The organism is Paenibacillus sp. FSL R7-0312, from assembly GCF_038004445.1.
Taxonomy (GTDB): domain Bacteria; phylum Bacillota; class Bacilli; order Paenibacillales; family Paenibacillaceae; genus Paenibacillus_AQ.
Genome location: NZ_JBBORE010000001.1, coordinates 1,382,913 through 1,440,583 on the forward strand (window position 1 = coordinate 1,382,913; position 57,671 = coordinate 1,440,583).

A 57,671-nucleotide genomic window follows, 5' to 3' on the forward strand; every position below is an offset into this window, starting at 1 on the left:
TTGATATCGACCAAGGGACTTATCCGTTCGTAACTTCTTCGAATCCATCGGCAGGCGGGGTCTGCATCGGTTCGGGCGTTGGCCCGTCCAAGATCAAACAGGTTATTGGGGTGGCTAAAGCTTACACTACCCGTGTGGGCGACGGTCCCTTCCCTACAGAATTGAACGATGCTACTGGTGATTATATCCGCGAAACAGGCCATGAGTACGGTACTGTAACCGGACGCGCACGCCGCGTGGGCTGGTTCGACAGTGTGGTTGTGCGTCACGCCCGCCGCGTCAGCGGAATCACAGGCCTGTCCCTGAACTCACTGGACGTGCTGAGCGGCCTTGAAACCGTCAAGATCTGCACAGGCTACAAGTTCCGCGGAGAGATCATTACGCATTACCCGGCCAGCCTCAAAATGCTGGCGGAATGCGAAGCTGTCTATGAAGAGCTTCCAGGCTGGAGCGAGGATATTACTTCGGCGAAGACACTGGAAGATCTGCCGGCTAACACACGCAAATATGTAGAACGCGTATCCGAGCTGACGGGTATTCCTATCTCCATCTTCTCCGTAGGCCGTAACCGGGAACAGACGAATCAGGTATTGCCAATCTATATCTAGAATGAAGCAGAATGAATATGGATTACAGGAGCAGGGGCCTCGGGAGAGGCTCCTGTTTTTGTATGTTTGCGGCCGATAGCCTGCTTTTCTATGGATCATGGACGTTTCCCGGGCCGGGTTCTAGTCAATACTGAGAGAATAGGATCAACAAGGACTGATTCTCCGGAGATGGAATAGAGCAAGGGCATAAGGGAGCGATGATGATGAAATTAGTGAAACGGGCGCTTAGCGTATGCCTGATTGTTGTGCTGGCCAGCGGGCTGTCCATGCTGACGACTGCGTATGTGGTCAATACGTATATTCAGTCGGTACTGGCGGGGTTTGATATTAAGGTCGATGGGCCAGAGCCGGGCATGCTTGGCTTCGTGAAAAGTCTGACGGGGATGGGAAGCAGCAGCGGTGCCACAACCAAAGGTGCTGAGGATTCCATTAAAGAGGCAGACTCAAGCAAGGTGGACGGAGAAAAAGGAACTGAAGGAGAACCCCCTGCGAGTGACACTGGGGATACGGTAGACGAAACGGTGCCGGAGGATGCGCTGCCTGTAATGGGACAAGCGGCGGCCGGAGAAGAACAGAGTGACAGTGCGCTGGATCAGGAGCTGGTGATGACGCCAGGCGCAATCAATGACTTGAAGGAGAATCTTCCTGCGGATGAGAAATCCAATATCTTCAATATTCTAATGAATAAGCTTCCGCAGGAGGAAATGCTAAAAATTTCCTCTGCTATGGAAGGCGGGTTGACAGAGAGTGAAGTAAAGGAACTGCAGGAGATCATTGCAAGGTATGTGGATGAGGCTGAATATGAGTCCTTAATGAAAATGCTTACACCTGATTCTGCGCCCTCCACGCAAAATTAAAAAATGTCACTTTTTGGACACGATATATCTGTTTAAAACGCATAATTTTGGATTAAACCCGCGATTTTCGCGGGTTTTGTTGTGTGAAGAAAGTTGAAATTTTTCTTCAGGCTATGGTACAGTAAAAAAGGACTATGAGGGGTTAATATTTTGTAACCTTTTCCGGGCCCAAAAAAGCAGCAATATTCATACTCATGCAAACAGATAAATAGATGACGTACAACATATAAAAGGGGCTCTAAAAATAAGTTTATCCGCTAAGGCGGACCGTATGGGCGGACTGAAAGGGAGAGTTTCATGAAAGGATTTAAGTTTATGCGCCGGACGGGGAAACTGCGGAACAGTGAAGAAACATCCGCAGGTTCCGGTGCAGCAGGTCAACAGGGCAATAGCACTGCTAGCGAAACCCGGGTCTTTCATCCCGAAACCAAACCACGCAGACTCCGGCGTTCATGGATTGTAGCTACTGCCGGTCTGGTTCTTCTGACCACTTTCTTAGTCGGAGCGGAGAAGAAGCATGTTGCGGCGAATACAGTAACCTACTACAAGGTGCTGGTGAAAGGCGAAGAGATCGGAACTTTAAGTCAGGAATCAGACCTTAACAAGCTATTTGAAGCGAAGAGACGGGAATATCAGCTTAAATATCCTGATTCCGTCATGGTGCTGCAAACCAGCGGTATCACAACAGAGGCGCTGGAGGCTTACAAGCCTGAGATTGACAGCGAAGCTACACTGGACAAGCTGGACGGCATGCTCAAAGCTTATGCGGTAGGTGTAGAATTAACAGTCGACGGCAAGTCGCTCGGGATCGTGAAGGATCAGGAGACGGCGGCCGCGGTACTTGAGGCCGTGAAGGCGCATTACACTCCGCAGGCTGCTGTCACTGACGCGAAGCTGAAGAAGACGGCGGCCAAGACGACAGCATCAGCGTCAGCTAATGCAGACAAAGTGGAATCGGCGGCTATCCGCGAGGAAGTCAGCATTGTTCCGGTCAAGGCAGACCCCAATAAGGTGCTTAGTGTAGAGGATGCAGTGAAGGTGCTGACTGAAGGCAAGGAAGAGCCTCTGGTCTACTCGGTTCAAGAAGGCGACACGGTCTCTGCGATCGCATCCAGATTCCAGATTACCCAGGCAGATATCTTCCGCAACAACCCTGCGGTCAAGGAGCTCAGCCTGCAGATCGGCGATCAATTGCAGCTGACGGTTCCCCAGCCTGATCTTACGGTCGTGACTGTAGAGCAGGTAACCGAACAGGTGGTTACAGAGCCTGAAGTTATTGTACGCAAAAGTGATCAACTGCCAGCAGGGAAGCGAAAGGTGGTCCGTGCCGGTCAGACGGGACTTAAGACGATGCAATACAGGCTGACCAAAGAAAATGGACTGGTTGTCAAAGAAGAGTGGCTAGGGCAGACGGTTGTGAAGGCTTCGCTGCCTGAAGTGGTCTACTCGGGTACAAAGGTTGTCGGCGAAGGAACGGGAATGTTCGCCTGGCCGGTTACCGGAGCTACGATATCCAGCAGTTACGGCGAGCGTTGGGGGCGTGCACATAAGGGACTGGATATTGTATCCGGCAACCGTACGATCAAAGCTGCTGATGCCGGTACGGTAAGCTTTGCCGGTGTGCAGAGCGGTTACGGTAATGTGGTTATCGTCAATCACAACAACGGATACGTTACTTACTACGGACATTTAAGCAGAATCTCCGTTTCTGTCGGACAGAAGCTTGGACAGGGCAGCCAAATTGGAATTATGGGCAGTACAGGCCGCTCCACCGGAACACATCTGCATTTCGAAATCCGCAAGAATGGAACAGCGGTCAATCCAATGAAATATCTGAAATAATATATAATTTTTAAGCTCCGCTAATATAATGACCAGCCGTCCGGATGATTTCGGGCGGTTTTTATTTAGAAATATAAGAATGTACAGGTTTCATACGATGTGACGCCCGGACAGGTATGTTAAAATAAAGGAATCAAGGACTCGAGTATCGTTAGAAAGGTGAAGCGGAGCATATGCAAATGGGCACGATTCTGGTAGTGGATGATGAACAACCTATTGCTGATATATTGAAATTCAATCTGGAAAAAGAGGGCTATGAGGTTATCTGTGCGTTTGACGGCAACAGTGCTGTAGAGCTGGCTCTGTCCAGACGACCGGACCTGATGCTGCTTGACCTCATGCTGCCCGGCAAGGACGGAATGGATGTGTGCCGTGAGGTGCGCTCTGCGCATCTGGATATTCCGATCATTATGCTTACCGCCAAGGACGGAGAGATTGATAAGGTGCTGGGCCTGGAGCTGGGTGCCGATGATTATGTGACCAAGCCGTTCAGCACACGTGAGCTGCTGGCCAGGGTCAAGGCCCAGATGCGCCGCCAGCATAAGCCGGCCGTGTCCGAAACGCCAAGCGAAAGCGTGGAGAGCAAGCAGGGGGTATATCATTTCGGCTTATTTATCGATACGGATATGTATCTGGTCTACAAAGACGGCGAACCGCTGGATCTGACGCATCGTGAATACGAGCTGCTCTATTATATGATCCGCCATGCCGGCAAAGTAATGACCCGGGAGCATCTGCTGCAGGCCGTATGGGGCTTCGAATATTTCGGTGATGTGCGGACCGTGGATGTAACGATCCGCCGGCTCAGAGAAAAAATTGAGGAGAATCCCAGCAAGCCGGAATATATATTCACACGGCGCGGACTCGGTTATTTGATGCATAGCCCCAAAAGCGGAGGGCTGTGATGAAAGCACTGTCCTTTTTCCGGACGATTCAGGCCAGGCTTATCGTTATTTATGTGCTGCTGATTCTGATTGCGATGCAGCTGATCGGCGTGTATTTCGTCAGCTCCATGAAGAATTCACTCACAGATAATTTCACCAAGGACCTGAAGGCGCGGGCAGAGATGCTCTCGATCCTCACCGCCGACAAATTCGGGAGTGAGACGGGCACGGCAGATGAAGAATCTGCGGTGGAAAGTCTGCGCGGTATGGTGAACAATCTGTATATTAACGGCGCAGAAATTCAGGTGCTGGATGCAAGCGGCAAGATTATTACCACCTCAGTTCCTTCACAGAACGATTATGTGGGCCAGCGCAATACCCAGACTGTTGTCAGCCGTGCCTTGCAGGGGATCAGCGACAACGAGGAATATATCATCGCGGATGACAATGTGCGCAAGAAGGTTGTGGCCAAGCCGGTAATTTCCGGTGACAAGGTCGTAGGGGCGATCTATATCGCCGCAGATATGAAGGATTTATACGCCACAATGAGCCGGATCAACAGCGTATTCCTCTCGGGGCTGCTGCTGGCGCTCGCGCTGACAGCGGTGCTGGGGGTTATACTCGCGCATACGATCACCCATCCGATTAAAGAAATGACCAAGCATGCCACAGCGGTGGCGGAAGGCCGCTTCAACCGGAAGGTTCCCGTCTTCGGCAATGATGAGATTGGCCAGCTGAGCCAGGCCTTCAACTATATGACGGACAGGCTGCGCGAAGCGCTGTCGCAGAATGAAGAGGAGAAGGAGAAGCTGTCCTCCATCCTGGCGAATATGAGTGATGGTGTGGTTGCGACGGATGAGAGCGGCGCAGTCATTCTGATGAACACCCGCGCCGCCTTGATGCTGGGTGCGGAAGGGCCGCTTCCGGAAGGAGCGCCGCTCGATGAGCTGCTCGGACTTGACCATGAGCAGTCAGGATCGCTGGCTCAGGGCAATGCCCAGTCGGCAATGCTGCATCTGTCCCCGATGGGCGGAGAGGACCCTAATATTGTGCGGGTCACCTTCACCCCGATCCACCGCCGTGAAGGCGGGCGGATCGCAGGGACGATTGCGGTGCTGCAGGATGTTACCGAGCAGGAGAACCTCGAAGAGTCCCGCCGCGAGTTCGTGGCGAATGTATCCCATGAGCTGCGGACGCCGCTTACAACGATTAAGAGCTATGCGGAGGCGCTGGATGATGGTGCGCTGGAGGATCCGCAGCTGGCCGTGCGGTTTGTCGGGGTCATCCGCAACGAGACAGAGCGGATGATCCGGCTGGTTACCGATCTGCTGCATCTGTCGCGTCTGGATTCCAAAGAGTCCAGTCTGCGCATTCAGCAGACGGACATTTCCGAGATGCTGGAGGATGTGGCGGACCGCTTCTCCTTCCAGATCCGCCAGAAGCGGATTCATATCAGCACCAGAGTGCACAAGGAGATAGCCACTGCCTGGCTGGACCGCGATCAGATTGATCAGGTGCTGGGGAATCTGGTTTCCAATGCCCTGAAATATACGCCGGAAGGCGGAACGATCCGGCTTGAAGCGCATAAGACTGAGGACGGAATGCTCGCAGTATCTGTACGCGATTCCGGGATCGGGATTCCGAAGAAGGACATTGAACGCATATTCGAACGCTTTTACCGGGTTGATAAAGCCCGCTCGCGGAATATGGGCGGCACGGGTCTCGGGCTGTCCATTGCCCGGGAAATTGTCAAAGCGCACGGCGGCTCCATTTCCCTGCAGTCTGAGCTGAATGAAGGCTCGCTGGTAACGTTCACGCTGCCTTTGATGAAGCATAGGGGGAGTGAGGCGTGAAGGAGAAAATCAAGTCATGGATGCTGGTCTTGCTGATACTCGGAAGCCTCGTGGAGAGTTATTACCTGATTTACAGGCTGCCGGGCAGCGACTCGGCGGTGTTATCGGAGAATCTGTATGTGAAGACCGATATTATGGGCCCTAAAGAAAAGGTCGAAAATCTGCTCTATCCCGATAAAATGATCATTCATATGGGCGAAGACAAACACACGCTGTTCTATCCCAGCTCAACCTTCTATAATCTGATTCTGAACCGGCTGAAGGGACGCAGCTTCGAGAGCTTCCAGCGCCGCTCGGTGCAGGACTTCGACTGGAATAAGATCCGCCGGGAGAATCCGGGCATTGAGCTGTCCTTCGGGGCAGGTATTCCGGTAACGCTGCTGCAGCGGGTGATGCAGATCTCGCCGGATTCGCTGTTTGAAGGAGAGAGCATCGACCGGATCTGGATTTACAATATCAAGAATGATTCCAAAGCACATGCCATCTTCTTCAGCACACGCGGTGATATTGTCTATGAGGCGGCGAAGGCGGACCTGACGGTGCAGGACGTGCAGCAGCATGTGGACTTCGGCAAGAACCTGACACCTTATACCTCTGTGAACGGCGAGTATTATGTGCCTGAGGCGGCCATCCCGCTGGTTGAGGTAGTGATGCCTGCGGGTAAGTATACGATTGAGCAAATGCAGAGCAATCTGTTCATCGATGCGGGCAGCACAAGATATATTCCTGAGAAGGACGGCTCCAAGATCTACACCGACAGCAAGCGCAGCCTGCAGGTGGATCAGGAGCAGAACTGGATGAGCTTTAGCGATCCTGCCGCCCTTCCGGATGGAGACAGTACACCGGCGAAGGATGCGCTGGAGGCGGTGGATTACGTCAACATGCATGGCGGCTGGAACGGAACCTACAGGCTGGCTGCTACAGAAGAAGGCCGGCAGGACCGCAAGGTATCTTTTCAGCAATATTACGGCGCCTACCCGTCAGGTTCCTATCCGATCATGAGTGATTCTCAGCTCCAGTACGGAGTGATTCATCTGGAGCTGCAGCAGGGGACCGTATCCTCTTATGAGCGCTCCCTGATGTATATGGATGAAGAGAAGTCGGAGAAAACAATTGTTGAGCTGTCCGGGGGCGAAGCGCTGAAACAGCGTCTTGCCCAGATTGGAAGCTCCCTGCGGATTACTGATCTGACACCCGCCTATATGCCTACGCTGACAGGGGAGAAGCTTAAGCTTCATCCGGTCTGGCGGGTTACGCTCAGCGACGGCAGTGTGCTGACGCTGAATTAGATTAAGATTATCTAAGGAGGAAACGGTATGGACTGGGGAAGAGCCAAAAGTGTATTAATCTACGCCTTTCTGGTGCTGAATCTGCTGCTATGCTATCAGCTATGGATAGATGTGCGCGATCAGGTCAGCGCGGGGCTTGACTTCACTTCCCTGTCCGCAGAAACGCAGGCGGTGATGGAGGAGAAGGGCATCCGGCTGCTGTGTCCGATTCCGGCTGCCACTCCGCAGCTGCCGGATATCACGTACCGCTATTCCGGAGAAGAGCAGAACGAAGTGCCAGTGAAGCTTAAGGAGCCGATCGACAGCAAGCTGATGTATTCCTCGTTCTCCGAACTGAGCAGCCTGCTGGAGAGCCAGATTACGGATATTGCAAATTACCGCTTTGATTCACAGGAGAGCGAGGTGGGCAAGTTCGTGCTTCATCCGCTGGTGGACAATAAGTGGTCACTGTTCAGAGTAAGGCTGGAGCTGATTAACAGTGACCAGAAGATTGTGGCGTACCGATGGCCGCAGATTGAGATCGGTGCCAGCCGGAGCGATAATCTGCAAAAGGTGCTTCCGGCCTCGCAGGCGCTCAGCAGCCTGATCGAGAAGTATTTCCCGGCCAATTCTGCGGTGAAGGAGATTGAGCTTGGCTATTACGGTGAATTATTCAACTCCGAGAGCCAGGTGGCTTCGCCGATGTGGCGGTTTATGCTGGAGAACGGCAGCGCCTATTACGTGGATGCAATAAGTGCGGACATTATCAGTCCTAAGACAACAGAGTAGAAGGAGCAGGAGAGATATGGGGATTTCATTTACAGTACTGTCCAGCGGTTCTACCGGGAATGTGACGGTGGTGCGTAACGGCGAGACCACGCTTATGATCGATGCGGGCCTTAGCGCGAAGCGCATTGATGAGCTGCTGGCCATGCGCGAGCTGACGGGAGCAGATTTAGACGGGATTCTTGTGACCCATGAGCATTCCGATCATATCAAGGGGCTGGGGGCGATTGCGCGCAAATACGATCTTCCGATCTATGCGAATACCAATACCTGGGGAGCGATAGAGAAGGGAATCGGCAAGATTGCTGAGCATAACCGGGTCATTATGGAAACCGGGCAGCACCGGGATTTCGGCAGTATGCGGGTAGAGTCGTTCGCGATTTCCCATGATGCTGCGGAACCGGTAGCCTACAATTTCTACGACGGCAAAGAGAAGCTGTGCGTAGCGACAGACCTCGGGTATGTCAGTGATAAGGTGAGGACGGCAATATCCGATGCCGATGTGCTTGTGCTGGAATCGAATCATGATATTGAGATGCTGCGGATGGGGCGTTACCCGTGGAATACGAAGCGGCGGATTCTTGGCGATCTGGGGCATTTATCCAATGAGGCGGCGGGAGCGGCGCTCAGCGAGATACTGACGGGGCGGACCAAACGAACCTATCTGGCCCATTTAAGCAGAGACCACAATATGATGGATCTGGCGAAAATGTCCGTACGCGGGGCGATGGAGGACCGGGGCTGCTTCTTCAAAGACAGCGAGTTCAGGCTCTGTGATACTTATTATGACCGGCCTACGCCATGGGATAAGGTGAGCCAGTCATAAGACGGTCCAGTTCAGCGATTTGGTGCTCCAGCTCCTGACGGGTGAATAGCCCTTTGGCAATCAGCAGCTCAATCAGTGCACTTTGGACAAGAATCAGATGATAGTGTTCATCCTTGAGATCCCCCAGCTTGCCGATAAACTGTACCAGATCCATACTTGTTGAGAATGACTCCATAGTCCGGCCCTCCTTTTAAATGAATTGTAGCAGTAATGTAAATATTTCACATGTTATTTAACACAGAAAAAATGTGGGCGGCGCTGTTGCCTGTGATACAATCATATAGAGCGTTCTAATACTATTGTAGTCTTTTAAGTTGCAAAATATTCCGTATATAAGCTTATAAACTTTTTAGTAGGTTGAAAGAATAGGAGACACCCCTTGCGCTTAGAACCCACAGGAATGTGGTGAATGAATCAAGTGAAACCTTTTAGCACTTTGTGAAGTCTAAGAGTTATAGCGGTTAAGCTCGGGCGTGGTTGCTTGGCGTTCAGGTCTTGAATGCGGTGGCAATAGAGGGGAGAGGATTTAACGTGGGATTGTTTGATGATGATTTCTATTCAACCAAGGTGTCGAAGCGCAGAACCGGCAAACAGGGTACCTCCAAAGGATATGCCGAAGGGAAATGGTCTGTCCGCAAGTCGCGTCGTTCGCTTACAACCTGGCAGATTTCCCTGATCAGTTCAGTATGCAGTGCGGTTGTGGCTGTATTGCTGTTCAGTCTGGTCACGGGGCAGCTGACCGAGGAGAAAGCGCAGGCACCGGCGGTTATTGATAAGGTAGCGGTAAGCAGCGCGGATCCGTATGACCGGATTATTCAGGCTGCTGCGCTTGTCCGCCCGGCGGTGGTAAGCATCATTAACCATAAAGAAGACAACGAAGAACTCAATATTCTCGATGAGTCTGCACTAGGCTCGGGGGTTATCTATAAAAAAGACGATAATAAGGCGTTCATCATTACCAATAATCATGTCATTGAAGGCGCCGGCAAGCTGGAGATTGTGACGGTAGACGGCGAGACCCGCAAAGCGGAGCTGGTTGGTGCTGATAAGGTGAGCGACATTGCAGTGCTCTCTATTGACGCCAAAGGAATCAACACCGTTGCGCAGATCGGCGATTCCTCCAAACTGCGTCTGGGTGAGACGGTCATTGCCATCGGCAATCCGCTGGGGCTTGGGGATACGCTCACTTCAGGTATTGTCAGCTATACGGAGCGGACGATTCCTGTATCGCTGAATCAGGATGGGGTATACGACTGGGAGCAGGAGGTTATCCAGACCGATGCTGCGATTAATGAAGGCAACAGCGGGGGCGCACTGGTCGATCTGGACGGCAAAGTGATTGGCATCAACACGATGAAGATCTCTGATACGGGTGTGGAGGGGCTGGGCTTCGCCATTCCTGCCAACCATGTGATGGAGACTGCCGACGAGCTTGCAGCTAAAGGGAAAATCGCCCGTTCATACCTGGGTGTGTACTCTGTGGATCTGAATAATCCGTATGTACCGCTGGCTGAAGACCAACGCAAAGAGCTGAACCTTCCGAATACGGTAACCGACGGGGTTGTGGTATTGGATGCAGTGGGACCGGCGAAGGATGCAGGCCTGCAATTCAACGATGTCATTACCAAGTTCGATGATAAGTCGATTACATCCACCTTGTCTCTGCGCAAATATTTGTATGATCACACCAAGATCGGCGATGATCTGCAAATCACATTTTACCGCAATGGTGAAGTGAAGCAGGTGACGGTACAACTTCTTGAGAAACCCGAAGAATAAAACCGGAAGCTGCCGTATATAATAATAGTGCAGTCACGATAACGGAAACGGTTCATGCCGTCCTCTTATGCAAAATATGAGAGGACGGTGCCCGTTTCAAGTCCAAAATAATGGGGTAAACAATGATATCAGCTATAAATATTACAATTTAGTACAACTGATAACCCTTACATTGGGAAGATGACCTTATAAGGGAAAAAACGGAGAAATTCGGATAGGACAGCTTGCCTTTGTTATTAAGGTGTGGTAACATGAAATTATTCATACAATTGATACCTAATTCTCGCATTGAAAAGGGCTGTCAAATGAATTACAACCTTTCTCAATGTGTGAATTTTTTCTTTGTCTGAAGATAAAAAGAACATATTAATTTAAATTTGTGGAGGTAACACACATGCAAACAGGTACAGTTAAATGGTTCAACGCAGAAAAAGGATTCGGTTTCATCGAAGTTGAAGGCGGAAGCGACGTATTCGTTCACTTCAGCGCAATCACTGGCGACGGCTTCAAAACTTTGGACGAAGGCCAACGCGTTGAATTCAACGTTGTTCAAGGCAACCGCGGACCACAAGCCGAAAACGTTGTAAAACTGTAATTAATAGAAGGTACCGTCCCCGCTTGTGAAAGTTGGGACGGTCTTTTTTTATCGTTACTGAGCTTGTAACATAAAGGAAGGGAGGAACGGCGATGAACTACCGGAAGAAGCCTTTGGAGGAAGTACCGGAAGAAAATACCGCAATATGGGCCTGTACCAACGATGGATGTAACGGATGGATGAGGGATAATTTCGCATTTGAGCATGCGCCTTCTTGCCGTCTCTGTCATTCCCCGATGGTTCGTAGCATGAAGATGCTGCCGCAATTGCTTAATTCGAATGGCGATCTCAAATCGCTTAAGAAAGGTATTTCCATTACCTAAACCAATGCCTTTATGGATCAAGACAACTATAAATGATGGACAAATCCAAGACGGTGAAACCGTCTTATTTTTTTTGCTTTCTTTATGTAATATTGTGATATTTGTCACAAATTTATTGAATTTCATGCTGAATCAGGGTGTATAATGTGATAATTATCACACTTAAGGCCCTGAAAATTTGACAGAATAGACATATTGAATGGGGAGAAGGAAGGGGAGAAATATGGATACAGTAATGCTGTCGCGTATACAATTTGCGTCGACGACGATTTTTCATTATTTCTTTGTGCCGGTATCGATCGGACTAGCGCTCTTAATTGCTATTATGGAGACCATGTACGTTAGAAAAGGCAATGAAGAGTACAAAAGAATGGCGCAGTTCTGGGGGAAGCTGTTCCTCATTAACTTCGCAGTAGGCGTAGTGACAGGGATATTGCAGGAGTTCCAGTTCGGAATGAACTGGTCTGACTATTCGCGCTTCGTCGGTGATGTTTTTGGAGCCCCGCTGGCTATCGAAGCTTTGTTGGCCTTCTTCCTGGAGTCCACATTTATCGGAATCTGGATTTTCGGCTGGGATAAGGTATCCAAGAAGGTCCATCTCGTCTCGATCTGGCTGGTAGCCCTCGGAACGATGCTGTCGGCATTCTGGATTCTGCTGGCCAACTCGTTCATGCAGCATCCGGTAGGCTTCCAGATCAATAACGGGCGGGCTGAAATGAATGACATTTTCGCATTGATCACTAATGGGCAGCTGCTGGTGGAGTTTCCGCATACAGTGCTTGCCGCCTACGCTACAGGCGCATTCCTAGTAACGGGTATCAGTGCTTATAAATTGCTTAAGAAGCAGGATGTTACCTTTTTCCGTAAATCGTTCGAGATCGCGGCTATTGTCGGTATTATCTCTTCATTTGGCGTAGCCGTAGCAGGCCATGCCCAAGCGCAGTATCTGGTGGAGACCCAGCCGATGAAGATGGCCGCCTCCGAAGCATTATGGGGTGAGAGCGGTGACCCGGCACCTTGGACAATTTTTGCCAATATCGATACGGATAACAAAACCAACAGCAATGAAATTCAGGTTCCATATCTCCTGAGCTTCCTGTCCTACAGTAAATTCTCCGGTGAAGTGAAAGGGATGAATCAGCTGCAGGCGGAATATGAGCAGGCGTACGGACCCGGAGATTATATCCCTCCTGTCAAAACAACCTTCTGGAGCTTCCGGATCATGGTTGCGGCAGGCTCGCTGATGATTGCACTTGGCGTGTATGCGATCTACCTCATGTGGCGCAAGAAGATGGACAAACCGAATACCTGGTTCATGCGGTTCATGTTCTGGGGGCTGCTGCTCCCGCCGATTGCCAACACTTCGGGCTGGATTATGACGGAGATGGGGCGACAGCCGTGGACAGTATTCGGACTTATGACTACAGAAGACAGTGTATCGCCTAATATTACAAGCGGACAGGTGCTGTTCTCCGTAATCTCCTTTACAGCGATTTACGCCATACTGGGTGCAGTGCTGATCGGGTTGTTCGTCAAGGTTATCAAAAAAGGCCCTTATGCTATGGATAACGAACACGGTGAATCCCACGATCCGTATAACAAGGAGGATTAACCCATGTCACTTAATGAATTATGGTTTCTGCTGATTGCGGTGCTGTTTGTCGGGTTCTTCTTCCTTGAAGGATTTGACTTCGGCGTAGGGATGGAGACGCAGATTCTGGCCAAGAATGATACAGAACGCCGGGTACTGATTAATTCCATCGGGCCGTTCTGGGATGCCAATGAAGTATGGCTGATTACGGGAGCCGGCGCAATGTTCGCCGCATTCCCGCATTGGTACGCGACACTCTTTAGCGGGTTCTATATTCCGTTTGTGTTCGCTCTGCTGGCGCTGATTGCCCGCGGTGTTGCTTTTGAATTCAGAGGCAAACGCGATTCGAAGGTATGGCAGAAGACTTGGGATGTCTGCATCTTCTTCGGCAGCTTCCTGCCGCCGTTCCTGCTGGCTGTTGTATTTGCCAGCTTCATCAAAGGCTTGCCGATTGACGGGGATATGCAGATGTATGCCGGCTTCTTCGATATCGTTAATGCCTATACAGTTGTAGCAGGAATTACAGTAGTCCTGCTGTGTCTGGTACATGGATTGATGTTCACTACACTACGCACCCTTGGAGATTTGCAGGAGCGGGCACGCAAGCTGGCCCAGAAGCTGCTGTTTCCTCTGGCAGCGCTGCTGGTGGCCTTCGTTATTATGACGTACACCATGACGGATATCTTCGATAAACGCGGAACGCTGCTGTGGATTGTAGTCGTTCTGGGTGTAGTTGCTTATCTGCTTGCCGGATACTTCATGACGAAGAAGAAGGATGGTTATGCCTTCGGAATGACCGGAGCAGTAATGGCGCTGTCGGTGGCTTCGATCTTCATCGGACTGTTCCCGCGGGTCATGATCAGCTCGCTGGATCAGGCGTTCAACCTGACGATTACGAATGCGGCTTCCGGCCACTATTCACTGAAGGTAATGACGATTGTCGCGCTCACGCTGCTGCCATTCGTGCTGGGCTATCAGATCTGGAGTTATTTCGTCTTCCACAAACGGGTTCACGAGAAGGAGCATCTTGAATACTAATGGATAAAAATTTGCTTGGGTACAAAGGAGTAAAGCCTGTCTTTCTGCTTGTCGGCTTCCTTACCCTGGTGCAAAGCCTGTCCATTCTTCTGCTGGCCAAATCGCTGGCAGAAGTTGTCTCTGCGCTGTTTGCGGGAGAACCGCTGAAGGAACAAGGGGCTAAATCGCTCTTGTTCCTTCTTGCGTTTCTCGTGCGCCATGCCTGTGCCATGCTGATGAGCCGCACGTCTTACCGCTTCGCGGAAGCTACCGGCAGCAGCATGCGGAGACAAATGATGGACAAGCTGTTCCAGCTGGGACCGAGGCTGGCAGGCGACCGGGGAACCGGGAATGTGGTCACACTTGTGCTTGAAGGAGTAACGAAGTTCCGTACTTACCTGGAACTGATTATTCCGCGGATGGTCGGCATGGCAGTAACACCGGCTCTGCTGCTTGTCTATGTGTACACCCAGGATACGTCCAGCGGTGTCATTCTTACCTTAACGATGCCTATTATTATTGTCTTCATGATACTGATCGGCATGACGGCCCGCAAGCAAATGGACCGCCAGCTGAAGTCCTACCGTACGCTTTCCAATCATTTCGTGGATTCGCTGCGCGGGCTGGAAACGCTGAAATTCCTTGGGCGCAGCCGCAGCCATAGCGAGAGTATTGCTACGGTCAGTGACCGCTACCGTTCAGCCACGATGCGTACGCTGCGCGTGGCCTTCCTGTCTTCATTCGCCATGGATTTCTTCACCATGCTGTCGGTAGCTTCGGTTGCAGTAAGCCTCGGCCTGCGTCTGGTAAATGAGCAGATGACACTCGTAACGGGCTTAACCATCCTGATTCTGGCTCCGGAATATTTCCTGCCGGTACGGCTGGTGGGCGCAGACTTCCATGCCACACTCGACGGCAAGGAAGCCGGAGAAGCGATGAAGAGCATTATCGACCGTGAGACCGTGCAGGCGAAGCTGCTGGAGCCGGGGGGACAGGAAGCTATACAGGATAGCAAGGCACCTGGAGCGGTTTTCACGTGGAACAATAATAGCAGTTTACGGCTGAATGGCGTCAGCGTGAAATATGAAGATGACGGTGTCCCCTCGCTTGAAGAGGTGAATCTCGACTTCAAGGGATATGCCAAGATCGGAATTATCGGGGAGAGCGGAGCAGGCAAGTCCACACTCGTGGATATCCTGGGCGGCTTCCTTCATCCGACCTCCGGTAACATCACAATTAACGGAAATGGGGTCAGTGCGCTTACGGATGAGGAGTGGCGCAGGCAGACCGCTTATATTCCGCAGCGTCCTTACATCTTCAGCGGCACACTGGCTGACAATGTACGCTTCTATTATCCCGAGGCTACGCAGGAGGCTGTTGCGGCAGCACTGGAATCTGCCGGGTTATCGAAGCTGATATCCTCGCTGCCTGGCGGCTTGGATGAAATGATCGGCGGCGGCGGACGTTCGCTCAGCGGCGGACAGGAGCAGCGTGTGGCACTGGCCCGCGCCCTGCTGAGCAGCCGCCCGGTGATGCTGCTGGATGAGCCGACGGCTCACTTAGACATTGAGACAGAATATGAGCTGAAGGAAACGATGCTGCCGCTGTTCGAAGGCAAGCTGGTGTTCCTGGCTACGCACCGCCTGCACTGGATGACCGATATGGATCTGGTTGTCGTTATGCAGCAGGGACGCGTTGCCGAAATCGGCACACACAGCGAGCTGACGGCCCGTAAGGGTGCTTACTATGGGCTTATTCAAAGTCAATTGGAGGGAATCCATTGAAACGTGAAGGATGGTTTGCTCCCTATTACTCTGCCTACTTCTGGCGGTTTGTACTGATCATTGCACTGGGCGCGCTGACGGTCTTCTCGGCATCGTCCCTGATGTATACCTCGGGATTCCTGATCTCGAAGGCTTCAATTCCGCCGGAAAATATACTGATGATCTATGTGCCGATTGTCGGCGTGCGCACGTTCGGGACAAGCCGGGCCGTCATCCACTATGTGGAGCGGCTTGTGGGACATGATACGATTCTGCGCATTCTCTCGAAGATGCGCATCCGGCTCTACAACATTCTGGAGCCGCAGGCTTTGTTCCTGTCCTCGCGCTTCCGGACCGGGGATATTCTCGGCATGCTGGCCGATGATATCGAATATCTGCAGAATGTGTATCTCCGCACGGTCTTCCCGAGCATCATCGCACTCCTGATCTATGCGGCAGCTGTTATCTCCCTCGGCACGTTTGATCTGGCGTTTGCCCTGCTAATGGGCTTGTACATGCTGATCCTGGTAGTCGTATTGCCGCTGATCTCTCTGTTGTTCACCCAGAAACGGCAGCGTCAGGTGAAGCAGGAGCGTAACCGGCTGTATCAGAAGCTGACCGATGCCGTGCTGGGTCTGGGCGACTGGGTCATCAGCGGACGGCAGAGCCAGTTCGTCGATACCTATGAGGCCGACGAGCAGACTGTCGCCCGCACGGATGGTGCGCTGCGGCGCTGGGCGCGGGTGCGCATGTTCATCGGCCAAGCCGTTGTCGGGCTTGGCGTGCTGTCCCTGCTCTACTGGGCAGGCGGACAGTATGCCGATGGAGCGATTGCCGGAACGCTGATTGCCGCGTTCGTGCTGGTCGTCTTCCCGGTAGCGGATGCCTTCCTGCCTGTATCCGAGGCCGTGGAGAAAATTCCGCAATACCGGAATTCACTGGAGCGCTTGGATGGGGTGGAAGCAGCAGAGGGAGCTGTGCCGCTTGCGGCCGAAGCAGCCAAGAACGCAGAAGCCAAGGCGAAGGCTGCCGCTGCTGTGCAGGCTATCCAGGCCAGCGGGCAGGCCCATATTAAACTGAAGTCGGCGGGCTACCGCTATGCGGCGGGAGACGACTGGTCAGTGCAGAATATGGTGCTGGACCTGCCGCAGGGCCGGAAGGTTGCTGTCATTGGCCGCAGCGGAGCCGGTAAATCGACGCTGCTTAAGATGCTACAAGGCGTGATCACGCCAACCATCGGCTCAGCCACGATTAACGGAATTGACGCTGCGGCTTACGGTGAGCAGATTCCGCAGCTCATCGCCGTGCTGAACCAGAGCCCGCATCTGTTCGACACCACGGTGGCGAACAATATCCGGCTCGGGGACCCGGGTGCTTCGGAGGCAGCGGTTAAGCAGGCGGCAGCCCTGGCGAAGCTGGATCCATTGATCTCTTCGCTGCCGGAGGGCTATAACACTCCGGTACGCGAAGCAGGGCAGCGCTTCTCCGGCGGAGAGCGCCAGCGGATCGCTCTGGCCCGTATTCTGCTGCAGAATACGCCGGTCGTTGTGCTCGATGAGCCAACGGTTGGCCTTGATCCGCGCACGGAGCGCGAGCTGCTGGCCACTATGTTCGAGGCGATGGCGGGTAAGACGCTGATCTGGGTTACCCATCATCTGGTGGGTGCGGAGCAGATGGACGAGGTGATTTTCATGGAGAATGGCCTGGTGGAGATGCGCGGCACCCATGCGGAGCTGATGGAGCGGGAACCGCGTTACCGCAAGCTGTATGAGCTGGACCGGCCGAGCCAATTCATGAATACGGCGGCTGATGAATAAATATGGATAGATCAAGAAGCTCTCTCCGCCCGGTTACCGGGTAGAGAGAGCTTTTTTAATTTATTTAAAGTTATCCTCCATTGGAGGAAGGGTATTCAAACGGAATCTCCGGGATAGCTGTATAATGTGCAATTAAAAACAGCGATGAGGTCCACTTGCAGACTATAACTGTAGTTCATACAACTAAATCAGCCCGAATTCGTTAATGCGGTCTTTATAGGGCCGCTTAAGTGTACAGAATACAATTAAACGGATGCCGGGGCGAGAATCAGACCTTTTAGTTGTACCAAGTGCAGTTAAGCGCAACGATGTACGAAAGCGGCATTATCTGTATATCTGTATATCTGTTGCGCTTCAGAAGCGATTGTCCAAAGTAGAATTCACTGCGCTTAATCAGAAGGGGGACCCGCCCGTTATATACCGTACTGCTCCGACACCCAATCCGCGAACATGGCATAGTCTTTCTCTACCTGCCCGGCATAGCCGTAAGCCCACTCTGCGATATAACGGGCAAAGGCATCCGAATCGGGACCCATGGCCTTGGCGATCTCCTGCTCACTGTGATAGTCGAGAATTCCCTTGTCGACATCGGCATCGGCGCGGGCATGCATTTTGGCGGTCAGGCTGCCCATCTGCTGGATAACTACGGTCAACTCATCCATGTCTGCGATATTCTCCAGCTTCAGACTTTTTTTGTACGGGGAACGCTCTCTGACATAGAACTCCCGGCCGTCCATTGTTAAGAAGCCGAGGTATGGATCCGCCTTGTGGTGCATCGCCTGCTGGGTCGCGGATACACGTTTGCCCTGATGGGCAAAGGATTGCCAGAACGAGTCGGAATAGGGCAGGAAATAGGCGGGAACGGGAACACGGACTTCTTTTACCTCCAGTACGGTGTCGTCAGTTCCTGCCTGCTCCAAGCCGCCTTCAATGAGAATATAATAGCGGTCCAGTCCGATGGAAGCCGTTCCCGAGCCGCGCTTGACCGCGATGTCCTTGATCCGGAAATGCTCCTCGTTCAGGCTGCGTGTAACCACTGTCTGTGTATAGAAGCTCCAGGCCAGCTCCAGCTGTGTCTGCTCAGCAGCTCCGGGAATCAGCAGCTCCGAGGTCTCGAGGAATACCCGGCTGGTCTGCATCTGGGCAGTGACCTTCTCCAGGAAATGACTCTGCCGGCGTTTCTCCAGCTTGCGGAGCAGCTTCTTGACGGGGCCTTTGGCTGTATTCTCATTCAGGGTGAAGTTACCGGGATTGTCTTTACCATCACAAAAGCGGTGAATTTGCCGGTAATACGCCTCCGCATAACTCCGGCTCAGCTTAAGCTGTTCTGTCCGACTCATTCCGAGCTGCCTGCCGGCAAGCGCAATACTGACTGCCATCCGCAGCAGATCATACAGATAAGAGCCGACATACCCCTCGTCAAAATCATTCACATCATACACAATCTCCCCGTCTTCACTGCGGAAAGCGCCGAAGTTCTCGAAATGCAGGTCCCCTTGAATCCATGTAGGGCGCCCGGGTGAGCTATGGTAAGGGAAGTACTGCCTTGTCGTGTCAAAATAAAACAGATAGGCGCTGCCCCGGTAGAAGGAAAAGGAATTTTGCGCCATTTTGCTGTATTTCTCCGTTCTCCGGTCAGGAGATAAGGCCATGATGCTGCCGTCGAACTCGTCAAAAATAGAAATCAGCAAATCTCTGCGCAGCTTCGAACGTGTACGTATGACTCCTTCGGTAATAGACTGGTTGACCATGCGGTGCTCCTTTCGGGAAATCGGTAGTAACTTGGTATAGTTGATTATAGCTGTTATTTCCATAGACTTCTAATTTGGCGGGCATGGTATACTGGAATGGATTTTCCTGCAAGTCGTCTAAGAACGGGGTGGAAGCATGTGAGGATGAATTGTTCCTGCGACTATAAATAAGGGGATGTTAGAAGATGCAATTAACATGGGATCTGGACCGAATCTATCCCTCTTTCCAGTCGGAGCAATTTCAGCAGGACCGCAGGCTGGTGGAGACACTTGCCGGGGAGCTGAATACATGGTCAGCCTCGCAGATGATTAACGGGCAGGATGCTGCCGGTGTGATGGAAGAGTTCCTGAGACAATATAATGGGTATCAACATATATATCTTCGCTTGTTCAGCTACGCGGAATTAAGGTTCAGTGCAGACAGCAGTAATACGGAAGCCGTTAATCTAATGGATGAGCTGGAGGAGGTCACTTATGGTGCGGGTGAAGCCTTGGTCTGCTTCAGCAAATGGCTGGCGAAGGTAAGCGCAGATGAACTGGAGGCAAGCATCTCTTCGGGCGCTTATCTGGAGCAGCACGGCTTCTACTTGCGTGGGCTTAAGAGTAAATCAGAGCATTTACTCAGCGAGGAAGGTGAAGCGGTGATTGCCCGGATGCAGGCTACAGGGTCCAAGGCGTGGGAGCGGCTGTACATGCAGACGCTGTCTACCTTGCGGATCGATGCAGAGATGGACGGGGTGACCCGGAGCTATACGCTTGCCGATCTGCGTAATCTCGCCTATGATCCCGATCCTGCGGTCCGCCGGGCAGCGGCGGAAGCAGAGCACGAAGCCTGCCGCAGGGTAGCAGAGCAGAGTGCAGCCTGTATTAATGCCGTAACCGGGGAGGCTGCGGCCGTCTATGAGCTGAGAGGATATGCTTCACCACTGCATAAAGTGCTGGAAGCATCGCGGATGGACCAGGAGACACTTCAGGTGATGCTTCAGGCCATCGAAGAGAGCCTGCCGGACTTTCAGCGTTATTATGCCAAAAAGGCAGCATTGCTGGGGCATGCGGGAGGGCTGCCTTTTTGTGATGTTTTTGCGCCTGTCGGGATGGCGGAAGCTGCTGCGGAGCGCATCACTTATGCTGAGGCCCAGACGATGATTATTGCCGGCTTCAGCAGGTTCAGCCCGGAGCTTGGCGCATTCGCCCGTAAGGTGTTTGAGCAGCGCTGGATCGATGCCGAACCGCGGAGCGGTAAAGGCAACTTCGGGATGTGCGTTGATATTTTCCCGGTTGGGGAGAGCCGGATCATTACCAGCTTCAATGGCAATTATATAGATGTGAGCGTGCTGGCCCACGAGATCGGTCATGCGTACCACAGCAGCCGCCTCTGCGGGGAAACGATGGTTAACACGGAATATCCGGTTCCGATTGCCGAGACGGCGTCGATTTTTTGCGAGAGTCTGATTCATCTGGAGTTGCTTCAGTCTCTGCCTGCGGGAGAAGCGGCTGCCATACTGGAGCGGAGTCTCTCGGATGCCGGGTATTATATCGTTGATTTCTATGCGCGGTATTGCTTCGAGAGCCGGTTATATGCCCGCAGGAAATCCGGTGCTCTGTCTGAGGAGGAGCTGAACGCGCTGATGCTGGAATCCATGCATGCGGCTTACGGTGAAAGTGTGCTGCCGGACTCGATTCATCCTTACCAGTGGATCAGCAAAGCCGGGTATTATATGGCGGGTAATGAGTTCTTGAACTTCCCGTATTCGTTCGGGTTATTGTTCTCCAAAGGGCTGTATGCGCAGTACAAGAAGCGGGGCGGGGCCTTCGTAGAACGCTATGAGCAGTTCCTCTCAGCGACCAGTACCCGGAGTATTGCGGATGCTGCAAAGCTGATGGATATCGATGTACATTCACTGGCATTCTGGCAGGATGCGCTCGGGCTGATTGCCGGGGATATTGATAAGTTTACGGGGCGGGAATAAGGCGGGGATTTTGCGCTGCGGAAGGTTCCTTTTTGCCGGGAAATGTGGTAGAACAGTAGTAGAAGTATACACCGCAGCGGCACAGAAAGGGATGCTTGATTGAATGTATGTAGTGTGTAAGGAACACGTAGAGCTGGCCATCGACAAATTTGTGGACGAGTACGAGGATGCACCCGATGTAGTGGATCTGAAGGAGACGGAGTTCTCGGACTGGGACCCGCCGGCGAAATGTGCGGAATGTGAGCAGAATGCGGAATATCTGGTGGTCTGAGGACTGCTGTAATTAAAAACACCCTGCAGCCGTGATGAAGGCTGCGGGGTGTTTTGGCGTTCCGGGTTCTGCAGGCGGATAGCTGCAGCAAGAGACCAAGGCAAAGTGCCTGCGGGAAAAAATAGCGTAAGCTTGTTAGGCGTCTGCGGCTTCCGCCATTTCGGCCAGCGTGCTGCTCTGGCTGCTGCGCCCATATATAAAGGCTGATACAATTGCGACGATTGCCGCAATGGATAATCCCCAGTAGATGTTGGAGTAAGCCGCTGAGAGCGGCAAGCCCCGCTGCCATTGCAGAGCGCTTGCGGCCATCGCCACGCTGAACGCTCCGCTGAAGAACTGCAGCAGCTGGAACAGCCCCATCCCGGAGCCGATCTGCGAGGAAGGCAGAATCCGCGAGATCTCATTTGATACACTGCTGGACAGGACGGTGAACGAGAGGCTCATAATCATGTAGACCAGCATGACGGCAACCCATGACTTCCCGGCGAACAAGGCGAATAGTACTGTTGCGGCCAGTACCAGGAACGGTGCGAAGCGCAGGATTCCGGCATTGCCGTAACGGTCAATGATCCGACCCACGGTGCGGGAGACGAAGATCGCGAGCAGTGAGCCGGGGAAAATTACCAGTCCGGCATGGCTGGCGCTGAAGCCGAAGCGGTGAACCAGAATCTGAGGCAGCAGGAACAAGGTGGCGAAGCTGCACAGGTAGGAGGCGACACCAACGAGGGCCAGCACGAGATAGGACCGGTTACGGAACAGCGCCGGCATCACGAATGGGTCAGGTGTGGTGCGGATGCGGCCGACAAACAAGGCAATGGCTACAAGTCCGGCGATCAGGGCAACCCACAGTCCGCTGGTCAGGAACAGCAGCAGACCGGTGGTGCCAGCGCCGAGGAACACACCGCCCAGGATGTCGAAGGAGCCGCGGGTAGGAACTTCCTTAGGGAGCAGGATCAGGAACAGCGGTACCAGGAGCAGAATCGCTGCGGTGACCGCGAACAGCCAGGTCCAGCCCAGATACTCCACAATGGAACCTCCGGCTACGGGCCCGAGTCCCAGACCCAGCGAGACGGCGGACATGATCGTTGCCATTGCTTTGCCGCGGCGGGCCTGCGGGACATAACGAGTGAACAGGACGAGCGATAAGGACATGACTGCGCCTGCTCCCGAAGCTTGCAGAATGCGCACAATAAGCAGGAAGATAAAGTTGGTGCTGAAGAAACCGGCCACGGCAGCAAGTCCTAGCGTAAGCAGCCCGATAACCAGCAGCCGGCGGATCGGCAGGAAGTCAGAGAGCCGGCTGTATGTGATTGAGGCAATAGAGAACATGATGGAATACCCGGTAACAATCCAGGAGGCGGATGCTGCTGTGATGCCGAAGGTCTCGGTCACATCAGGCAATGCCAGATTGAACATCGCTGTATTCATAATGACGAGAACAACAGCAACGCTGAATAACAGAGTAAGCAAACCTTCGCGCGGAAGAGTAGCTTCCGGAGCTGCGGTTGGAAAGTCTGTATTGTCCGCAGCTGTATGTGATGAGCTCATGGGTGGCCACTCCTTTATTAAAGTTATTGTATAGTTCGATTACTTACGAACTATTGAAATATAGCATGCGCTAATGTAAAATGCAATTAGGGAATAAAATATAAATATGAAGTAGGAAGATGAAATTTAAATTCATTTCTGTAATCCAAAGGAGTCTTACTTATGAAGCTGCTCCATCATCCGGACCGCAAGGACATTCAGCTCGCTTCCGTGCTCTATGCACTTAGTGATCCGGTCCGTTTATATGTAGTGTCGGAAATTCGCAAACATGGCGCCCAGGCCTGCAATAGCTTCAAGGTGCCGATTGCCAAGTCCACCCTGACTCATCATGCCCGGACGCTTCGCGAAGCGGGTGTTGTCTACACGCAGGCGCAGGGCACGCAGCGTATTCTGTCGCTGCGGACAGAGGATCTGGACGAGCGTTTTCCGGGGCTTCTGGATTCGGTGTTGAATGCTTATGAGATGTCTGAGCCGGGTGAGGGGTTCGGGGAGCCGGGGGAAGAGACAGAATAGCTACCATAAGGTAATTGCCGATTGAGTATAATAATAATTCATATACCCTATGCTTAACTGCCACTCCAGCGCCCTGGGGTGGTTTTTCTTTCCCATATATATGTATAGGAATCACAAGCGTTACCATTGACAAAATTGTGTCAAGTAAAGTAATATTTTAATTTATAATGATAATCATTCTCGATTAGAAAAGAGGCTTCAACACTATGTTTGCATCTAGAGGCAAGAGGTTGCTGCAAGGCCTGCTCGTATTATTGGCTATTTCTATGGTGGCAGCAGGCTGTTCAACGAATAATACGGGAAATTCATCGGACGCTGCAGGAGAGCAGAACGCCAAGACTATCACGATGGCGTGGCCCCGGGATATTGGACCGATGAATCCGCATTTGTATAATCCGTCTCAGCTGCTAGCCCAATCTATGATCTATGAGCCGCTAGTCAGTTATAAGGACGGGAAGATTGTCCCCACTCTGGCCGAGTCCTGGACGCTATCGCCTGAGGGCAAGGTATACACATTCAAGATCCGCAGTAACGTCAAATTCTCTGACGGCACGGCTTTTACCGCACAGCTTGTGAAGAGGAATATGGATGCAGTCCTGAATAATATGAAGATGCACACTTGGCTGGGGGTGATCCCGCTGATTGAGAAGACAGAAGCGCTTGATGATACTACGTTCCAGCTTACGCTGAAGGAGCCGTATTATCCGGCTTTGTATGATCTTGCGGTTGTACGGCCTGTACGTTTTCTTGGAGAGGCGGGCTTCCCTGAGGATGGCGATACGTCCAAGGGAGTGGCAAGTCCCATTGGAACCGGACCCTGGGTGCTTAGCACTTATAAGAAGGATGAATCTGCAACATTCACGCCGAATCCCTATTATTGGGGAGAGAAGCCCAAGGTAGATAAGGTGGTTGTGAAGGTTATTCCTGATGCGGAAACCCGTGTGCTGTCTTTCGAAAAAGGTGATCTAGACCTGATCTACGGCGAAGGATTGATTAGCTATGACGCATACAAACAGCTTGAGAGTGCCGGGAAGTACGTCACTAAGCTGTCTGATCCGATCGCAACCCGTAATCTGGTGCTGAATACCATGAACGGGAAACTGGCCGATCTTAAGGTTCGCCAAGCGCTTAGCATGGGCTTTGACAAGGAAGCGATGGTAGAAGGGGTAACGCTGGGACTGGAGGAAAAGGCAGACTATATCCTGCCTCCCAATCTGCCTTACGCCAATATTAAAGTGAGCCCTGTTAAGTATGATGTGGAGCAAGCGAACTCGCTTCTGGACGAGGCGGGCTGGAAGCTGGCTTCTGGTACAAACGTCCGGGAGAAGGATGGGGAGCCGCTTGAGCTGGAGCTAATCTATGACAAGGCGGATCTGACCCAGAAAGCAATGGCGGAGACCTTGCAGGCCGAATGGTCGGCAATAGGCGTTAACCTAAAGATCACGGGTGTAGAGCTGACCGTCTATATCCAGCGTAGAAAAGCCAATGAATTCGATATGAATTTCTACTCTACCTTCGGTGCGCCGTATGACCCGCATTCCTTCATGACAGCCGTTGTGCAGCAAGGCTTCGGGGTCTCAGATACACTGGCTGCCCTGCCGATGAAGGCCGAGATTGACAAGAAGATCAAGGAAGGCATGGCTACTACAGATGACCAAGCCCGTACCGAGTTGTTCGGCTCTGTTCTCACTACGTTGCAGGAACAATCCTCGATCCTTCCGATCTCCTACATCAAGCAGATTGCAGTGTACCAGAAGGATGTGACTGATTTCAATTTCCCGTCCAACCGGGATGAGTATCCATTGTACGGAATGGATAAGAAGTAGCCGGCTTTCGGGAGGGTTCCAATGGGCGTTTATATAGGAAAAAGAGTTCTATCCATCATTCCCATCATTCTGTTCTCCTCGTTTCTGATGTTTGTGATGATCCGGGTAGGGCCTGTGGACCCGGCTGAGGCCTATCTGGCTGCAGCCCATATCCATCCGGATGATGAAGTGCTGGCAGCCAAAAGGCATGAATTCGGGTTAGATCAGCCGCTGCTGGCTCAATACGTCCAGTCTGTGACCCGGCTTCTCCGGCTGGACTTCGGCAACTCCTATATTTCCAATATGCCGGTGTGGGAGGAAGTTGCACAGAAGCTGCCCGCGACCATTCAGCTTGCATCGGCCAGCATTCTTCTGGCACTGGTTGTCAGCATCCCGCTTGGGGTGCTGTCGGCTATCTACAAAAACCGGCTGGTGGATCACGTTATCCGGGGGTTTGCTTATATCGGTGCCTGTGTTCCCGTGTTCTGGATTGGATATCTGCTGATGTTCTTCATATCGGTCAAGCTCGAATGGCTTCCTGTAGAAGGCAGAGGGTCCTTACAGCACCTGATTCTTCCTTCCATCACCCTCGCGCTCTGGCTCATTGCCATCTACGCGCGTCTGCTGCGGACCACGGTCCTGGAGGAGCTGAAGGAGGCTTATGTCCGTTATGCCCGGGCCAGAGGGATCAAGGAACGTGTAATTCTGTATAAGTACGTGCTGAGAATTGCCATAGCGCCGCTAATTACAGGACTGGGCATGAATTTGGGGAAATTGCTGACAGGAGCGATTATCGTGGAGCAGGTATTCTCCTGGCCGGGGTTCGGCCGTTACTTCATTGAAGCGATCGTGAATCGCGATATTCCGGTGATTCAATGCTATGTGATGCTGTCCGTCTGTGTGATCGTCACGAGCAATCTGGCAGCAGATCTGCTCCAGCTGTTCCTGGACCCCCGGATTGCGCGTAAAGGGAGGGCCAGCTAAGGATGAGGTACTTAAGCAGTGGGTTCAAAGGCAGGAGGGTGATCGTCATCTGCGGCAGCCTCCTGATGCTATTTGGTCTTGCCGGTCTACTGGCTCCCTGGATTTCACCACATGACCCGGTACGGGTGAATCTGGCGATGAAGCTCAGTCCACCCTCGTGGGAATACCTGCTGGGCACAGATCAGCTTGGCCGGGACAATCTGTCCAGGCTACTGTATGGAACCCGGATATCGCTGGGCTTCGCTTCCCTTATTTTTGCAGCTTCCTTGGGGGTAGGGCTATTCGTCGGCGTAGTCTCAGGGTATACCGGCGGGTGGCTGGACGCTGTGCTTATGCGGCTGTGTGAAGGAATCATGTCTTTTCCGAGTATGATATTGGTCTTCGGCCTTATCGGGATACTGGGTCCGGGCCTGTCTCAATTAGTAATCGCTCTGATGCTGGTCCAATGGGTGTATTACGCCCGGATGTTTCGTAATATGATAGTCAGCCTGAAGGAACGGAATTTCATTACGGCAGCGCGCATCAGCGGCTCCTCCTCATGGCAGATTATGAGACGGCACCTCATTCCCAACATTCTGCCTTCCATTGTGGTGATCGGTACCCTGGAGATGGGCTGGGCGATTATGGATATCTCCGCCATGTCCTTTCTTGGACTGGGAGTCCAGGCTCCTACACCGGAATGGGGGGCTATGCTGAACGAGGGGAAATCCTTCATCCGCAATCACCCGCAGCTGATGCTCTATCCGGGCCTGATGATTATCATGGTTGTAGCATCGTTTAATCTGCTTGGCGAAGCATTGTCTGAGCGGTATGGTGTAAAAAGAGGCTCCTAGAAAAAGGAATGAGCGAATCATGGAACAATCGGAATATGTGCTGCAGGTGAAGGGTCTGAAAGTATCTGTGGAGACAGCGGCGGGAATTCTGCCCCTTGTAGAGGATGTTCACTTTGATCTGAAGCCGGGGCATGTCCTTGGTCTTGTGGGAGGGAGCGGCAGCGGAAAAACTGTTACGTCGTTAGCACTCCTGCAGATGCTTGAACGGCAGACAAGCGTGATTGAAGGCAGTATCCGGTTACATAACCGTGAGCTGAACGGGCTTCCGGAGAAGGAGATGCGCGGGCTTCGCGGTAGCCAGCTGGCTCTGATCATGCAGAATCCGATGACGGCATTCTCTCCGGTGTACACTATTGGTGTGAGTATGATAGAAGCGATCCGTACGCACAGTAAGCTGGGTAAAAAAGAGGCCAGAGAAGAGGCGATCCGCTCCATGGCCGGTGTGAATCTGCCCGATCCTGCAGCGCTGCTGGGCAAGTATCCGTTTGAGCTGAGCGGGGGCATGCTCCAGCGGGTGATGCTGGCCTTAACGATGTGCTTGAAGCCGTCCGTGATCATTGCGGATGAGCCTACCACGGCGCTGGATGTGACGAATCAGCTCCAGGTGCTACGGCAGTTGGACCGGATGAGGCAGGAGCATGGAACCGCCATTCTGCTGATCTCCCATGACCTCGGCGTGATTGCGGAGCTGGCCGATGAGGTTGCTGTCATGCAGCAGGGGCGAATAGTGGAGCAGGCCGGGTGTTATGAGATATTTGACCATCCCCGGCATGAATATACCCGGGAGCTGCTCGCTGCGAGGCCCACGCTTCAGCTCAGCCCGCAGCCAGGTAGCCGCCTATGATCGGAATAGAGGCGGAATACATGCTTGAGGTCAAGGCTGTTACCCATACTTATACATCCCGCCTGTGGAGACGTTCCGAAGTGACAGACCCTGTGCTGTCCCGCGTGTCGCTTCATATTGAAGAGGGAACATGCCTGGGACTGCTGGGATCGAGCGGAGCGGGCAAAAGCACACTGGGCCGGGTCATTCTCGGACTGGAAAAACCCCGGGAGGGAGAAGTGCGGTTCCAGGGACAGGATCTGTATAAGCTGGACCCCAAGATGCGCAGGGCGATCCGCCGGGACCTCCAGGTGGTATTCCAGGATTGTTATTCTGCGCTGAACCCCCGGATGACAGCGGAGCAGATCATTGGCGAGCCATTGCACAATTATGAGACCTTAACGGTCCAGGAGCAGAAGCGGGCGGTCGGAGAGCTGCTGGAGTGTGTCGGACTCAGCGCTGCAGACATGAAGAAGCAGCCCTTCCAGTTCAGTGGAGGGCAGCTGCAGCGGATCAATATCGCCAGGGCGATTGCTCTGAAGCCTAAGCTAATCGTGCTGGATGAGGCGGTAAGCAGTCTGGATATGATTAATAGGGCGAATATTTTGCGGCTGCTGGATGACCTTCGGGCTACGTTTGGCTTGTCGTATCTGTTTATTACCCACGATATTAGAGCAGCCTATATGATCTCAGACGCACTGGCTGTCATGGAGAAGGGCGAGATTGTGGAATATAACGCAAGCAAAGAGCAATTCCTGCGGTCATCCCATCCCGCCGTTCGAGGCTTGCTAGATTCTATGCTTGCAGATCACCCGCGTAACCGGCACAGGAATCTGCCCGTAGACTCCGTAACCTAACGATAGTAATCCGGTGAGCAATGAGGGGACTACAGTGTCTCCTCATTGCTCACCGTTTTGGTGTGGAATAAGCTCCTTATACGACCCGTTCGCCTCCTTCAGCACCTCCGCTCCGCCCGCAGACATGAACTCCTCCACGAATTCCCCGAATTCCTCCAGCGGGCGTTCCCCGGTAATGAAGGCAATGTAGGCCTGGTCTCTTAGCTTGATAAGCCCGGCACTGTTCCTGATAAGAGAAGGGGTGGCCACTTCAAGGGCATTATAGATGCCGTCGTGATCCAGTCCCAAGGTAGACGCCCACTGATCCCTGCGGTCTGAAGGAATGGCAGGCAGGGTCATGCCGATATTGGCACCGATGGTATTCTGATAGCTGAACATCCGGTTATACGGGGGCAGCAGGATGATGTCCTTCTTGCCCGCTCCCGCCCAGGCCCAATGGGTTCCCTGAAGGCCGTATTGCATGGCAGTCGCTTCATCCGGATCCGGATTAGCGCTGACGTAGTCCAGCATCTGCAGAAGGGTCTCCAGCTTGCCGGGCTCTTGGACAGCTTCCGCGCCAATGGCGGTGAAGCTCATCAGCATATCGTAGGCTTTGGAGCCGCGTTTGCCGTCAGGACCGCTAACAGGCCGGCCGAATACGATCTTAGCCTGCGGATTCTTGGCAGTTAACTCCTTCACGTTAAACGTGGCTTCTGCCGGAACCAGCCTGGCTGTCTTCTGGTCATCCAGGCTCCAGTCTAAATAATCCCCATCCTGAACCCAGTGATAATAATTACCCATGGAGGTCATGCCGATCCGCCCTTTGATGAAGGCATGAGACAGATGCTTATAGCCTCCGCTGTTCTCCCCGGTGATGAACTCCGGATCAATGACCCCGTCGCGGTACCATTTGCGAAGATAGTACAGAGCCTTCTTCATGTCCGGCTCCAGGGCGCCAATGACCAGATCCTGACCCTTCCGGCTGAAGTAGAGCTGATCTGTAAAGACCATCTGCCCGAACGCGCCGAAGACGACATTCATTCCTTCCAGCGATAACCCGTAGGTGTCCCGAATGCCGTTGCCGTCCGGGTCCTGGTTCGCAAAGGCATAGATGACCTTCTCGAAATCGGCCAGGGTCTCTGGCACCGTAAGGCTGAGCTTATCCAGCCAATCCTGGCGGTAGACTACGGGGACCCGATAGATATTGGTAGGGTTGATGACCGGAATTCCATAATAGGACCCGTTAATACGGCCATAATCCTGGTATGCGGGTGCATACTCACGGATGGCCTTAAGAATATTGGGGGCGTAGGTGTTCAGCAGGTCTTCGGGGATTGCGGCGAGCAGGCCCTGCTGCTGATATTTCAGCAGATCCTGAGTCTGCCGGACCCGGAACAAGTCGGGAATGTGGCCTTGAACCAGCTTCAGATCGAGCAGCGACTCATAGTTATTGTTCGCCAGATTCCAGAAATCCAGATCTACATTGAACTTCTGCTCCAGAATCCGGACCATCACCGCATCCTCAGCGACAGGAAGATTCTGGTGCATGGTCCAGGAGATCTTGAACTTCGGGACGTCAGCAGCAGCCTCCTGTGGTCCGGGCTCTTGCAGGTGTGAAGCAGGGGGCTGTCCGTCGCAGCCGCTGATCAGTCCCCAGAGAAGCAAGAGTGCAGGTGAGATAATGAAGGCGGTATAACGCCGGAGTCTGCTTGCAATCATAAGTCACCTCCTTAACTTAAACTAATCTCTGCCTGCGGCGGCTGTAATGTATTCACGGTGCGCAAGTAATTCCCCGGCGTACAGCCGTAGATTTCCTTGAACCGCTTGATAAAGTAAGCTGTAGTTCCATAGCCGACGCTAGTGGCAACCTGTTCGATAGACATGTTGTTGTTCTCAATCAGCAGCTTGGCCTGTTCCATCCGCCTGCCGGTGATATAGTCGGTGTAGGTGATTCCCAGCTCTTCCTTAAACAGCTTGCTTAGATACTTAGGGCTGATAAAGACCTTGGAAGCTACGACATCCAGGGACAGATCTTCAGGCAGATGCTTCCCGATATATTCCTTGGCCGCTTCAATAGCCGACAACGCGCGGTCACTGTTCCGCTTCTCCGTATCGGCAATGAAGGTGCTGATGGACGCGTCGAACCATTCCTGGAAATGCCGGATATCCGCAAGGGCAATATACTCGTTGTAGAGATCCAGATGCCCGTGAAGGGCAGGGGTATAGCGGACGCTTTTCAGAACATCGGAATACATGAAGACGGTATTTGCCAGAATGAAGTGGCAATAGTCCGCAGGGTAACTGCCTTCCCGCATAGCCGCTACCAATTGCTCAAGGGCTGCCAGGGCCTCCTCCAGCTGGCGGGTCTGCAATTTATCTTTGAACCTGGCAAGGACAGGTTGCGGAAGCTCCTCAAGACTATGGTCCTTCTCCAGAAGAGCCCGATCCTTCAAGACGGTTATCTCCGGCAAAAAGTAAGCATATTTCATTAATGTCTGTGCTTCGGTATAGCTGTGATGGAGACGGCGGATGTCATCCACCCAGCAGCCCCGGGAGAGCTGAATCCCGATCTGAAACTGTTTGCGGGTCTCCGTCACGATAAGTTCCGAGAGCTGATCAAGGAGAATCCCGGAGGCTTCGCGTGTACCGAGGATTACAATAAGCTGCTTGTCCGGAAGCTCTTCAGCGATAATCCGGCTTCCCGGCAGCCGAATCTCCTCAAGCCCTTCGATGATTCCGGTCATTGCCGTTTGCATCCCGCTTAGACTCATATGGGTATAAGCTCCCCGTGTATTCAAGAGCAGGCAGCAGTAACGGGTATGCTCCGGCGACAGTCCCAGGAATTCAGGATCTCCGGTCACCTTACCCTGAGGAGGGGTACCCTGAAGGAGATTCATGATGATATTCTGCCGGATATGCGGACTGCTGGCCAGCAGGGTGTCCTCCAGACTGCTGACTTTATCGTTCAACCGGGTGAAGGCAGAGTCAATCAGGTTAAATTCGTTAATCGCCGGACCGGGCGCAGAACCGGAGAGATCCTTAATCGTCCGGAGCAGCCGTTTGACCGGGCTGTAATTTATTTTGGCCAGGATTCCAGACAAACCGATTCCCACCAAGAGGGCGAACAGGCAAAGGGACAGGATGAGCCGCTGGACAACCCCCCATTTCTCATAAAAGAGGTCCGCCGGGGAAGCGTTGAAGAGCTTCCAGCCGGTTGATGGCAGATCCTGATAGGAAATAACGTAAGCGCTGCCGCTGATCTCCTGGCTTAAGCTCCCGGATGTCTCTGGAGAGGCTAACGCATTAGCAATGCTGGCAGCATAGGTGCCTGCCTGGTCCACCGCATCCTGATGAGAGCCGGCAAGAATCCTTCCGGATTGCGTGGCAATAAAGCTGGTCTGGTCCCGGGCAGGCATCATATTCAGCAGGATATCACGTACCGCACTCTCCTTCAGGTCAATGGCGATCAGCAGCTCACTGTCGGCACCGGAGGAACGAAAAGGATAGCTATGCGCATAGGTAATCAACGGGCTCCCGCTGCCGCCGGGAATGCTGGACACAATATCTTCCGGGACGAAGCGGGCCTCTGTCCACAGGTTGTTACGGGGATTACGCTTCATTCCATTTACCCAATCACTCCAGTAGGCAGACCCGGCTCCTTGATCAGCATTGAATTTCAGCCCGTATAGCGAGGAGAGCAGGATGTGCTCCCGTGGGGCATACAGATGTACAGCTTGGATCAAGTCCGAATTACTCGCCACTTGCGCGCTCAGCATATCCTGGAGACTGCTCACTTTGCTGAGGTTCGATGGAAGAGAAGCATCGGGTAACAGACCGAGCGCTGCCTGCTGGTTCAGTGAGATCTCCAGATAGATCTGCTGAACCCGCTCAAGTACGGAGGTTTCTATGGTTCTGGCTGTATTCTCAAGGATAAGCTGGTTGCGGCTCTGGAGCTCTTCCTTATAATGGTTCGAGAAATAAAGATAGAAGGCAGAGCAGAGCAAGAAGACAATGATTAGCACAACAGAGATGTATGAAGCGGCTAAGGCGGCAAAGGCAGAGTTCCATTTTCGCAAGATGTATTCCCCTCCCAGGCGGATTATACACTAGCCCCTAACAGGTCTGTTCGGGATTCATGTTAAATCAATGTTAAATGGCCGGAAATGGTCGAATTGTTCCCAAAATCATAGAATTGCGAAATTGTCTTATTGAGCGGCGGCGGAGGCTAGTGCTATATTGAGTCCGATTCAGGCAATCAATATAACAAGATAGGGGCTGACACATTGAACTTGAAGTCGAAAAGAAAGCTGTTGTCTGTTACGGCAGGTCTGGTACTCCTCACGAATTCGATCGTGGTACATCCTGCAGAGGCGGCCACCGGTAATTCAACAACCGGGCTGCCGGCTGCTCCGGCATGGGGGCATTTCGTAGATACCTATAAGAATAACACACCTGTGAATATGGCGGTGTATTCCAACCCCTCGATCGGTGTACTCTCCGGCTTCCTGGACCTCTGGACACCAGGCACCTCCTGGGATAACGGGAAGATGAAGAACAGCAGTGTGCTGGATTACAACATTCAATATGTAGCTGATCTGGCAAAGACCCGAACTCCGGCAGAGGAGCAGGCGGCTTATTACGATGACCGGAGAGGCCAGACCTATGGAGCGGTTGACGGTCTTGGTTCGTTGTCTGAGGTCTACCGCGCTATGTCAGGGACTTACACCACCATTACCAGCATCCCGGATGATGCCACGTCCGTGAAATACAATGACGGCAATGATAGCAACAAGGGCGGCGATTCCGATTCCAAATTGGGCAAAATGGTTGACCTGATCGGGATCATCCGCGGCAATTATGCTTCAACGAGCCAGGCCAAGAATTTCTACAGCTACAAGCGTCCGTTCCGCTGGAAGGATACTTCCATCATCGTGCCAACACTGGTGCCAGCGATGAGCAATACCCCTGCCAAGGACGGCGGCTTCCCGAGCGGTCATACCAATGCTTCCTATCTGGCCGCCTTGTCACTCGCTTACGCGGTGCCGGAGCGATTCCAGGAGCTGATGACCCGGGCCTCGGAGATGGGGAACAACCGGATTGTGGCCGGGATGCACTCTCCCTTGGATGTAATGGGGGGACGAGTAACAGCAATGGCCTTTGCCGCGGGAGCTCTGACGGACCCGGATAATGCGGCGCTGAAGCAGGAGGCTTACACTCAGGCCCATGAAGTGCTGCTTACACAGACCGGTACAGCAGAAGACCGGTTCACGGATTATGCGAAGAATAAGGCACAATTCACCCAGCGGTTGACCTACGGCTTCCCGCAGATTCACTCCACGACTGAGCCTGCCGTTGCCCCCAAGGGAGCGGAAGTCTTGCTGGAGACCCGACTGCCTTACCTGAGTGCAGATCAGCGTAGAGCAGTTCTCGTAACAACGGCTCTCCCATCTGGATATCCGGTGCTGGATGATCCGGAAGGCTGGGGTCGGCTGAACCTGTTCGCGGCGGCTGACGGGTACGGTGCATTCGCTGAGCATGTAACGGTAACCATGGACGCTGCTGAAGGAGGCTTCCATGCGGCAGACCGCTGGCGGAATGATATCTCCGGGACGGGCGGACTGACCAAGGAGGGTACAGGCACGCTTAAGCTGGCGGGGAGTAACACGTATTCCGGCGGTACAGAGGTGAAGGCAGGTATCCTGGAAGGAGACTCGGCGACAGCCTTCGGCAAAGGGAATGTGACGAATATCGGCGGTTCTGTAGTGGAGAACGTCTACGGTGCAATGGTAATCGGCGGCAGCTTCACCCAGGCCTCCGAAGGTACGCTTGTACTGGGCCTTACCGGAGCAGACGATGTCCTTGAGGTTAAGGGCGCGGTGAAGGCTGACGGGAAGCTGAAGGTAAACTTGATGAACAGCTACGTTCCAGGCAGCGGCCTGATTCCGCTCATTACGCATGGTGAGAGCCAGCGCAGCGGGCAGTTTACTTCTGTGCAGGTTGAAGGACTGCTGAGCAAATATACCGCTCAAGTCGTCTACCTGAGCAATCAGATTGCGCTTAGTATTACAGATACGACAAGCGGCGGGAACCCGAGTTCCGGTGGTGGAACTGGCGGCGGCAATCCGGGCGGAACGCCGGGGACTCCGGCTGGAAGTACCGGAACGGTACCAGGGAACACCGGCACAACTACAGGCAACGGCAGCAATGCCCCTGCCGAACCGGAGAAACAGCCTCAGGGCGGAACCAATCCGTTCCAATCCGGAGTTGTCAGCCGGGAGACTGTATATAAGACCGTTAGTGATGCTATTGCTGCAACGAAGGATAAGAGTATTCTCTTCAAGGACACTACAGACCATTGGGGCAGCCGTACCATCGCGGCAGCCGTGAAGCTGCAGATCATCGACGGCTATGCCGACGGCTCCTTCCGTCCGAATGCACCGGTCACAAGAGCCGAATTCACGGCGATGATCGCCCGCTCCTTCGGTCTGGGCACGACTCCGACTGCGTCAAAATTCCGTGATACTGCTTCAAATTGGGCGGCTGGATATATCAGCGCTTTGGCGGACAAAGGAATCGTAACCGGCTATGCCGACGGCAGCTTCAAACCGGGTGCGACTATCACCCGTGCCGAGATGGTAACGATTATTGGCCGTGTGCTGGATCTGGGTGTGCTTCAGACCGGTACACCGGCCAGCTTCAAGGATGTCAGCAGCAGTTACTGGGCGGCTGACGCTATCCGCCAGGCGGCTTCGGCTAATCTGGTGCAGGGCATATCCGCATCAGCGTTCGCTCCGCGGAATCCTGCTACACGTGCAGAAGCCGTGGCTGTGATTATCCGCGCGCTGGAGAGCGACAGCTCGATCCAGGCGTTGATAGAAGGGTTGTAGGTAGCTGTGTAAGAAGCATAATACACAAGCTGCCGCATCAGAGGGCCATCCGTTAAGGATGGTCCTCCTTGACGTTCATCAAGCTATGGCAGTGAACAGGAGCAAAGTGAAATTTGAATGTTTTGGAGAGGCATATGATAAAATACAGGGGATAGAGAGCAAAATCCTAAATGAAGCGGAAGCAGATAGATGGAGGATATATGTTAATTCAACTGATTGGCGTAGGCAAATTGAAGGAGAAGTATCTGAGTCTTGGCATCGCGGAATATGCCAAACGGCTAACGCCCTACCTCAAGTTTCAGATGATTGAGGTGGCGGATGAGAAGGCACCTGACCACCTCAGTGAGGCAGAGGTGGTTCAGGTGAAGGTGCGCGAGGGGGAGCGTATCCTCGCGCAGATCAAGAGCGAGGCGCATGTCATTGCGCTCGCGATTGACGGCAAGCTCTGGAGCTCGGAAGAGCTTGCCGCCGAGATCGACCGGCTCGGCACCTACGGGACGAGCCATGTCGTCTTCGTCATCGGAGGCAGCCACGGGCTCTCCGATGAGGTGATGCGCCGCGCCCAGCAGCGCATGAGCTTCGGCCGCATGACGCTGCCCCACCAGCTCATGCGGCTGGTGCTGGTGGAGCAGATTTACCGGGCGGTGAAGATCAATCGCGGGGAACCGTATCATAAGTAGCAGCAAGTTTTATGGTGGGTAACTGCCTAAAAGGCGTGGAAAAAGAATAGCATGGCGAGGGTTTACACTAAGTAACTTTCTCTGAAAAATCCTGCTACAGAGGCGATATGCTGTGATTTGAGGGCATAGAGCTGGACGGGACTTACTCCTATTTGGCATCAGATGACGATAGTGTACAATGGAATCGTTGTTTGATAGCCGTTTTTTGTCCTCTCTTTAGTCTAACTTTTGAGAGGGTAAAGTGTCCAACGTTATGCGGTTTGAAATACAAATGGCCGGTCGTATAATTTTTCCATTACAGGGAAAGATAAAACCGCAGGATTTTGATTCCTTTTATGAAGGAGAAGACTATGGTTGAAAAATACGACCCTCAAATGAAAAATCATCAAATGTCCACATGGCTTGATGAATTAAAACAGAAATTAAACCATATGGATGATGCCGAAATTGTTGAGCACAGAATGGGTCCCAGTGCCTCAGTCCATCTTTTATACATAAAAACGTTAATCGATCCAGAACGTTTAAACGAGACGATTATTCAGCCACTTCATCGTTCTGCCGGCAATTCGCTTTCTTCATGCATAACCAATGCCAAAGTTTCGGAAGTTCTATCGATCGAAGATGCTGAGCAAAAAATAATGCAAGGATTTATTCTTCTAAACGATTCAGTCAACGATCAGTGGTTAGGCGTCCAACTGGAAAACCCTCTTGGTCGGGCAGTTGAACCTTCCCAAACGGAAACGGTTATATATGGAGCGAAAGACAGCTTCAGTGAACAAATCGATAAAAACATTACAATGTTGCGCAGACGTTTGCCTATAACTACATTAAAAACGGAAAGCTTTACTATCGGTTCACTGAGTAAAACGAAAGTTGTGTTACTGTACATAGACGGATTAACTAATCCAGAATTTGTTTCCCTTGCAAGAAAGAAAATTGAAAGTGTGGATTTCGATCAATTTTTAGACTCCTCTCAGCTTGCAGCTTTTATTGAAGATCATAACCATACGGTCTTTCCGCAGTTTCTACAAACGGATCGGCCGGATGCCTGTGCCTACGCCTTAGGTGAGGGAAAGCTGACGCTATTGGTTTCCAATTCACCGTTTGCTTTAATTGCTCCCATTACTTTTTTCCATCTACTCCAATCTCCGGAAGACTACTTCCTTCGTTGGCCGGTAGCCAGTTTCTTACGTTTAATCCGGTACGGAAGTTTTATTGTTTCTTTGACGATGATTCCTTTTTATGTTGCGTTAACGACATTTCATTACCAAATGGTTCCGCTACCGCTTCTTTACGTATTATTGGAATCGAGAGGCAAATTGCCCTTTACTCCGTTTGCGGAAGGATTTTTCATGATCGTAACGCTGGAAATCATCAAAGAAGCAAGTTTGCGAATGCCGACCAAAACCAGTCAAACTTTAGGGGTTATCGGTGGTATCGTCATTGGACAAGCTGCTGTAGAAGCAGGCTTTGCAAGTAAAGTATTGATAGTGTTGATGGGTATATCCGCTATTGCTTTCTTTTTAGTTCCCAATTATCAAGTTACAAAATCCATGGTGCTGATGCAAATTCTTCTTCTTATCCTTGCATCGTTTCTTGGGTTGCCGGGAATCGTGATCGGGCTAATCGGGATTCTTGCACATCTCCATGCATTAACATCATTAGGTCAACCTTATTTAGCACCGATTGCTCCTTTTTATGGAAAGGATTGGAATGACCTCTTTATCCGCGGCCCTTTAATTTGGATGAAAACGCGTCCGAAATATCTAAAACCACTACGGAAATGGCGACAGGAGATGAAGAAGTGAAGAGTTTATCCTTATATAATCGAACTTCCACCCTTGGCGGTATCTATTTCCTTCTCTTAGTGAATCGCATGCAAATGCATTATTTTATTTTAATCATGCCGGTTTATTTGGTTCATTCGTATATGGTTTGGGGAATTGTCGTGATGGGGCTACTGTCCCAGCTTAATTTGATGATGATGTCCAAATGGTTTACTTCAAGTTATGCAGCGAAAGGCTATCAAGGATTTTTACAGCTTTTCGGGAAACGGCCGGTTCAAGTTTTCGCAATACTTGGATTTTTAATAATATTGTTAAAAATTTCAATCATCACACTGGGATACATTGAAATGCTTCATAATTTTATTTTTCCATCTATGGATACAAGGTGGCTGATCCTATTTATTCTTTTGATCAGCTTATATGTGGCTTCACATGGAATGGAGAATACATTGCGTTTTGTCGTCATCGCCTTTCTTTGCGGGGCTTGGATCTCAGTCCTGTTTATTCCTTTTTTCTTCCAACCGGATGCCAATTACCGCGATTTGTATCCTCTCATACCCACCGAATGGTCAGGACAATCATGGCAAGGTTTGTTGTTTATTTGGTCGGCATTTTCCGGTCCGGTATATTTGGTTTTTATGGTTCCATGGTTAAGCTCCAATAAAAAAATATCGAAATACCTGGTTATTGGAAATATGATGTCGATCATGGAATATGTATTATTGTTCGTTGCTTCGGTATTGTTTTACGGATCACACTACTTACGCAAGATCGATTTTCCGATAGGATATATGGGAAGCTACATTCAAACGAGCGGTTTAGAACGAATCGATTACATCCTTATCTCTTTCCATATGTTTAATTATGTGTTTGACATTTCAATTCTTCTGTTGTGTTTTTATGGAGCCGGAAGAATCTTTATGAGAAAAATGAAAGAACGCACAACTCGGATTGGTTTATTGTCGAGCTGGTTCGTCATTTTGATAAGCATCATCTTAATGGATCAATGGTTATGGCAAACGGTTCCGGGTCAAAAGATGTTACTGAACCTTCAAATCTGGACCGGCTCATGCATTTATTTACTTATTCCTGCGATCCTTTTCATTGCAGTTAGACGAAAGGAGAGTATGTAGGGATGGTACCATACAAGCACTATGGTTTATTGGCGGTTGTAAGCCTTATGTGGATGGCCGGCTGTTCTTCCCCATATGTCGAGAACAATAAGATCGAAGAGATTGCTCCGGTAGTTTTCTGGTCGGTTGACAAGGGGACGGAAGGAAAGTTGAGAATCAGCACTTTAGTACCACCGCTCATCCAAGAAAAAAAACGTCTGCTCTCCAAGGAAGTCGATCTGTTAAAGCAGGGAGACCAGAAGTTTAATTTAATTTATTATCGGGAATTAAAGCAGGGGCAGCTGCGAATGTTATTAATTAATGAGGAGCTGGCAAAAAAAGGAGGCATTGAAAAGCTGATCAATACCATACTGGTTGATCCCGATATTTCAATGCGTGTCTATTTGTTGATTGTCAGAGGCGATTTTGATGAATACATAAAAAATCAATTGACGGTGCAAGACAACCAGGATTATTTCCTTTATCGGATGTTAAAGCATTACGAGGAGCATAATCAAGGTGAAATGAGCATCGTCAATATTCATAAATTCATGAAGAAGGTATATTCTCCTTTTAAAGATCCGGTCCTGCCGGTTTTTCATTCGGATAAGGACAATTTCAATTACGTAGGAACAGGCATCTTCCAAAATGATAAAGAAGTAATGGTCATTCAAGACGTGGACGATAATATTTTTCAACTTCTGGATAACAATCATTTCCTAAAAGTCTTGGCCATTCCAAAGTTATCTATCAGTTTAGGACGTATTCGATCCAATGTTCGCATGAAACTATCGAGCGACTATTCATCCTTGTCCTTACATGTGGGATTGAAAGGAAGAATTGAGGAATACCAGGGAGAATTGAATATTCAAAGTGAGGAACAATTGGAACAATTAATTCATGAAATTGAGGTCTACCTTGAGGAACAAACGTCAGATTTATTAAAACGAATGCAACGTTGGAAAGTGGATCCCTTAGAGGTCGGAACCCATTCGCTTAAGCCGTTTTCTAAAGAAATAACGGATGAGCAATGGTTGAAACATTGGGAAAATATGAAAATTAATGTTGACTACGACATCAAAGTACATCCTTTGATTAATGGAGTGGTTGATGTGTTTCAAAACAAGTAAATCGTTACGAGCCGCTTAAGAGCGCATGATAAGATGGGCATGCCAGTATATCGACGCTAATCGGTGAGGGATATCAAATCATTACACTGTAAAACAGATGAACGATCAGGATCCCAGATACCCTATCGGGGAACGAAAAAAGACAATACACGACTCGCCATTCGAGTTTTGAGCTGTCTTTCTTTTTGTTATTCAAAAAATAATTTCCGGGAAACGCATGTACTACTTCTTTTCGGCAGTACATCCCGTAATCCGATTACTATTGGAAGAAGGTAATCATAGTTAGCCCGCGTCACATCCTCCATGCGCTGGGTCACAGCATCATACTGCTCCAACGGGATAAACTCAAGGATAGCTATGGTGATGCAGCTCCATGTTACGGAGAACGTATCACAAGTAACTACAAATTTTTTTGATTTATGGGTCACAAGGAGGAAAAAATGACTGAATTATTAGCTCCAGCAGGAAGTATGGAAGCTTTAAAAGCTGCAATATCTAATGGTTGTGATGCAATATACTTAGGAATGCAAAAATTTGGTGCACGTGCATACTCCTCTAATTTTGATTTAGAAACGTTAAAAGAGGCTGTTACGTATGCGCACCTGAGGAATGTTAAAATCTATGTTGCCATGAATACCATCGTTTTTGAAAACGAAGTTGATGAGATGAAAGAACAGATAAACGAATTAAATAAAATCGGTGTGGATGGCATTATCGTCCAGGACCTGACTGCTTTCGATTATATCGTTAAAAACTTTGTTGATATGGAAGCACATTGTTCCACTCAAATGGGAATCGACGATGTAGACGGAACTTTATTATTTAAAGAACTTGGTGCGAAAAGAGTTGTTCTGTCCCGTGAGGTCAAGATTGAAAAAGTAAAAGAGATCAAAAGAATAGCTGAAATCCCTTTAGAAATTTTTGTTCACGGTGCTTTATGTGTATCTTATTCGGGAAATTGTCTAATGTCAGGATTGCTCGGCAATCGATGCGCAAATCGCGGAAGATGTGTGGGTTCATGCCGTAAGGAGTATGAACTAATCGATAAGACAACAGATACATCTTTAGGGAAAAGCTATATTCTATCTACTAAGGACTTAAACACCATCGATTATATCCATGATTTAAAAGAAATCGATTCTTTAAAAATAGAAGGCCGAATGAAGGCGCCTACGTATGTGGCTAATGTGGTATCCAAATATCGCAAGGCCTTAGATCATAAAATAACCGAAGAAGACAAGGAAAATCTGAAAAAAACATTCAATAGAACATTTACTAAAGGGTATTTGTTTCACGAAGACAGGAGAAATATTACAAACATCTTAAAACCGAATAACTTTGGTTATGAAATTGGAACAATCAGCGGGATTGTTAAAGACATGTATGAAATAACACTTACACGTCCTTTAAATCAGAACGATACCATTCGAATCAGTCACAACAATGAAGATGTTAATCTAACGGTTGCCAAACTGTACGATAAAGAGGGCGAATTAATCAACAAAGCAGAGGATGTCTGCTATATCAAAATCAAAGAAAAGATGTCTAAGGGAGATTTAGTATATAAAACGAAGGATTATTTCTATAATAAAGAATTAGAAGCATCACTGGATAAAGAATTTAAGCGGTTTAACCTCGATATTAGCGTACAAGCATGTCCAGATTCAAAGCTTGTCATAGATGCGAAGGGCCTAGGCTTTCATTATTCCTATGAAAGCGAGGAAATACTGGGCGAAGCCATTAATAATCCAACAACAAAAGACCAGGTCATCAAGCAATTTTCAAGATTAAATGATACGATATTCGAACTTAATCATGTCGAGTATGAGGAATGCAATGCATTTATTCCAGCTAAGCTGTTGAATGCAGCAAGAAGAGATATTGTACTGGGCCTATATGACTTAAAGCTTAACAGCCAGCAGAAAAGAACCAGGGCTTTGGAAGCAAAAGAAAAAATAAGCTTTGCTCCTGTAAAGCCATACCTTACGGCCTCTGTAACGACTAAGGAACAGTACGAGGCTTGCGTGAGCTGTGGAATTAAGGAAATCTATTACGAAAATGTGGTTAGAAGAAATCAGAATGATTATAAGGAACAAGAAGGACAGCTACTAATTGGAGGATATGGGGGGATTAATCACTATAGAGAAACAAACCCGTTTGTTACGGACTATTCTCTAAATGTTATTAATGCCACTAGTTGCTATGAATTATATAAATTAGGTGCAAAACGAGTCACTTTATCTTATGAATTGAATAAGGGCCAAATTGAAGAATTAATGAATGCCTATGTTGAAGAAAATGACGGCTATCCTGCGCTGGAAATGATTGTATATGGCAGGGCCCCTTTGATGTTTACAAAATATTGTCCGATGAAAAAAATGAATCAATGCAAAATTTGCAGAACGAAGAGCTATGAGTTAAAAGATGAGCACGGAACGTTCCCTATCATTTCCCATAATGATTGTACAACGACTCTCCTTAATGGGAAGACGCTTAATCTGTTGGATGAGCTACCGAACATCAAAGGAATCGAGGCGCTCAGATTAAACTTCACAGTTGAATCACAAGAGCAGGTTGTGGAAGTCATTCATATGGCGTCAGGTAAGTTAAATGGCTCAATGAATAATGCTGTCTTTAATCAGGAAACAGACACAAGAGGACATTTTAATAAAGAGATTGTGTAGGCAGCCAAAGGGATGGTTCTGGCGATAGGATGGCGGGAGCGAATCCAACAGCGGCAGCGGTCAGATTATGGCGTACATAAATGCCCGGACGGCAGACTCTGCGATTGGGGTATTCCGCGTATTGCTGACCAGTATATCGCTGTCTTTCTTGCTAATCGTTCAGCTTAACATAAAAGAACAAGAAAGAGCCGCCCAGTACTGGGCGGCTCTAAAACTTGCCGCTTCAACTTTTTATTCTTTTAGTTTAATCTTTTTTCATTTAAATTTGTATAACAGAGTTGACTTCATGTATGGTTTGGTATACATTATGTTTAGTATACTTTACTAAAGGCGGTGTCATACATGACTTATCAAGAAAAGAAGAGCATCGTATCGCTAATCAGTACCATACTCATTTTTACAGTGTATTTGCTGTACAGATACCCGCAGTATCCCAATGAAGTGTTGGATTCAAAAGTAACCTTCCATTACTGGGGTTCCTTCATTCTTGTATTGACCTTGGTTTCCATCGCGGCACATATCGTGATCAGCATTGTTTTTAACATCATCTTCCGTATGACTACGGGTGAGAAGGAACCTACATTCGCGGACGAACTGGATAAGCGCATCGACTTGTTAGCCTTCCGAAATTCATTTGCTATGTTTGTCAGTGGCTTCCTTCTGGCTATGGGCTCATTGGTTATAGACCAGCCTTTGAAGGTGATGTTCATTGTCCTAATCGTCGCTGGATTTCTTTCAGACGTAACAGGTTCAATATCGAGACTGTATTACTACAGGAGAGGAGTCTAAGATGGGTAAAGTTCCTGTTGGCAATTACATCAGAAAATTACGATTCAATCTTAATGAAATGACCCAGCAGCAGCTGGCCGACAAGGTAGGTGTAACCAGACAAACGATCGTAGCTCTTGAAAAAGGAAATTATTCTCCTTCACTGGAGTTGGCCTTTCGTATTGCTCACGCCTTTAACTTGCCGCTTGAAGAGGTATTCTTTTACGGGGAAAACTCATAGGAGCCATGGGGGAAATAGATAGGGGGTAAAGGATGAGAGCAATGGTATATGCCAAATACGGATCGCCTGATGTGCTTCATCTGAAGGAGCTAGAGAAACCTACACCGAAGGATAATGAAGTCCTTGTTAGAATATATGCGGCAACGGTAACAGCGGGGGACTGGCGTATGCGAAAGGCCGACCCATTCCTTGCAAGATTATACAATGGTCTCTTAAGGCCCAAAAAGGTAACGATATTGGGGTTTGAGTTAGCCGGGGAAATTGAAGCCGCAGGCAAAGATGTAACACGATTTAAGATCGGTGATCAAATATTTGCGTCTTGTGGTCTGGGCTTCGGTGCATATGCCGAGTACAAATGTCTGCCTGAAGATGGATTGGTGGTCATGAAACCGGTCAATGTGAGCTATGAGGAGGCTGCCGCTGTTCCCATCGGGGGGATAACCGCGTTGAACTTTCTAAGGAAGGGGAATATCGCGAGCGGAAATAAGGTTCTTATTTATGGAGCCTCTGGAAGTGTGGGGACTTATGCGGTGCAGCTTGCCAAATATTACGGGGCAGATGTAACAGGGGTATGCAGTACTGCTAATCTTGAAATGGTAAGATCTATAGGAGCCGACCGGGTCATAGATTATACGAAACAGGATTTCATGGCGCTTGAAGAAAGCTATGATTTAATCTTTGATGCCGTTGGGAAAACGGTATCGAACATCAAAAAATCAACATTCAAAAAAGCACTGCATACGAACGGGAAATATGTGAGTGTCCATATGTCACAAAAGCCTCGAGTTGAAGATCTCATCTTCCTGCAAGAGCAACTTGAAGCCGGTAACATTAAGCCAGTTATCGATAGATCCTATTCGCTGGAACAAATTCCTGATGCCCATCGTTATGTCGAACAAAAACATAAGAAGGGGAATGTCGTTATTACTGTAAGTGAAACTTGCCGTTAGTGACAGCGCGGTGACGCTTATCATAAGTAGGGGCAAGATTCTGTTGCGCAGCATACTGTTTCGAGGGGCAGCAATGAATAAAACAGACCGTTTATCGGGATATTCAGGCGATTAAGCGGTTTAGAGATAGATATTGAGGAAAAGCTTATCTACAGAGATATTGAAGAAACAGCCGTCCCGTCGGGACGGCTGTTTAACTTGCCTCTTCAGCTTTCAGGGGGGACCGTGTTTTGATTAGTCAAAGGGATAATGGGTGGTCAAAGCATTTGCCTTTTGAGGGTCATTTACCAATGCCAGTTTGTATTCCAGCATCCAGTTAAGTTTTTCAATGATCTGATCGTATTCCTCCTTCTTCCGTTCGATTTCATAGAGTTTTAGCCGAATCCACTCAATGCCTTTCAGATAGTCCGGCGAATGTGTATCCTGTTCTTGAAAGTAATCGCTCAGTTCAGCCAATGAACATTCTACACTTTGAAACTTCTTAATGAGCTTCAGACGTTCGATTGCTTTCTCATTGTAGTTACGATAGTTGTTTTCAGCTCTTTGAAAATGCTGGCTATCCAATAAACCTTCTTTTTCATAATAACGAATGGTGTAGACGGATAACCCTGACTTTTCAGATAGATCCTTTATTCGCATGGAACCTCTCCTCAATAAGACTTGACCTATAGTCAACTCTAAAGTTTATGCTTTAATTGTTCAAGTGTCAGAAATTAAGGAGGGATAAGATGAAGATTATCGTGACAGGTTCTTTGGGACATATTGGTAAACCGCTCACTGAGAAGCTAGTTGAGAACGGCCACTCTGTTACCGTTATAAGCAGTAAACATGAGAGGCAGAAGGAGATTGAAGCACTTGGGGCAAAGGCGGCCATTGGGTCAGTTTCGGACGATGTCTTTCTTCGCGAGACCTTCACGGGAGCAGACATCGTCTACCTGATGGAACCTCCCGCTAATGTGACTGATGTAAATTATGATATCTACAGTGAAGTGAATGAAATAGTAGCTGCTTATAAAAAAGCGGTTGAGCAATCAGGGGTAAGAAAAGTCGTGCATCTGAGCAGTATCGGAGCTCACACGGACAAAGGTACGGGTTTTTTAATAATTCACAACATTGCCGAGAGTATTTTGAAACAACTACCTAATGATGTGGCAATCAAATTTATGCGGCCAGCTGGCTTTTACAGTAATTTATTGGCTAATATTGATGTAATAAAATCAACAAGCGAAGGGTTTTTAGGTGGATTATTGTCTTTGCAGCATTATGGGATCGGAGGTTTACTGACTGGCAAAAGAGGAGTGATTCTGGCCAACTATGGTGGTGAAATCAAATACCTGTTGGTCTCGGCTAATGATATTGCTGCTGTCATTGCTGAGGAAATGGCTAAACCCTTTGAAGGCAGAACCTTTCGCTACATAGCAAGTGAGGAGCTTACCTGTAATGAGATTGCTAAAATATTAGGTGAAGCTATTGGTAAACCCTATTTGAAGCATGGGAAAATATCCGATAAAATGCTCGTCAATACCATGCTGAAAAGTGGGATGAACGAGCAAATGGCAAAAGGGTTTATGGAGATGGGAGTGGCGGCCCGGACAGGTTACGTGTATGAAGATTATTACAAGAACCGCCCAACTTTAGGAACAACAAAATTGAAAGAATACGCAGCAGAATTTGCGGCGAAATATAATCAAACGTAATAAATTAGAGAATCCTCAAATGAACGAAACACATACGGATATTAAATGCAGAGTGTTTTTAATTTCAGGAGGATCGTCTGGAGTAGGTAAAGCAATCGCACCCGGACCAGCCAGACTTGGGGCCAAGGTCGTGATTATCAGCAGAGGTGCGGAGAGTGGAAAAGCTGCATTAAAGGATATTTCGGAAGCTACAGGCAACAGCAGGGGGAGATTGGGGGGCGGCGGACCTTTCCCTATAGTCATTGATCTGGGAAGTTAATGATGTGATCAAACGGAAATATGATCAATTGCATGTGGGGTGTCTGATTTTCCACATCAGGCACCCTGCAGTGTTCACGTAGGATTTACGCCGCCTATTATCTAGTATTTACTATGTCTTCTTTCGTGAGTTCTTGGTATAGGGTAATTTTCTCTTCGGCGAGAGAAATCATGTAATCAATTTCTTGCCGCCTGGATTCCAGTCCCATCAGATGCTTCTCAAGGATTTCAATCCGCTTTTTTAAGGTAGGATTATAATTAGAAGGATTCTCCCCTTGTTGAATTTTATCCATTACACAGCCCTCACGAGTAAATTCCGTAATCTCCTCAAGTGATAAGCCCACTTTTTTAAGTTTATTTAGACATTGAATGTAGGAAACCTCACTTTCTTTGTAGACACGTGCCCCTCCATTACTACGCTTGGGTTCATGTAGCACCCCGATTTTTTCATAATAACGAATCGTATAAGGAGTTAATCCCGTTTGTTCTGACACTTGACTTATCGTAAGCATCCGATTTCTGTCCCTCCTTTTGTATGCTGGTATTGAAAGATATTATACAGCTTTCAGTTCACTCAAAGCCAATGTGTACAATTGCCCCTAACCCCTCCTGAAAACCACTTGACTTCCAGTTGACTCTAACTTGTAAGTTAACTTTACTAATTGTTAAAGGGGTGCAACAATGAACAACGAATATTTCACGATTCAACAAGCAGCAGAAGGGATCTGGGGGGCTATTTCGGTTCCATGCAGCGGTTCTCTGGGGAATGCAGCAATTATTGATCTTGGGGATTTAACCGTTGTAGTGGATACAACCAACCTGCCGCATTCTGGTGCTTTGTTACGCCATACTGCTGAACAATTAACAAACAGACCGGTTAAATATGTAGTGAATACACATTTTCATGGAGATCATGTCAACGGCAATCAGGAATTTATGAATAGCGAATTGATATCTACCGTTTGGACAAGAGATTTGCTATCTGATATGGGTGAAGTGAATATTGATCTCATGCAACAAAACATTCTAAAGTTAATAACCAGCCTAAATCATTTACGTTCAAAGCAAAGAGATCCCCACATGCTAACTGAAATCGACTATGATCTTTCCGTACAGCGAGCCCTTTATGATACCATTCCTTCCCTTTGCAGGGTGATCCCCACGATCACTTTTGACGATAAACTCGTTATTCAGGGAACAAAGCGAACTATCGAAGTTTTATCTTACGGAGGCGGTCATTCTTTAAGTGATGCTGTTGTGTACGTTCCAGAAGAGCAAACTTTGATCGCTGGTGACTTAATATCGACTAAGACCATTCCGGTGTTGCCATACGGTAATCCATACGCTTGGATACGCATCCTTAAACGCATTCAAAAAGACCTCAAGGTCAATATTGTCGTTCCGGGGCATGGAGATGTATCTAATTCAGATCGAATCACGGATGTCATACGCTTTTTGGAGAAAACGCTCACTTATGTTTCTGGAGCTGTAAAAAGCGGGAAATCAGAGTCTTACTGGCTGGAACAAGGGGTATTAAAAGGCTATGAGGATTGGCATCTGCCCCAGTATTTCAGATGGAACTTTCGCTGGCTCTTTAACAGTATGCTTGTTCAAAACAACAGATGAGACAACAAGCAACACTGTTTGCAACATAAATATAGAAAATAGGAATAAGTATGGAGTATGTGAAGCGCTTCTGGAGCGTGAATGAGAATGGCGAAGCAGATTGAAATAGAGAGTAGGGTGCACCGTGACAGTCGGTCAGATCGCAGAACTTATCATATAGAAGCCTGCCCGGTTGGGACGGGCTTCTTGTTCTACATCTATATAACATGAAGACGATCTTCTTAGCCCTGAATCAATGTGACCTTAAATACACTTCCCGATTCGGAGCTGGTCTCCAGCTCAACGGTCCCTTGGGGAAATGTAAGCAGATGCCGGACGATTGACAGACCTAGACCGGCTCCGCCGCTCCTGCGCGCTGACTGCTGAGCGATACGAATGGTCTGGTGGCTGCCTTTTACAATATTTTGTACGATATCGACGAGTCGTGCATAATCCGCTCCGCATACGTCAACCCGGATTTCATGCAACGCCTGTCCCCCGAGGATATACTGGATGAATTAAGGAAGCTGTAAACAGCCCATCCTGCAGAGGGATTGGATTGGGGAAGCCCGAATAATTTCAGAACGCTACTGACATAACGCTGTCAGTAGCGTTGTTTTATTATAGGGTATGTAAACATAAAGGAGTATAGGAAGGGTGGTATTTTGTGAATTTTGCTTCTGTACGCATCATTACTGACGATGTGAATCGTCTCGCCGAGTTCTATGAAAAAGTCCTGGGTGTTTCGGCGGTGTACCCCGCGCCTGTTTTTGCCGAACTCGTTATGCCAGCATGTACCCTGGCAATCGGTCACTCCCAAACGGCGCAGCTATTTGGTGCTGGTTCCGTAGTGGCAGCGAGTAATCACACTGTCATCATCGAGTTCCGCGTCAACGATGTCGAAGCCGAGTACGCACGCTTGAAGCCAATTGTCTATGATTGGGTAAAAGAACCGACGACGATGCCGTGGGGGAACCGTTCTATGCTGTTCCGTGATCCCGACGGCAACCTTGTAAACCTCTTCGAGCCGGTGACTGAGGAAGCGATTAGACGGTTCAGTAGCAGGCATTGATACCAGATCATTCAGAGCTGGATTCTACATCCATTCGCGTCTTTTTGTTATCACAGATTCTCAGATTTCCCTATGCGTTTGAGGATACTGGTCCTTGGCATTTCCCGTAACATAGAAGTAGCTTCTGCTATTCCCGCTGATTTCGCTTCGCGCATATGAGCATGAAAGGCTTCTACGCTTTCCCACTCCTGAGTTGAGTAAAAAGTTCCGGGTGCATTGCTGTCTTCGAAAATTTCATAGCTAATGAGACCCGGTTTATTTGAAGTTTCAATGGTAGTCGTGAAGGTCTGCTTTGTAAACTCCTCTTCGCCAGCTTTTGCATGGATTTCAATGAATATCGTTACACTTTCGGGATATGGGTTTATTGTATTCATCGCATAGTCACTCCTAACAATTATGTGTTATTGAACTTGGTTAACAGTTTTTTCATTGCTTGAGTCGTTTGTTCTATTAGCTCCCGATCCTCGTTATCAAGAGTTTTTAAAATTTCAGAGGAGGAATTAATTAGCGTTTCAGCTGTTTTGTTAATAAGCCTTTGCCCAGCATCTGTAAGGCGAATCAAAGACACTCTTCTGTCATTGCTGCTGTTTACCCGCTCAACATAGTCAAGCTTTACAAGCTTATCGATTAAAACGGTTATGTTTGGTTTTGTAACATGCAGAATTTTACTTAAATCACTCATGGAGCGTTCTTTTCCGTCCGCCAACTCATGCAGAATGCCAAAATGTGTTCGAACCAAACCTGTTGTATTTAGCTGCTCGTCAACGAATTTTATGATTTTACTGTTGAGTTCATGAAGAACGTTTGAGAACTCCTTAATCATCAACAGCATCGGCTCGTTCTGTATTTTGTATCCCTCCTTTCAATTTCTTTCGGATGGTGTGCGCAATATAGTTAAATGATTAATAGTTAAACGTTTAACTATCATCAGAGTAATACTATCTTTTACAAATGTCAAGATTGTTCGATATGAAAATCGCCGTCTTTCGTGCTTCAAGGTTTAAGCTTGGTGGTCTTACGGACATTCACGGTCTTACGGACATTCACGTATCGGGGTACCTTATCACAAGTAGTGGTAAAGCGAATATAACAGGAGCACCTTTCTTTGTCATTGATAGAAAATTCGCGATATCCGGGGCACAATCAACAGAGGTAAGGCAGACCGTGAACAGTCAGGCAGTTCAAGCGAAATAGGCAGAAGAATAACTCAACGAAAGCAAGCTCCAAATCATCAAATATGGAGACGGATAACTTTCCCTTAATCGTCATTGCTTTTCTCGCTTGCTCGATTAGTTGTTCTTTCATTTCTTTCATCGTATGCCGGTAGTCATGCTCATGATCGTGGTAAACTCCATTCAGCGCTTTCTCATGAATAAACACTTGTCCATTCAAATACAATTGCATTTCATCTATTTCGGCTTTGAGGCGATGCCATATGTTTGAACAGTATAGTCACAGAATTCCCCTCCTCTGCCGAGTGGGGCAATCAGCTCATTACGATTTGGATGCGCCTGTGGTATCATGAACATGCCTATCATCCCGTTACATTTGAGGGGGAAGAAGTTGCTTGTGAACATGGACAATTACCATAAATATGAGGATGTATCTGTATTAGATGATGCCAAGTCAGCGCTAAATGGTGAAGCAGCCCGGTTGGCAAGTTTGATTTACACGTATACTTCGCAGGATGGGACCTATGCTTCACCGATCCATGGTCTGTATGTGAACCGATATTCGCAAGTAGAAGCGGCGGATGATGTTCACACCATATTCTCGCCGGCAATCTGCATTGCTGCGCAAGGGAAAAAGCGAATTACCGTAGGCAAGGATGCTTATGAGTATAGTGCTTCGCGAATGTATATTGCCCCCGTTGCCTTGCCTGTTGCGATGAAAATCATGCAGGCCAGCCCCCAAGTACCGTTCTTGGGGATAGGTTTATATCTCGATCCGCAAAGGATTGCTTCGTTGCTGCCGATGGTATTTCCGAATGGTTTGCCGGAGGTTCGCAATCGCAGTGCGTGCTACGTCATCGAAGCTGATTTGGCCATGATGAACGCCGCTGCAAGATTGATGGCATGCCTGTCCTCTCCCGATGATGCTCAAATGCTGGCTCCATTGGTGAAAGACGAGATTTATATCCGCCTCCTCCGTAGCCCAATCGGTGTTTATGTTGCTGAGACTGTTCTGGCGGAATCGGGCATGCAGCAGGTTGCAAAAGCGATTGATTGGCTCCAAAATAACTTTTCCCAGCCGTGGAAAGTAGCGGATTTGGCGGAGTTGGTCCATATGAGCGAATCGTCGTTTCGCGAGTATTTCAGATCGGCTACTGCGATGAGCCCTCTGCAATATCAAAAGGTGCTGCGTCTGCAAGAGGCGAGGCGTCTAATGTTATCCAGCTCCATTGACGCAACTACGGCGAGCCGGCTTGTGGGCTATTTGAGCGATTCCCAATTTAGCCGCGATTACAGCCGATTTTTTGGGTGCCCTCCAACTAGAGATATCACAAGGTGGCGTCAGGACCAGCAACAGTTGAAGTGAAACGCACACGTAAACGGCTTTTCAAATTTCCGCGGGCATAGAGCCTAGCGGATTTTCCCTTTTTAGGCAGCGGAATCTGTTGAATCAGGCAAAAACTCCGACGGAAAAGGCAAAGACCGCAGTGGTCAATCCCCTATACTAAGAGTAAACATCCTACCGATAGGAAAGGGGCTTTCTGAATATGCGTGTATTGGTTACAGGGGCGACAGGCTTCATCGGAGGGGCGGTCGTTCGCGAACTGCTGGATGCCGGTCATCAAGTGGTTGGTCTTGCCCGTTCTGAAAAAGCCGGCAAACGGCTTACGGCATTGGGTGCCCAGGTTCAAATCGGTTCGATTGAGGATTTAGCAGGCTTGCGCAAAGTGGCTGCTGCAGTAGACGGGGTCATTCATTTGGCCTTCTTCCACAAGTTCTCGCATGCGGGCCTTCCAACTCGGCTTAGGGTTTTATTAGGCGGGAATCCTCGTCATGTGGTGATGCGATTTATGAAGGCTGCAATTGAGACCGACAGGCGAGTCATCGAGACACTTGGCACCCCCTTACCCGGCGGTGACCGGGCGCTTGTCATCGCGATGCCTACGATGACGCTTACTCCCGGCCGTCTCGGAACGGAGGACAGCGCTGGGGATCCTCAATCCCCAGGTGGATTACGCATCATTTCTGAACATACCACCCTAGACTTGGCGAATCGGGGGATACGTTCCTCGATTGTACGCCTCCCACCGATCGTACATGGTGAAGGCGATAAGACGGGCTTGTTCCCAAATCTGGTGAACATCGCTCGCAAGAAGGGTTTCTCCGCCTATACAGGCTCCGGAACCAACCGTTGGCCATCCGTGCATCTACTGGATGCGGCGCGCCTTTTTAGACTCGCCTTAGAACAAGCTCCGGCAGGGTCCCGGTTTCATGCGGTGAGCGAAGAGGGCATTCCGTTTCAAGAGATCGCCACGGCTCTGGGCCTCCATCTGAACCTGCCGGTCCAAGGCATTGGGGTTGAAGAAGCAGGTAAACATTTCGGATGGCTTGCACCCTTCACGAAAACGGATAATCCGGTGTCCAGTGCGTTGACGCAGGAGCGTTTGGGATGGAATCCAGTACATCCTACCCTTTTAGATGAAATTCGGAAGGGGTATTATTTCTAACTGTAAACCGAAAATGGATGTTTCGTGGAAGGGGTATGGGAGAACAAGGAGCGCATGCTGGAAAAGTACGGCAGGAAACTTGACCACGGCAAGCGTTGAATTTGTGCGTTCCTTTCGACTCCTAGCTGGTTCCTCAATCGAGAAGATCGGTATTGACCCTATAGCCACTATAGGGTTTAAAGGGACAACAGCTTCACGGTGCATCAACGGAGGAGGATAATGCATATGGGAAATAAGATGATCCGGGCACTCGTTCTCATTCTCGCATTTTCGATTGCCGCATACGCAATTGTTCAGTATGGCGTGCTTAAAGCTAGTGATGCAGGACTTGTCTCTTTCAAATTGCAAAAGCCGAATTTTGAACTCAAACCATGGATATATGTACTATACATCCATATTTTTACCGCGATATTTGCCTTGATCATAGGACCCTTTCAACTATTTATGAAGCCAACGAATGATAGGAAACGTTGGCATCGCCTATTGGGGTATGGATATGTTCTTTCGATTACAGTTAGTGGGATCGTGAGTGTGTATTTATCCCTTTTTGCCACAGGAGGTTGGATTGCCGGGCTTGGGTTCATGTCGCTCGATGTATTGTGGGTTGCGACGACGCTTACTGCAACGAGAAAAATTATGGCCAAAGACATCCAAGCTCATAAAGCATGGATGCTTCGCAGTTATGCGCTTACTTTTGCAGCTGTCACGCTTCGAATCTGGTTAGCACCGCTGACTCTTCTGTTTGGCGATTTCGAGGCGGGGTTTCGGGTTGTCGCTTGGGTTTGTTGGATTCCTAATCTGCTCGTCATAGAAGCCGTGATTTTCAGAATGAGGTTGCGGCAGCGGCAATGATTCACAACTGCCATGCCATGCCAAAAACGATCCGTAAAACCGCGCATCTATGGCGCGGTTTTATTTTGCGTACGGTGGAATGTTGTTCGTGCCGCGCCCCCAATGACGCAGGTTTTACGATGAAAAGTGAGTACGGAAGGAAGGAAAATCGTCTCGACTAGACGAAAAGAAAGGGAGAGGAGTGCTCAGACGGAGGATACCCAGCACCGTTGAGATTCAATTCATTCTCCCGTGGTCCGTCATTTGACCGACCAGTAAATTGACAAGCAGAAAATGACCGAGATGATTGACGGCAAAGGTCTCCTCATACCCGTCTTTGATAGATACACCTTATCGACAAACTGGACGCCGATTTAAGGAATGCCTATGTTGAAGAAAATGATGGCTATCCTTCACAGGAGATGATTGTATATGGCAGGGCCCCTTTGATGTTTACAAAATATTGTCCGATGAAAAAAATGAATCAATGCAGAATTTGCAAAACGAAGAGCTATGAGTTAAAAGATGAGCACGGAACGTTCCCTGTCATTTCCCATAATGATTGTACAACGACTCTTTATAGTCGTGGAATTCATTAAATGTTCTAAAATCAATCCTAAGGATGAACTTCAGATGCAAATATTATTAGTTGAAGATGATAAGACGATCGCGTCAATTCAGCTATGGGTTCACCCTGCCCTGGATGAGCATTCTGTCTGTCATTGTGTGTGTATTTGTCATTGTCAGCTCTGCGGTTGTTTATTCCGGAGCTAAAGTAAAAAAGGAGAATATTATTGATGCATTAAAGCAAGAGAATATATGATTCACTTACTTCACACAGAGGAGGAGACGTTACCCGACGTCACACACAATCATGCGAGTCAATCGATTGCTCTCCATGCTGCTGATCATCTCCGGTAAAGGTACGGTAACGGGCAAGGAGCTTGCCGAGCATTTCGAGGTATCCTTGCGGACGATCTACCGGGATAACGAAAAAATAGGAGAAGCCGGCATACCGGTTGCATCGTCCAGCGGCAAGGGCGGAGGATACTATATTATGGACAGCTATAAGGATTTCTTGGCGGATTATGGATTATCGGATGTAATTAAGAACAGCAATGCTATTATACTGGGTGCCAGCGCCGGTGCGCTAAACATGTCTGCTCAATGGTTAAGCTTGAATGACACGGACCATGAAGTTGAAACAGGTACTATTTATGAGGGTATGGGCTTTGATCAATTTGCCTATGAATCTCATTCTAAACGGGGCTACGCCACGTTTGTTCAAGGCTACCTGTTCCCCTTATCTGAAGAGATTGATGTCTATGCGGCAGAACAAGAGAGCGCCATACGGGTAAAGGACGGCAAAATCGAAACAATGGGTCCTATATATTTAATTTCCCGCTCCAAGATTCAGAAGTTGGTTGAGACGCTCTAACATTGTCGGTTATTAAATGATATAGACTACTTAATTTACCGTCTTATTGACAAAATCAATCTCATTTCTGATCCCTTTATGGGCATCATTCCACAGGCCCTTTGTCAGGCGAATGCGCAGCAGGCATGTGTTAGGGTCTTCGTCGTTATTGGCGTCGTTATACCAATCAGCGAATATTGTGCGAAGCTTTGTCATCATTTCGGCGTTTTTCTCGTCACACACCCACCCCAGGTTTTCACCGATCCCATCGGCCGTAAAGTTTTCGACGATGATACAAATGGAGACTTCGGGGTTTTGGGCGATCTGCTGCATCTTACCTGAGGTGGCGTAAGTAACGGTATAAAATGCGCCGTCCTCATAATAGGCGTCCACAATGCGGGCGGCAGGACGGCTTTTCCCATGGGTCCCCGGTTCCAGTGCGATCGTGGACAGAGAGATTAGGCCGTCCTTGTTACCCACTTGTTCTTCCAGCAGCTTCATGGCTTCATCGTACTTGCTCAATATATTACCTCCTAAAGTATTATAAGGCATACATTATTAAGCTTATCATTGTGATGTCTAAGAGCATGTGAAGAATAATACGATACAAATATTAAATCGTGGAATATCATGAAGAGAGTCCTCGGAATATTCCTTGACGGGAATATTCCAATCGGTCTATACTCTAGTCAGTGGTACAATATGAGAAATGGAGGAATCGAAATGGCAGTGGAATCGCAAGGCATGGAGTTAGTCATAACACGTGTATTCAATTATCCGCGTGAACTCGTATTCAAAGCTTGGTCCGAGGCCGAGCATCTGAAGCGATGGTGGGGGCCGAAAGGGTTTGAAATACATGTCGCACAATTAGATTTCCGTCCGGGCGGTTTGTTCCATTACAATATGCAATCTCCTGATGGTGTACAAATGTGGGGTAAATTTGTATACCAGGAAATCCAGGCATTCGAAAAGATTGTCTGGCTCAATAGCTTTTCAGATGAATTAGGCAATATTGTCCGGGCTCCGTTTAGTGATTTGATCCCGCTAGAAATACGCAATACGGTAACATTTAGTGAGAATGACGGTATTACAACAATGACTTTATGCAGCGGACCGGCCAATGCAACTGAGGAAGAGAGAAGATTTTTTGAAGGCATGTTTGAATCCATGCAAGAGGGATTCGGAGGAACCTTCGATCAGCTCGAAGAATATTTGGCAGACCGTTCCTAACCAAGATTCCGGAACAAGATTCGTGAGGTATGTAAACATAAAGGAGTATAGGAAGGTTGGTATTTGGTGAAGGGGACTAATCACCAATTTCAATAATGTTTCCCTCTGGGTCTGCAATGAAGAAGTTCAGCTGACCCCATGGTTTGGTAGATAATTCTTCAAGAATTCTCACATTTAGCGCTTTCAGCCGCTCATATTCCTGATCCACCTCAGCAGTGGAAAAACGCATGTACATTTCCATGGTCAGGTTGATGCCGCTCGGTGGAACATAGGTTTCGCCTATGGACTCGGCAAAATGCTTGCGGTCAAACATAAACAGCTGATCCGTGTCCTTCTTAAAAGTCGCATACAGACCGCCGTCCCAATCAGTTTCAAAGTTCAAAACATCGCGGTAGAAGGTGACCATCTTTTCCATATTTCCTACAAATAGACCCACATCAATCACGCTGCATATCCTCCCTTAATCATGTAAGCCCAAACGCTGATAGGCATTGAGCGAT

Annotated in this window: 53 protein-coding genes (1 of these 53 only partly in view); 41 read left to right on the forward strand and 12 right to left on the reverse strand. The window is 49.3% G+C overall.

Features of this window, described 5'->3' with window-relative positions:
- The 8 genes from MKX70_RS05930 to MKX70_RS05965 form a co-directional block, all read left to right on the forward strand.
- A protein-coding gene (locus MKX70_RS05930; RefSeq protein ID WP_340839665.1) for an adenylosuccinate synthase crosses the window boundary here: on the forward strand, positions 1-608 show its final stretch. 679 nt of this gene lie to the left of the window's left edge; only the last 608 of its 1,287 coding nucleotides appear in the window; its start codon lies off the left edge, out of view; its stop codon occupies positions 606-608.
- Between the two features lie 197 nt (positions 609-805).
- Positions 806-1,465, forward strand: a complete 660-nt coding sequence (locus MKX70_RS05935) for a hypothetical protein (RefSeq protein WP_340839666.1) — start codon at positions 806-808, stop codon at positions 1,463-1,465.
- 297 nt (positions 1,466-1,762) lie between these two features.
- Complete coding sequence (locus tag MKX70_RS05940; RefSeq protein WP_340839667.1) at positions 1,763-3,307, forward strand: M23 family metallopeptidase; 1,545 nt, start codon at positions 1,763-1,765, stop codon at positions 3,305-3,307.
- Between the two features lie 173 nt (positions 3,308-3,480).
- On the forward strand, positions 3,481-4,212 hold the full coding sequence (yycF, locus tag MKX70_RS05945; protein ID WP_042241194.1) for a response regulator YycF: 732 nt from the start codon (positions 3,481-3,483) through the stop codon (positions 4,210-4,212).
- Positions 4,212-6,044 (forward strand): cell wall metabolism sensor histidine kinase WalK, encoded by a 1,833-nt coding sequence (walK, locus tag MKX70_RS05950; protein WP_042218681.1) that lies wholly within the window; start codon positions 4,212-4,214, stop codon positions 6,042-6,044. The genes yycF and walK overlap by 1 nt, the downstream gene beginning before the upstream one ends.
- Positions 6,041-7,333 (forward strand): YycH family regulatory protein, encoded by a 1,293-nt coding sequence (locus MKX70_RS05955; RefSeq protein ID WP_042241191.1) that lies wholly within the window; start codon positions 6,041-6,043, stop codon positions 7,331-7,333. The genes walK and MKX70_RS05955 overlap by 4 nt, the downstream gene beginning before the upstream one ends.
- A 27-nt stretch (positions 7,334-7,360) precedes the next feature.
- Entirely contained in the window at positions 7,361-8,101 is a 741-nt protein-coding gene (gene yycI, locus MKX70_RS05960; protein ID WP_340839668.1) for a two-component system regulatory protein YycI, read from the forward strand.
- A 16-nt stretch (positions 8,102-8,117) separates the two neighbouring features.
- Entirely contained in the window at positions 8,118-8,924 is an 807-nt protein-coding gene (locus tag MKX70_RS05965; RefSeq protein ID WP_042218677.1) for an MBL fold metallo-hydrolase, read from the forward strand.
- Here the strand turns inward: MKX70_RS05965 and MKX70_RS05970 are convergent.
- Positions 8,893-9,099, reverse strand: coding sequence for a hypothetical protein (locus MKX70_RS05970; RefSeq protein ID WP_042241188.1), 207 nt, complete (start codon positions 9,097-9,099; stop codon positions 8,893-8,895). The two genes, MKX70_RS05965 and MKX70_RS05970, sit on opposite strands and share 32 nt — an antisense overlap.
- A 356-nt stretch (positions 9,100-9,455) precedes the next feature.
- On the opposite strand from MKX70_RS05970, the gene MKX70_RS05975 reads away from it, so the two are divergent.
- The 7 genes from MKX70_RS05975 to cydC all read left to right on the forward strand — a co-directional run bounded on the left by MKX70_RS05975 (position 9,456) and on the right by cydC (position 17,809).
- On the forward strand, positions 9,456-10,703 hold the full coding sequence (locus MKX70_RS05975) for a S1C family serine protease (RefSeq protein WP_340839669.1): 1,248 nt from the start codon (positions 9,456-9,458) through the stop codon (positions 10,701-10,703).
- Positions 10,704-11,097: 394 nt separating this feature from the next.
- Positions 11,098-11,298, forward strand: a complete 201-nt coding sequence (locus MKX70_RS05980; protein ID WP_019914582.1) for a cold-shock protein — start codon at positions 11,098-11,100, stop codon at positions 11,296-11,298.
- 92 nt (positions 11,299-11,390) lie between these two features.
- Entirely contained in the window at positions 11,391-11,621 is a 231-nt protein-coding gene (locus MKX70_RS05985; protein ID WP_039295880.1) for a cold-shock protein, read from the forward strand.
- A gap of 223 nt (positions 11,622-11,844) precedes the next feature.
- Complete coding sequence (locus MKX70_RS05990; protein WP_340839670.1) at positions 11,845-13,233, forward strand: cytochrome ubiquinol oxidase subunit I; 1,389 nt, start codon at positions 11,845-11,847, stop codon at positions 13,231-13,233.
- A 3-nt stretch (positions 13,234-13,236) separates the two neighbouring features.
- Entirely contained in the window at positions 13,237-14,250 is a 1,014-nt protein-coding gene (gene cydB / locus MKX70_RS05995; RefSeq protein WP_340839671.1) for a cytochrome d ubiquinol oxidase subunit II, read from the forward strand.
- Complete coding sequence (gene cydD, locus MKX70_RS06000) at positions 14,250-16,013, forward strand: thiol reductant ABC exporter subunit CydD (protein ID WP_340839672.1); 1,764 nt, start codon at positions 14,250-14,252, stop codon at positions 16,011-16,013. The genes cydB and cydD overlap by 1 nt, the downstream gene beginning before the upstream one ends.
- On the forward strand, positions 16,010-17,809 hold the full coding sequence (gene cydC / locus MKX70_RS06005; RefSeq protein ID WP_340839673.1) for a thiol reductant ABC exporter subunit CydC: 1,800 nt from the start codon (positions 16,010-16,012) through the stop codon (positions 17,807-17,809). The genes cydD and cydC overlap by 4 nt, the downstream gene beginning before the upstream one ends.
- A gap of 413 nt (positions 17,810-18,222) precedes the next feature.
- On the opposite strand, the gene MKX70_RS06010 is transcribed toward cydC, so the two are convergent.
- The gene (locus tag MKX70_RS06010) at positions 18,223-19,560 is read right to left on the reverse strand and encodes a DUF2252 domain-containing protein (protein ID WP_340839674.1); all 1,338 of its coding nucleotides are present in this window, start codon (positions 19,558-19,560) and stop codon (positions 18,223-18,225) included.
- Positions 19,561-19,745: 185 nt separating this feature from the next.
- Between MKX70_RS06010 and MKX70_RS06015 the strand changes: the two genes are divergently transcribed.
- Positions 19,746-21,530 (forward strand): M3 family oligoendopeptidase, encoded by a 1,785-nt coding sequence (locus tag MKX70_RS06015; RefSeq protein ID WP_340839675.1) that lies wholly within the window; start codon positions 19,746-19,748, stop codon positions 21,528-21,530.
- Between the two features lie 103 nt (positions 21,531-21,633).
- The gene (locus tag MKX70_RS06020) at positions 21,634-21,801 is read left to right on the forward strand and encodes a CxxH/CxxC protein (RefSeq protein ID WP_063776434.1); all 168 of its coding nucleotides are present in this window, start codon (positions 21,634-21,636) and stop codon (positions 21,799-21,801) included.
- Between the two features lie 135 nt (positions 21,802-21,936).
- On the opposite strand, the gene MKX70_RS06025 is transcribed toward MKX70_RS06020, so the two are convergent.
- The gene (locus MKX70_RS06025; protein WP_340781508.1) at positions 21,937-23,349 is read right to left on the reverse strand and encodes an MFS transporter; all 1,413 of its coding nucleotides are present in this window, start codon (positions 23,347-23,349) and stop codon (positions 21,937-21,939) included.
- A 162-nt stretch (positions 23,350-23,511) separates the two neighbouring features.
- Between MKX70_RS06025 and MKX70_RS06030 the strand changes: the two genes are divergently transcribed.
- The 6 genes from MKX70_RS06030 (at position 23,512) to nikE (ending at position 29,164) form a co-directional block, all read left to right on the forward strand.
- The gene (locus MKX70_RS06030) at positions 23,512-23,862 is read left to right on the forward strand and encodes an ArsR/SmtB family transcription factor (protein WP_042241165.1); all 351 of its coding nucleotides are present in this window, start codon (positions 23,512-23,514) and stop codon (positions 23,860-23,862) included.
- A 206-nt stretch (positions 23,863-24,068) separates the two neighbouring features.
- Positions 24,069-25,688, forward strand: a complete 1,620-nt coding sequence (gene nikA / locus MKX70_RS06035; RefSeq protein WP_340781510.1) for a nickel ABC transporter substrate-binding protein — start codon at positions 24,069-24,071, stop codon at positions 25,686-25,688.
- Between the two features lie 21 nt (positions 25,689-25,709).
- On the forward strand, positions 25,710-26,651 hold the full coding sequence (nikB, locus tag MKX70_RS06040; protein ID WP_340781513.1) for a nickel ABC transporter permease: 942 nt from the start codon (positions 25,710-25,712) through the stop codon (positions 26,649-26,651).
- A 2-nt stretch (positions 26,652-26,653) separates the two neighbouring features.
- Positions 26,654-27,484 (forward strand): nickel ABC transporter permease subunit NikC, encoded by an 831-nt coding sequence (nikC, locus tag MKX70_RS06045; protein ID WP_340781515.1) that lies wholly within the window; start codon positions 26,654-26,656, stop codon positions 27,482-27,484.
- Positions 27,485-27,503: 19 nt separating this feature from the next.
- On the forward strand, positions 27,504-28,328 hold the full coding sequence (locus tag MKX70_RS06050; protein ID WP_197073019.1) for an ABC transporter ATP-binding protein: 825 nt from the start codon (positions 27,504-27,506) through the stop codon (positions 28,326-28,328).
- A gap of 20 nt (positions 28,329-28,348) precedes the next feature.
- Positions 28,349-29,164, forward strand: a complete 816-nt coding sequence (gene nikE, locus MKX70_RS06055; protein WP_042243849.1) for a nickel import ATP-binding protein NikE — start codon at positions 28,349-28,351, stop codon at positions 29,162-29,164.
- 42 nt (positions 29,165-29,206) lie between these two features.
- Here the strand turns inward: nikE and MKX70_RS06060 are convergent, their stop codons facing one another.
- Both MKX70_RS06060 and MKX70_RS06065 read right to left on the reverse strand, forming a co-directional pair.
- Positions 29,207-30,862 carry an ABC transporter substrate-binding protein gene (locus MKX70_RS06060; protein WP_340839676.1) on the reverse strand — a complete coding sequence of 552 codons (1,656 nt, stop codon included), beginning with the start codon at positions 30,860-30,862 and terminating at the stop codon, positions 29,207-29,209.
- 11 nt (positions 30,863-30,873) lie between these two features.
- The gene (locus tag MKX70_RS06065; protein WP_340839677.1) at positions 30,874-33,219 is read right to left on the reverse strand and encodes an AraC family transcriptional regulator; all 2,346 of its coding nucleotides are present in this window, start codon (positions 33,217-33,219) and stop codon (positions 30,874-30,876) included.
- A 207-nt stretch (positions 33,220-33,426) separates the two neighbouring features.
- Here MKX70_RS06065 and MKX70_RS06070 point away from each other — a divergent pair, with 207 nt between their 5' ends.
- From MKX70_RS06070 to MKX70_RS06110, 9 genes are all read left to right on the forward strand, one after another.
- Complete coding sequence (locus MKX70_RS06070) at positions 33,427-36,030, forward strand: S-layer homology domain-containing protein (protein ID WP_340839678.1); 2,604 nt, start codon at positions 33,427-33,429, stop codon at positions 36,028-36,030.
- Positions 36,031-36,230: 200 nt separating this feature from the next.
- The gene (gene rlmH, locus MKX70_RS06075) at positions 36,231-36,710 is read left to right on the forward strand and encodes a 23S rRNA (pseudouridine(1915)-N(3))-methyltransferase RlmH (RefSeq protein ID WP_042243843.1); all 480 of its coding nucleotides are present in this window, start codon (positions 36,231-36,233) and stop codon (positions 36,708-36,710) included.
- A 350-nt stretch (positions 36,711-37,060) separates the two neighbouring features.
- The gene (locus MKX70_RS06080) at positions 37,061-38,518 is read left to right on the forward strand and encodes a spore germination protein (protein ID WP_081956752.1); all 1,458 of its coding nucleotides are present in this window, start codon (positions 37,061-37,063) and stop codon (positions 38,516-38,518) included.
- Positions 38,515-39,630, forward strand: coding sequence for a GerAB/ArcD/ProY family transporter (locus MKX70_RS06085; RefSeq protein WP_042241143.1), 1,116 nt, complete (start codon positions 38,515-38,517; stop codon positions 39,628-39,630). Before MKX70_RS06080 ends, MKX70_RS06085 begins: the two co-directional genes overlap by 4 nt.
- A gap of 2 nt (positions 39,631-39,632) precedes the next feature.
- Positions 39,633-40,739: a Ger(x)C family spore germination protein gene (locus tag MKX70_RS06090; protein WP_042241140.1), complete on the forward strand. Its 1,107-nt coding sequence runs from the start codon at positions 39,633-39,635 to the stop codon at positions 40,737-40,739.
- A gap of 440 nt (positions 40,740-41,179) precedes the next feature.
- Positions 41,180-43,423: a U32 family peptidase gene (locus MKX70_RS06095; RefSeq protein ID WP_340839679.1), complete on the forward strand. Its 2,244-nt coding sequence runs from the start codon at positions 41,180-41,182 to the stop codon at positions 43,421-43,423.
- Positions 43,424-43,765: 342 nt separating this feature from the next.
- Complete coding sequence (locus tag MKX70_RS06100; protein ID WP_340839680.1) at positions 43,766-44,212, forward strand: hypothetical protein; 447 nt, start codon at positions 43,766-43,768, stop codon at positions 44,210-44,212.
- A gap of 1 nt (position 44,213) precedes the next feature.
- A complete protein-coding gene (locus tag MKX70_RS06105; protein ID WP_042241132.1) occupies positions 44,214-44,432 on the forward strand; it encodes a helix-turn-helix transcriptional regulator in 219 nt (72 codons plus the stop codon).
- A 32-nt stretch (positions 44,433-44,464) separates the two neighbouring features.
- Positions 44,465-45,382, forward strand: a complete 918-nt coding sequence (locus tag MKX70_RS06110; protein ID WP_340839681.1) for an NAD(P)-dependent alcohol dehydrogenase — start codon at positions 44,465-44,467, stop codon at positions 45,380-45,382.
- Positions 45,383-45,616: 234 nt separating this feature from the next.
- Here the strand turns inward: MKX70_RS06110 and MKX70_RS06115 are convergent, their stop codons facing one another.
- A complete protein-coding gene (locus MKX70_RS06115; protein WP_042241128.1) occupies positions 45,617-46,021 on the reverse strand; it encodes a MerR family transcriptional regulator in 405 nt (134 codons plus the stop codon).
- 89 nt (positions 46,022-46,110) lie between these two features.
- Here MKX70_RS06115 and MKX70_RS06120 point away from each other — a divergent pair, with 89 nt between their 5' ends.
- On the forward strand, positions 46,111-47,079 hold the full coding sequence (locus MKX70_RS06120) for an NAD(P)H-binding protein (protein ID WP_042241126.1): 969 nt from the start codon (positions 46,111-46,113) through the stop codon (positions 47,077-47,079).
- 19 nt (positions 47,080-47,098) lie between these two features.
- Positions 47,099-47,338, forward strand: coding sequence for an SDR family NAD(P)-dependent oxidoreductase (locus tag MKX70_RS06125; protein ID WP_042241123.1), 240 nt, complete (start codon positions 47,099-47,101; stop codon positions 47,336-47,338).
- Between the two features lie 97 nt (positions 47,339-47,435).
- Here the strand turns inward: MKX70_RS06125 and MKX70_RS06130 are convergent, their stop codons facing one another.
- Positions 47,436-47,849, reverse strand: coding sequence for a MerR family transcriptional regulator (locus tag MKX70_RS06130; protein ID WP_340839682.1), 414 nt, complete (start codon positions 47,847-47,849; stop codon positions 47,436-47,438).
- Positions 47,850-48,018: 169 nt separating this feature from the next.
- On the opposite strand from MKX70_RS06130, the gene MKX70_RS06135 reads away from it, so the two are divergent.
- On the forward strand, positions 48,019-48,963 hold the full coding sequence (locus tag MKX70_RS06135; protein WP_340839683.1) for an MBL fold metallo-hydrolase: 945 nt from the start codon (positions 48,019-48,021) through the stop codon (positions 48,961-48,963).
- A gap of 221 nt (positions 48,964-49,184) precedes the next feature.
- Here the strand turns inward: MKX70_RS06135 and MKX70_RS06140 are convergent, their stop codons facing one another.
- The gene (locus tag MKX70_RS06140) at positions 49,185-49,430 is read right to left on the reverse strand and encodes an ATP-binding protein (RefSeq protein ID WP_340839684.1); all 246 of its coding nucleotides are present in this window, start codon (positions 49,428-49,430) and stop codon (positions 49,185-49,187) included.
- A 179-nt stretch (positions 49,431-49,609) separates the two neighbouring features.
- Here MKX70_RS06140 and MKX70_RS06145 point away from each other — a divergent pair, with 179 nt between their 5' ends.
- Entirely contained in the window at positions 49,610-50,014 is a 405-nt protein-coding gene (locus tag MKX70_RS06145) for a VOC family protein (RefSeq protein ID WP_042241112.1), read from the forward strand.
- Positions 50,015-50,064: 50 nt separating this feature from the next.
- Here the strand turns inward: MKX70_RS06145 and MKX70_RS06150 are convergent, their stop codons facing one another.
- Positions 50,065-50,388, reverse strand: coding sequence for a putative quinol monooxygenase (locus MKX70_RS06150; protein WP_042241108.1), 324 nt, complete (start codon positions 50,386-50,388; stop codon positions 50,065-50,067).
- A gap of 20 nt (positions 50,389-50,408) precedes the next feature.
- Positions 50,409-50,837: a MarR family winged helix-turn-helix transcriptional regulator gene (locus tag MKX70_RS06155; RefSeq protein WP_231637937.1), complete on the reverse strand. Its 429-nt coding sequence runs from the start codon at positions 50,835-50,837 to the stop codon at positions 50,409-50,411.
- Between the two features lie 752 nt (positions 50,838-51,589).
- On the opposite strand from MKX70_RS06155, the gene MKX70_RS06160 reads away from it, so the two are divergent.
- The 4 genes from MKX70_RS06160 to MKX70_RS06175 all read left to right on the forward strand — a co-directional run bounded on the left by MKX70_RS06160 (position 51,590) and on the right by MKX70_RS06175 (position 55,962).
- Positions 51,590-52,552, forward strand: a complete 963-nt coding sequence (locus MKX70_RS06160) for an AraC family transcriptional regulator (RefSeq protein ID WP_042243839.1) — start codon at positions 51,590-51,592, stop codon at positions 52,550-52,552.
- Positions 52,553-52,733: 181 nt separating this feature from the next.
- Complete coding sequence (locus MKX70_RS06165) at positions 52,734-53,693, forward strand: SDR family oxidoreductase (RefSeq protein WP_042241100.1); 960 nt, start codon at positions 52,734-52,736, stop codon at positions 53,691-53,693.
- 225 nt (positions 53,694-53,918) lie between these two features.
- Positions 53,919-54,545 carry a DUF2306 domain-containing protein gene (locus MKX70_RS06170; protein ID WP_042241098.1) on the forward strand — a complete coding sequence of 209 codons (627 nt, stop codon included), beginning with the start codon at positions 53,919-53,921 and terminating at the stop codon, positions 54,543-54,545.
- 877 nt (positions 54,546-55,422) lie between these two features.
- Positions 55,423-55,962 carry a helix-turn-helix transcriptional regulator gene (locus MKX70_RS06175; RefSeq protein ID WP_231637936.1) on the forward strand — a complete coding sequence of 180 codons (540 nt, stop codon included), beginning with the start codon at positions 55,423-55,425 and terminating at the stop codon, positions 55,960-55,962.
- A 30-nt stretch (positions 55,963-55,992) separates the two neighbouring features.
- Here the strand turns inward: MKX70_RS06175 and MKX70_RS06180 are convergent, their stop codons facing one another.
- Positions 55,993-56,463 (reverse strand): pyridoxamine 5'-phosphate oxidase family protein, encoded by a 471-nt coding sequence (locus MKX70_RS06180; protein WP_042241095.1) that lies wholly within the window; start codon positions 56,461-56,463, stop codon positions 55,993-55,995.
- Positions 56,464-56,664: 201 nt separating this feature from the next.
- Here MKX70_RS06180 and MKX70_RS06185 point away from each other — a divergent pair, with 201 nt between their 5' ends.
- The gene (locus MKX70_RS06185; RefSeq protein WP_042241092.1) at positions 56,665-57,171 is read left to right on the forward strand and encodes an SRPBCC family protein; all 507 of its coding nucleotides are present in this window, start codon (positions 56,665-56,667) and stop codon (positions 57,169-57,171) included.
- A 76-nt stretch (positions 57,172-57,247) separates the two neighbouring features.
- Here the strand turns inward: MKX70_RS06185 and MKX70_RS06190 are convergent, their stop codons facing one another.
- The gene (locus MKX70_RS06190) at positions 57,248-57,616 is read right to left on the reverse strand and encodes a VOC family protein (protein ID WP_197073017.1); all 369 of its coding nucleotides are present in this window, start codon (positions 57,614-57,616) and stop codon (positions 57,248-57,250) included.
- Positions 57,617-57,671: the final 55 nt, after the last annotated feature.

What these genes read in the sequence shown, in the direction of transcription:
- MKX70_RS06090 (WP_042241140.1), top strand. Translation starts at nt 39,633, where the DNA reads ATGGTACCATACAAGCACTATGGTTTATTGGCGGTTGTAAGCCTTATG.
- MKX70_RS06120 (WP_042241126.1), top strand. Translation starts at nt 46,111, where the DNA reads ATGAAGATTATCGTGACAGGTTCTTTGGGACATATTGGTAAACCGCTC.
- MKX70_RS05990 (WP_340839670.1), top strand. Translation starts at nt 11,845, where the DNA reads ATGGATACAGTAATGCTGTCGCGTATACAATTTGCGTCGACGACGATT.
- MKX70_RS06100 (WP_340839680.1), top strand. Translation starts at nt 43,766, where the DNA reads ATGACTTATCAAGAAAAGAAGAGCATCGTATCGCTAATCAGTACCATA.
- MKX70_RS06125 (WP_042241123.1), top strand. Translation starts at nt 47,099, where the DNA reads ATGAACGAAACACATACGGATATTAAATGCAGAGTGTTTTTAATTTCA.
- MKX70_RS06060 (WP_340839676.1), bottom strand. Translation starts at nt 30,862, where the DNA reads ATGATTGCAAGCAGACTCCGGCGTTATACCGCCTTCATTATCTCACCT.
- walK (WP_042218681.1), top strand. Translation starts at nt 4,212, where the DNA reads ATGAAAGCACTGTCCTTTTTCCGGACGATTCAGGCCAGGCTTATCGTT.
- MKX70_RS06015 (WP_340839675.1), top strand. Translation starts at nt 19,746, where the DNA reads ATGCAATTAACATGGGATCTGGACCGAATCTATCCCTCTTTCCAGTCG.
- MKX70_RS06105 (WP_042241132.1), top strand. Translation starts at nt 44,214, where the DNA reads ATGGGTAAAGTTCCTGTTGGCAATTACATCAGAAAATTACGATTCAAT.
- MKX70_RS06030 (WP_042241165.1), top strand. Translation starts at nt 23,512, where the DNA reads ATGAAGCTGCTCCATCATCCGGACCGCAAGGACATTCAGCTCGCTTCC.
- nikB (WP_340781513.1), top strand. Translation starts at nt 25,710, where the DNA reads ATGGGCGTTTATATAGGAAAAAGAGTTCTATCCATCATTCCCATCATT.
- MKX70_RS06110 (WP_340839681.1), top strand. Translation starts at nt 44,465, where the DNA reads ATGAGAGCAATGGTATATGCCAAATACGGATCGCCTGATGTGCTTCAT.
- nikC (WP_340781515.1), top strand. Translation starts at nt 26,654, where the DNA reads ATGAGGTACTTAAGCAGTGGGTTCAAAGGCAGGAGGGTGATCGTCATC.
- MKX70_RS06020 (WP_063776434.1), top strand. Translation starts at nt 21,634, where the DNA reads ATGTATGTAGTGTGTAAGGAACACGTAGAGCTGGCCATCGACAAATTT.
- MKX70_RS06170 (WP_042241098.1), top strand. Translation starts at nt 53,919, where the DNA reads ATGGGAAATAAGATGATCCGGGCACTCGTTCTCATTCTCGCATTTTCG.
- MKX70_RS05940 (WP_340839667.1), top strand. Translation starts at nt 1,763, where the DNA reads ATGAAAGGATTTAAGTTTATGCGCCGGACGGGGAAACTGCGGAACAGT.
- rlmH (WP_042243843.1), top strand. Translation starts at nt 36,231, where the DNA reads ATGTTAATTCAACTGATTGGCGTAGGCAAATTGAAGGAGAAGTATCTG.
- MKX70_RS06115 (WP_042241128.1), bottom strand. Translation starts at nt 46,021, where the DNA reads ATGCGAATAAAGGATCTATCTGAAAAGTCAGGGTTATCCGTCTACACC.
- MKX70_RS06135 (WP_340839683.1), top strand. Translation starts at nt 48,019, where the DNA reads ATGAACAACGAATATTTCACGATTCAACAAGCAGCAGAAGGGATCTGG.
- MKX70_RS06150 (WP_042241108.1), bottom strand. Translation starts at nt 50,388, where the DNA reads ATGAATACAATAAACCCATATCCCGAAAGTGTAACGATATTCATTGAA.
- nikA (WP_340781510.1), top strand. Translation starts at nt 24,069, where the DNA reads ATGTTTGCATCTAGAGGCAAGAGGTTGCTGCAAGGCCTGCTCGTATTA.
- MKX70_RS06155 (WP_231637937.1), bottom strand. Translation starts at nt 50,837, where the DNA reads ATGATTAAGGAGTTCTCAAACGTTCTTCATGAACTCAACAGTAAAATC.
- cydD (WP_340839672.1), top strand. Translation starts at nt 14,250, where the DNA reads ATGGATAAAAATTTGCTTGGGTACAAAGGAGTAAAGCCTGTCTTTCTG.
- MKX70_RS06095 (WP_340839679.1), top strand. Translation starts at nt 41,180, where the DNA reads ATGACTGAATTATTAGCTCCAGCAGGAAGTATGGAAGCTTTAAAAGCT.
- yycI (WP_340839668.1), top strand. Translation starts at nt 7,361, where the DNA reads ATGGACTGGGGAAGAGCCAAAAGTGTATTAATCTACGCCTTTCTGGTG.
- MKX70_RS06130 (WP_340839682.1), bottom strand. Translation starts at nt 47,849, where the DNA reads ATGCTTACGATAAGTCAAGTGTCAGAACAAACGGGATTAACTCCTTAT.
- nikE (WP_042243849.1), top strand. Translation starts at nt 28,349, where the DNA reads ATGCTTGAGGTCAAGGCTGTTACCCATACTTATACATCCCGCCTGTGG.
- MKX70_RS06160 (WP_042243839.1), top strand. Translation starts at nt 51,590, where the DNA reads ATGGACAATTACCATAAATATGAGGATGTATCTGTATTAGATGATGCC.
- MKX70_RS05980 (WP_019914582.1), top strand. Translation starts at nt 11,098, where the DNA reads ATGCAAACAGGTACAGTTAAATGGTTCAACGCAGAAAAAGGATTCGGT.
- MKX70_RS05935 (WP_340839666.1), top strand. Translation starts at nt 806, where the DNA reads ATGATGATGAAATTAGTGAAACGGGCGCTTAGCGTATGCCTGATTGTT.
- MKX70_RS05985 (WP_039295880.1), top strand. Translation starts at nt 11,391, where the DNA reads ATGAACTACCGGAAGAAGCCTTTGGAGGAAGTACCGGAAGAAAATACC.
- yycF (WP_042241194.1), top strand. Translation starts at nt 3,481, where the DNA reads ATGCAAATGGGCACGATTCTGGTAGTGGATGATGAACAACCTATTGCT.
- MKX70_RS06165 (WP_042241100.1), top strand. Translation starts at nt 52,734, where the DNA reads ATGCGTGTATTGGTTACAGGGGCGACAGGCTTCATCGGAGGGGCGGTC.
- cydB (WP_340839671.1), top strand. Translation starts at nt 13,237, where the DNA reads ATGTCACTTAATGAATTATGGTTTCTGCTGATTGCGGTGCTGTTTGTC.
- MKX70_RS06050 (WP_197073019.1), top strand. Translation starts at nt 27,504, where the DNA reads ATGGAACAATCGGAATATGTGCTGCAGGTGAAGGGTCTGAAAGTATCT.
- MKX70_RS06025 (WP_340781508.1), bottom strand. Translation starts at nt 23,349, where the DNA reads ATGAGCTCATCACATACAGCTGCGGACAATACAGACTTTCCAACCGCA.
- MKX70_RS06080 (WP_081956752.1), top strand. Translation starts at nt 37,061, where the DNA reads ATGGTTGAAAAATACGACCCTCAAATGAAAAATCATCAAATGTCCACA.
- MKX70_RS06185 (WP_042241092.1), top strand. Translation starts at nt 56,665, where the DNA reads ATGGCAGTGGAATCGCAAGGCATGGAGTTAGTCATAACACGTGTATTC.
- MKX70_RS06010 (WP_340839674.1), bottom strand. Translation starts at nt 19,560, where the DNA reads ATGGTCAACCAGTCTATTACCGAAGGAGTCATACGTACACGTTCGAAG.
- MKX70_RS05970 (WP_042241188.1), bottom strand. Translation starts at nt 9,099, where the DNA reads ATGGAGTCATTCTCAACAAGTATGGATCTGGTACAGTTTATCGGCAAG.
- MKX70_RS05965 (WP_042218677.1), top strand. Translation starts at nt 8,118, where the DNA reads ATGGGGATTTCATTTACAGTACTGTCCAGCGGTTCTACCGGGAATGTG.
- MKX70_RS06175 (WP_231637936.1), top strand. Translation starts at nt 55,423, where the DNA reads ATGCTGCTGATCATCTCCGGTAAAGGTACGGTAACGGGCAAGGAGCTT.